Source organism: Streptomyces synnematoformans (assembly GCF_039531005.1).
Classification (GTDB): domain Bacteria; phylum Actinomycetota; class Actinomycetes; order Streptomycetales; family Streptomycetaceae; genus Streptomyces; species Streptomyces synnematoformans.
The window spans coordinates 1-43,556 of the sequence record NZ_BAAAPF010000021.1; the positions used below are offsets into that span (position 1 = coordinate 1).

General features: G+C 71.7%; 41 protein-coding genes and 3 pseudogenes. 22 read left to right on the top strand and 22 right to left on the bottom strand.

From position 1 onward, the window contains the following. From ABD317_RS06505 to ABD317_RS06525, 5 genes are all read right to left on the bottom strand, one after another. A partial coding sequence (locus ABD317_RS06505; protein ID WP_344288724.1) for a copper resistance CopC/CopD family protein occupies positions 1 to 1,472 on the bottom strand: 1,472 nt, incomplete at its 3' end. Between the two features lie 10 nt (positions 1,473 to 1,482). Beyond that, positions 1,483 to 2,001: a copper chaperone PCu(A)C gene (locus ABD317_RS06510; RefSeq protein WP_344288726.1), complete on the bottom strand. Its 519-nt coding sequence runs from the start codon at positions 1,999 to 2,001 to the stop codon at positions 1,483 to 1,485. After that, entirely contained in the window at positions 1,998 to 2,663 is a 666-nt protein-coding gene (locus ABD317_RS06515; protein WP_344288728.1) for an SCO family protein, read from the bottom strand. The genes ABD317_RS06510 and ABD317_RS06515 overlap by 4 nt, the downstream gene beginning before the upstream one ends. A gap of 88 nt (positions 2,664 to 2,751) precedes the next feature. Then, positions 2,752 to 3,501 carry a YcnI family copper-binding membrane protein gene (locus ABD317_RS06520; RefSeq protein WP_344288792.1) on the bottom strand — a complete coding sequence of 250 codons (750 nt, stop codon included), beginning with the start codon at positions 3,499 to 3,501 and terminating at the stop codon, positions 2,752 to 2,754. Positions 3,502 to 3,671: 170 nt separating this feature from the next. Next, a complete protein-coding gene (locus ABD317_RS06525; protein ID WP_344288730.1) occupies positions 3,672 to 4,496 on the bottom strand; it encodes a hypothetical protein in 825 nt (274 codons plus the stop codon). Positions 4,497 to 4,700: 204 nt separating this feature from the next. On the opposite strand from ABD317_RS06525, the gene ABD317_RS06530 reads away from it, so the two are divergent. Continuing rightward, a complete protein-coding gene (locus tag ABD317_RS06530) occupies positions 4,701 to 5,171 on the top strand; it encodes an ATP-binding protein (protein ID WP_344288732.1) in 471 nt (156 codons plus the stop codon). Between the two features lie 84 nt (positions 5,172 to 5,255). On the opposite strand, the gene ABD317_RS06535 is transcribed toward ABD317_RS06530, so the two are convergent. Continuing rightward, positions 5,256 to 6,515, bottom strand: a complete 1,260-nt coding sequence (locus ABD317_RS06535; protein ID WP_344288734.1) for a tyrosine-type recombinase/integrase — start codon at positions 6,513 to 6,515, stop codon at positions 5,256 to 5,258. On the opposite strand from ABD317_RS06535, the gene ABD317_RS06540 reads away from it, so the two are divergent. Genes ABD317_RS06540 through fxlM form a run of 3 tightly spaced genes read left to right on the top strand, consistent with a single transcriptional unit; the run spans position 6,489 to position 11,391 of the window. Next, the gene (locus tag ABD317_RS06540; RefSeq protein ID WP_344288736.1) at positions 6,489 to 8,021 is read left to right on the top strand and encodes a lantibiotic dehydratase; all 1,533 of its coding nucleotides are present in this window, start codon (positions 6,489 to 6,491) and stop codon (positions 8,019 to 8,021) included. The two genes, ABD317_RS06535 and ABD317_RS06540, sit on opposite strands and share 27 nt — an antisense overlap. 2 nt (positions 8,022 to 8,023) lie before the next feature. Then, entirely contained in the window at positions 8,024 to 9,295 is a 1,272-nt protein-coding gene (locus ABD317_RS06545; protein WP_344288794.1) for a lanthionine synthetase C family protein, read from the top strand. Positions 9,296 to 9,309: 14 nt separating this feature from the next. After that, the gene (gene fxlM / locus ABD317_RS06550) at positions 9,310 to 11,391 is read left to right on the top strand and encodes a methyltransferase, FxLD system (protein WP_344288738.1); all 2,082 of its coding nucleotides are present in this window, start codon (positions 9,310 to 9,312) and stop codon (positions 11,389 to 11,391) included. Positions 11,392 to 12,146: 755 nt separating this feature from the next. Here the strand turns inward: fxlM and ABD317_RS06555 are convergent. Beyond that, entirely contained in the window at positions 12,147 to 12,545 is a 399-nt protein-coding gene (locus ABD317_RS06555) for a hypothetical protein (RefSeq protein WP_344288740.1), read from the bottom strand. Positions 12,546 to 12,704: 159 nt separating this feature from the next. On the opposite strand from ABD317_RS06555, the gene ABD317_RS06560 reads away from it, so the two are divergent. Continuing rightward, positions 12,705 to 12,905, top strand: coding sequence for a hypothetical protein (locus tag ABD317_RS06560; protein ID WP_344288742.1), 201 nt, complete (start codon positions 12,705 to 12,707; stop codon positions 12,903 to 12,905). A gap of 562 nt (positions 12,906 to 13,467) precedes the next feature. Next, positions 13,468 to 13,695, top strand: a complete 228-nt coding sequence (locus ABD317_RS06565; RefSeq protein ID WP_344288744.1) for a hypothetical protein — start codon at positions 13,468 to 13,470, stop codon at positions 13,693 to 13,695. Positions 13,696 to 14,117: 422 nt separating this feature from the next. Here the strand turns inward: ABD317_RS06565 and ABD317_RS06570 are convergent, their stop codons facing one another. Next, positions 14,118 to 14,441: a hypothetical protein gene (locus tag ABD317_RS06570; protein WP_344288746.1), complete on the bottom strand. Its 324-nt coding sequence runs from the start codon at positions 14,439 to 14,441 to the stop codon at positions 14,118 to 14,120. A gap of 607 nt (positions 14,442 to 15,048) precedes the next feature. Between ABD317_RS06570 and ABD317_RS06575 the strand changes: the two genes are divergently transcribed. After that, positions 15,049 to 15,870 carry a bestrophin-like domain gene (locus ABD317_RS06575; protein ID WP_344288748.1) on the top strand — a complete coding sequence of 274 codons (822 nt, stop codon included), beginning with the start codon at positions 15,049 to 15,051 and terminating at the stop codon, positions 15,868 to 15,870. A gap of 303 nt (positions 15,871 to 16,173) precedes the next feature. After that, positions 16,174 to 16,923 (top strand): hypothetical protein, encoded by a 750-nt coding sequence (locus ABD317_RS06580; RefSeq protein WP_344288750.1) that lies wholly within the window; start codon positions 16,174 to 16,176, stop codon positions 16,921 to 16,923. A 273-nt stretch (positions 16,924 to 17,196) separates the two neighbouring features. Here the strand turns inward: ABD317_RS06580 and ABD317_RS06585 are convergent, their stop codons facing one another. The 3 genes from ABD317_RS06585 to ABD317_RS06595 form a co-directional block, all read right to left on the bottom strand. Then, the gene (locus tag ABD317_RS06585) at positions 17,197 to 18,414 is read right to left on the bottom strand and encodes a damage-control phosphatase ARMT1 family protein (protein WP_425582293.1); all 1,218 of its coding nucleotides are present in this window, start codon (positions 18,412 to 18,414) and stop codon (positions 17,197 to 17,199) included. A 129-nt stretch (positions 18,415 to 18,543) separates the two neighbouring features. Then, positions 18,544 to 20,106, bottom strand: a complete 1,563-nt coding sequence (locus ABD317_RS06590; protein ID WP_344288754.1) for a protein kinase domain-containing protein — start codon at positions 20,104 to 20,106, stop codon at positions 18,544 to 18,546. A 185-nt stretch (positions 20,107 to 20,291) separates the two neighbouring features. Continuing rightward, positions 20,292 to 21,008, bottom strand: a complete 717-nt coding sequence (locus ABD317_RS06595; protein WP_344288756.1) for an SDR family NAD(P)-dependent oxidoreductase — start codon at positions 21,006 to 21,008, stop codon at positions 20,292 to 20,294. A 65-nt stretch (positions 21,009 to 21,073) separates the two neighbouring features. Between ABD317_RS06595 and ABD317_RS06600 the strand changes: the two genes are divergently transcribed. The 3 genes from ABD317_RS06600 (at position 21,074) to gad (ending at position 24,092) form a co-directional block, all read left to right on the top strand. Beyond that, positions 21,074 to 21,619 carry a MarR family winged helix-turn-helix transcriptional regulator gene (locus tag ABD317_RS06600; RefSeq protein WP_344288758.1) on the top strand — a complete coding sequence of 182 codons (546 nt, stop codon included), beginning with the start codon at positions 21,074 to 21,076 and terminating at the stop codon, positions 21,617 to 21,619. 122 nt (positions 21,620 to 21,741) lie between these two features. Then, the gene (locus ABD317_RS06605) at positions 21,742 to 22,482 is read left to right on the top strand and encodes a hypothetical protein (protein ID WP_344288760.1); all 741 of its coding nucleotides are present in this window, start codon (positions 21,742 to 21,744) and stop codon (positions 22,480 to 22,482) included. A 227-nt stretch (positions 22,483 to 22,709) separates the two neighbouring features. Then, positions 22,710 to 24,092 carry a glutamate decarboxylase gene (gene gad, locus ABD317_RS06610; protein ID WP_425582294.1) on the top strand — a complete coding sequence of 461 codons (1,383 nt, stop codon included), beginning with the start codon at positions 22,710 to 22,712 and terminating at the stop codon, positions 24,090 to 24,092. An 89-nt stretch (positions 24,093 to 24,181) separates the two neighbouring features. Here the strand turns inward: gad and ABD317_RS06615 are convergent, their stop codons facing one another. Beyond that, positions 24,182 to 25,771: an amidohydrolase family protein gene (locus tag ABD317_RS06615; RefSeq protein ID WP_344288762.1), complete on the bottom strand. Its 1,590-nt coding sequence runs from the start codon at positions 25,769 to 25,771 to the stop codon at positions 24,182 to 24,184. A gap of 86 nt (positions 25,772 to 25,857) precedes the next feature. Here ABD317_RS06615 and ABD317_RS06620 point away from each other — a divergent pair, with 86 nt between their 5' ends. Then, positions 25,858 to 26,343 carry a MarR family winged helix-turn-helix transcriptional regulator gene (locus tag ABD317_RS06620; protein WP_425582295.1) on the top strand — a complete coding sequence of 162 codons (486 nt, stop codon included), beginning with the start codon at positions 25,858 to 25,860 and terminating at the stop codon, positions 26,341 to 26,343. 22 nt (positions 26,344 to 26,365) lie between these two features. Here ABD317_RS06620 and ABD317_RS06625 read toward each other — a convergent pair whose 3' ends face one another. Both ABD317_RS06625 and ABD317_RS06630 read right to left on the bottom strand, forming a co-directional pair. Beyond that, complete coding sequence (locus ABD317_RS06625; RefSeq protein ID WP_344288764.1) at positions 26,366 to 27,469, bottom strand: calcium:cation antiporter; 1,104 nt, start codon at positions 27,467 to 27,469, stop codon at positions 26,366 to 26,368. 132 nt (positions 27,470 to 27,601) lie between these two features. Next, complete coding sequence (locus ABD317_RS06630) at positions 27,602 to 28,540, bottom strand: AraC family transcriptional regulator (protein ID WP_344288766.1); 939 nt, start codon at positions 28,538 to 28,540, stop codon at positions 27,602 to 27,604. A gap of 81 nt (positions 28,541 to 28,621) precedes the next feature. Between ABD317_RS06630 and ABD317_RS06635 the strand changes: the two genes are divergently transcribed. Next, positions 28,622 to 29,452: an NmrA family NAD(P)-binding protein gene (locus ABD317_RS06635; RefSeq protein ID WP_344288768.1), complete on the top strand. Its 831-nt coding sequence runs from the start codon at positions 28,622 to 28,624 to the stop codon at positions 29,450 to 29,452. After that, positions 29,445 to 29,960: an anthrone oxygenase family protein gene (locus ABD317_RS06640; RefSeq protein WP_344288770.1), complete on the top strand. Its 516-nt coding sequence runs from the start codon at positions 29,445 to 29,447 to the stop codon at positions 29,958 to 29,960. The genes ABD317_RS06635 and ABD317_RS06640 overlap by 8 nt, the downstream gene beginning before the upstream one ends. 68 nt (positions 29,961 to 30,028) lie before the next feature. On the opposite strand, the gene ABD317_RS06645 is transcribed toward ABD317_RS06640, so the two are convergent. Beyond that, positions 30,029 to 30,598: a PepSY domain-containing protein gene (locus ABD317_RS06645; protein WP_344288771.1), complete on the bottom strand. Its 570-nt coding sequence runs from the start codon at positions 30,596 to 30,598 to the stop codon at positions 30,029 to 30,031. 129 nt (positions 30,599 to 30,727) lie between these two features. Between ABD317_RS06645 and ABD317_RS06650 the strand changes: the two genes are divergently transcribed. The 3 genes from ABD317_RS06650 (at position 30,728) to ABD317_RS06660 (ending at position 33,254) form a co-directional block, all read left to right on the top strand. Then, on the top strand, positions 30,728 to 31,426 hold the full coding sequence (locus ABD317_RS06650) for a response regulator (RefSeq protein ID WP_027752827.1): 699 nt from the start codon (positions 30,728 to 30,730) through the stop codon (positions 31,424 to 31,426). After that, entirely contained in the window at positions 31,419 to 32,969 is a 1,551-nt protein-coding gene (locus ABD317_RS06655) for a sensor histidine kinase (RefSeq protein WP_344288772.1), read from the top strand. Before ABD317_RS06650 ends, ABD317_RS06655 begins: the two co-directional genes overlap by 8 nt. Before the next feature lie 159 nt (positions 32,970 to 33,128). Then, positions 33,129 to 33,254 (top strand): hypothetical protein, encoded by a 126-nt coding sequence (locus ABD317_RS06660; RefSeq protein ID WP_344288774.1) that lies wholly within the window; start codon positions 33,129 to 33,131, stop codon positions 33,252 to 33,254. Positions 33,255 to 33,417: 163 nt separating this feature from the next. Here ABD317_RS06660 and ABD317_RS06665 read toward each other — a convergent pair whose 3' ends face one another. The 5 genes and pseudogenes from ABD317_RS06665 to ABD317_RS06685 form a co-directional block, all read right to left on the bottom strand. Further along, the gene (locus tag ABD317_RS06665; RefSeq protein ID WP_344288776.1) at positions 33,418 to 33,873 is read right to left on the bottom strand and encodes a peptidase inhibitor family I36 protein; all 456 of its coding nucleotides are present in this window, start codon (positions 33,871 to 33,873) and stop codon (positions 33,418 to 33,420) included. 415 nt (positions 33,874 to 34,288) lie between these two features. Beyond that, positions 34,289 to 34,744, bottom strand: a complete 456-nt coding sequence (locus ABD317_RS06670) for a hypothetical protein (RefSeq protein ID WP_344288778.1) — start codon at positions 34,742 to 34,744, stop codon at positions 34,289 to 34,291. A gap of 116 nt (positions 34,745 to 34,860) precedes the next feature. After that, the gene (locus ABD317_RS06675; protein WP_344288780.1) at positions 34,861 to 35,778 is read right to left on the bottom strand and encodes a hypothetical protein; all 918 of its coding nucleotides are present in this window, start codon (positions 35,776 to 35,778) and stop codon (positions 34,861 to 34,863) included. 422 nt (positions 35,779 to 36,200) lie between these two features. Then, a pseudogene (locus ABD317_RS06680) lies at positions 36,201 to 36,692 on the bottom strand (RNA-guided endonuclease TnpB family protein); the annotation flags it as partial. A gap of 69 nt (positions 36,693 to 36,761) precedes the next feature. Beyond that, positions 36,762 to 37,448, bottom strand: coding sequence for a hypothetical protein (locus ABD317_RS06685; protein ID WP_344288782.1), 687 nt, complete (start codon positions 37,446 to 37,448; stop codon positions 36,762 to 36,764). Positions 37,449 to 37,504: 56 nt separating this feature from the next. Here ABD317_RS06685 and ABD317_RS06690 point away from each other — a divergent pair. From ABD317_RS06690 to ABD317_RS06705, 5 genes and pseudogenes are all read left to right on the top strand, one after another. Then, positions 37,505 to 38,595: pseudogene (locus tag ABD317_RS06690) on the top strand (IS630 family transposase). Positions 38,596 to 38,681: 86 nt separating this feature from the next. Beyond that, positions 38,682 to 39,058: pseudogene (locus ABD317_RS37755) on the top strand (transposase); the annotation flags it as partial. A 25-nt stretch (positions 39,059 to 39,083) separates the two neighbouring features. Next, complete coding sequence (locus tag ABD317_RS06695) at positions 39,084 to 39,515, top strand: hypothetical protein (protein ID WP_344288784.1); 432 nt, start codon at positions 39,084 to 39,086, stop codon at positions 39,513 to 39,515. Next, complete coding sequence (locus ABD317_RS06700; protein WP_344288786.1) at positions 39,512 to 39,946, top strand: hypothetical protein; 435 nt, start codon at positions 39,512 to 39,514, stop codon at positions 39,944 to 39,946. Before ABD317_RS06695 ends, ABD317_RS06700 begins: the two co-directional genes overlap by 4 nt. A gap of 126 nt (positions 39,947 to 40,072) precedes the next feature. Then, the gene (locus ABD317_RS06705; protein WP_344288788.1) at positions 40,073 to 40,729 is read left to right on the top strand and encodes a lytic polysaccharide monooxygenase auxiliary activity family 9 protein; all 657 of its coding nucleotides are present in this window, start codon (positions 40,073 to 40,075) and stop codon (positions 40,727 to 40,729) included. A 391-nt stretch (positions 40,730 to 41,120) separates the two neighbouring features. Here the strand turns inward: ABD317_RS06705 and ABD317_RS06710 are convergent, their stop codons facing one another. Together ABD317_RS06710 and ABD317_RS06715 are read right to left on the bottom strand one after the other, a co-directional pair. Next, complete coding sequence (locus ABD317_RS06710) at positions 41,121 to 42,665, bottom strand: aminopeptidase P family protein (RefSeq protein ID WP_425582296.1); 1,545 nt, start codon at positions 42,663 to 42,665, stop codon at positions 41,121 to 41,123. Positions 42,666 to 42,787: 122 nt separating this feature from the next. Then, on the bottom strand, positions 42,788 to 43,556 hold a 769-nt coding region (locus tag ABD317_RS06715; RefSeq protein ID WP_344288790.1), incomplete at its 5' end, for a PP2C family protein-serine/threonine phosphatase.

Here is a 43,556-nt window from a genome sequence, read left to right on the forward strand (position 1 = left end):
TCCGCCGTGGCCGCGGCGGGCACGAGCCCCGCCTCCGCCGGCCCCGCCACCGGCACCTCGCGCACCGCGAGGCCGGCACCGGGGAGCTGCTGCGTCCAGCGGCGCGACGTCCACCCCGCGGTGATCAGCACCGCGACCAGCCCCAGCTTCACCAGCAGCAGCTGCCCGTACGTCGTGTCCGTCAGCGCACCCCAGCTGCCGAGCCCGCGCCACGACTGGTAGAGGCCCGTCCCGGCGAGCACGGTCACCGACGTCAGCGCCAGCCGCGAGAAGCGGCGTATGACGTACGACGGGACCCGCGGGCCCATGCGCAGGCTCAGCGTCAGCGAGGTGAGCCCGCCGAGCCAGACGGCGACGGCCAGCAGGTGCGTCATCGTCATCGGCACGGCCAGCCACGGCTGGATGCCGGTGGAGGCGTGTTCCGCCATGCCCCACGTCGCGGCGAGGCCGACGGCGACCACGCCGCCGCCGAGCCCCAGGCCGATCGCCAGGTCGTTGTCGCGGGCGGTGTCGTCCGTACGGTCCGGTGCGGGCTCGTCGCCCGTACCGGAGCCCTCATCCGGGCCCCTGCCCTCGTCCGGACCGCTGCCGTCGTCCGGCCGCCCCCCGGCCGGACCCGTACCGACCGCCGCCCGCTCCCGCTCGTACATCCCGAACAACACCGCCAGCACCACCGCCGCCGCGCCCAGCAGCAGCAGCCGCGACAGCAGCGCCGTGCCCGGGCGGGTCTCCAGCACGTCGCGCACCGAGTCGAGCCCGAAGTCCGCGCCCGTGTACGGGCCGCGCAGCAGCAGCAGCGCCACGGTGGCGGCGAACAGCAGCGCCCACCCCCCGCTCGCCACCCGCCGCACGACCGGGTTGCGCCCGCCGCACACGCCCGCGAACACCGCGCCGCCGACGAGCAGCACGAACCCCGCGTACGCCACGTAGCGTCCGGTGTCGTAGAGCGTCTTGGCGCTGCCGCCGTCCTCGCCCGCCTCGGACACCGCCACCGACGTCTCCGACGGCTTGCCGACGGAGAACGTGAACGCGCCGGAGATGGGGTGGCTGTCGGCGGAGACCGCCTTCCACACCACGGTGAACGTGCCGTCCGGCAGCCCGGCGCGCAGCGCGGTCGTCGCCGTCCTGGCGTCCCCGTCGCGGTGGCCGGAGGCGCCCTCGGTGACGTCGTCGCCGTCCGGGTCGAGGACGCGGATCGCGTCGTCGGCCAGCTGCACGGACTCGGAGAAGTCGAGCGAGACGGCCTGCGGCGCCTCCTGCACGACCGCGCCGTCCGCGGGGTCGGTGCCCGTCAGCGCGGCGTGCGCCGCGGCGGGGGCCGCGCCGGGGACGAGGACGCACAGCACGGCGGCGACGACAGCGCACAGCGCCCCGACCGCGCCCCTGCGGCGCACCGCGCGCCGGCTTGGCCGTACACGGCGGGTCGGTGTACGGCGGGTCGGTGCGGGGCGGTTCTGTGCGCAGGGGGTCATGACACGCCTCTCACTCCGCGGGGCGGTACGTCGTCGGCCGCACCGGCACCTCGACCTCGATCGGCTCCGACTTGGCGAAGTGCAGCACGAAGGACACCTTCTCGCCAACCTCCGGTCGGCGATCCAGTTTCTCCAGCATCATGTGCGCGCCCCCGCGGGCCAGGGCCAGCTCGCCGCCCGCGGGCACGTCGAGGCCGTCGACGGCGCGCATCCGCTCGTCTTCTGTGGTGTGCAGGGTGACGTCGTCGGCGAGGTCGGTGCTGACGCCGGTGAGCCGGTCGTCCGCCGGGCCGTCGTTGCGTACGGTCAGATAGCCGGCGGCGAGGTCCTTCAGCACCGGCCGCGGTACGAAGCCGCCCTCGGCGTGCAGCCGCGGGCCGCCGCCGGAGCCGGAACGGGAGCCGTCGCCGGAGTCAGCCTTCGCCGCCGTACCGGAGCCGTCACCGGCACACGCGGTCAGGACGCCGAGTCCGAGGGCGAACGACAGGGCCGCCGCCCCGGCCGCCGCGCCCCGGCGCGTACGGCTCACGGCTTCTGCCCCTTGATCAGCTTCGGCATGTCCTTGGCGTACTGCTCGGCCGTCACCCCGGCGAGGTACACGACGTGCGCCTTGTCGTCCTTCGGCGAGTACGCCAGCACCGACGAGCCGTGGCTGACGGTGATGCTGCCGTCCTTCTCCTTGACGGGCTTGTCCACGTGCACGCCGACGCTCTTCGCGGCCTTCTCGATCGCGGTGAAGTCGCCGGTGAGGCCGATGAAGTCCTTGTCCATGGCGTCGAGCCACGTGCGCATCCGCCGCGGGGTGTCACGCTCGGGGTCGGTGCTGACCATGACGACCTGCAGCTTCTTCTGCTCGGCGGGCGCCAGCTTCTGCTTGGCGAGGGCGAGGTCGCTCATCGTCGTGGGGCAGACGTCGGGGCAGTTGGTGTAGCCGAAGAAGAGCAGGGTGGGCTTGCCCGCGGTCTCGGCGGCGAGGTCGAACTTCTCGCCCGCGGTGTCGGTGAGGACGAGATCCGGCTTCTCCTTAGGAGTGTCGAGAACGACGCCGGGCTTGGTGTTGCCGCCGGAGACGTCGGCGACGGGCTTGGCGGAGCCGGCGTCGTCGCCGGAGCCGCAGGCGGTGAGGGTGAGGACCGCGGCGGCGGTGACGGCCGCGGCGGCGTAGCGGGTGGCGGTACGGGTTGTGCGCATGCTGTGTCCCTTGAGGGTGGGTGGCCCGCCCGGCGCCGCCGGCCGGGCCACCGCTTGCGTATGACGTTCCAGATGCCGTTGCGGGCGCCTACTGCGCCGCGGACGAGCCGCCCGAGCCGCGGCGCCGCGACATGGCGCCGAACGCGACGCCGCCGGCGCCGAGCACGATGCCGACGATGCCCAGCGTGCGGGCGGTGGTGTCGGAGGACCCGCCGTCGTCGGCGGCCGTGTCGCCGGAGGCGTCGTCGCCGCCCTCGGCGGCGGCGGGCTCGGTGTCGTCGCCGTTCCCGGCGTCGTCACCGCCGTGGCCGCCGTCCTCGGCGGGCTCCAGGGCCAGCACCGGCGCCGGCAGCTCCGGCTCCTCCGCGCCCTCCTCGGGGACCTCGATCCAGCGGACGACCTCGTCGCTGTCGTACGTCTGGATGGCCTTGAACACCATCTGGTCGGCGTCCTCGGGCAGGGCGCCCATGGAGACGGGGAACTGCTGGAACGTCCCCGGCTCGATCTTCCCGCCGGACCAGGTGACCTTGCTGGCCGCCTCGGTGATCTTCTCGCCGTGCGAGTCGATCGGGGTGTCCAGCTCGGCCGTCTCCACCTTCACGTCCCAGCCGGGCACGGGCTGGGGCATGACGGACGTCAGCGGGTGCTCGGCCGGCAGGGTGACCTCCAGCTTGACGGTCGCGGCGTCGTCGCGCTCGTTGGGCACCTTGAAGTTGACGGTGGCGTACCCGCCCTGCTCGGCCTCTCCGGGATCGACGGTGACGTGCGCGGCGGCCGGCCCGGCGACTACCAGGACGGCGCCGGCGGCGACGGCGGTGGCGACGGACAGCCGCCGCATACGGGATGACTTCATGACTGACACACTCCGGTGAAGTGGGATGGATGGGGGTCGGCGCACGTGCGGCGGCGGCGCGACCACCCGCTCACCCGGGCCCGCCGCCCGCGCCCGCCCGCGTCGTACGGGGGGCGTGCGGTGCGTGGGCCGTAGTCCGGAGAGGTGCCGTCGCGTCAGGCCGCGAGGGCGAGGGCCGGCGGCCCGCGGCGTACGACGGCGTGCTGCAGCTCGCGTACGGTACGGGCGCTCTGCTCGTCGTACGCCGTGGCCGCCCCGGGACGCACGGCCGGCCGGCCGGAGTCGTCGAGCCCGGTGTCGAGGACCCGCATGTAGCGCACGGCGGCGCGCAGCGGTCCGAGGTCGGCGCCGGTGGCGACGGTGAGGTGCAGCAGGGTCGTGACGGCGGCGTCGCCGCGGCGCAGCAGCCAGCCGGCGACGAGGGCGGCGAGGACGTGGCCGAGGACCATCGGCAGGGAGTACGCGGCGAGGTTGAACGCGGCGCCGAGGCCGTCGCCGAGCCCGACGCCGTGCCCGGCGTGCGCGCCGGCCGTGCCGCCGTGCCCGGCGTCCGGGTCGAGCCCGGCGTCCGCGACGATCTCGCGGGCGCGGCCCTCGGTGAGATTGACGGCGTGGTCGTTGCAGAGCAGCCGCCGGGCGAGCGCCAGCGCACCGTCGCCGCCCCCGCCGCCCCCAGCGCCGGCACCGCCCGCGTCTGCGCCGCCGACGGCGCAGTGCTGCCCGAGCCCGAAGACCCCGTGCAGCCCGATCTGCCCGACCGCCAGCAGCGCCGCGATCCCGGGCAGCGACCGCTCCCGCCCGGCCAGCGGCACGGCCACCGCGAACACCAGCACCGCGGCGACGCCGAGCGTCCACAGCGGCACCGTCTCGTTCGACGCCAGGACGTGCCCCCCGGCGGACAACACGACGCAGACCGCGGTGAACACCGCGGCCCGCAGGAGACGCAGCTCCGTACCGTCGGAGGCGTGAGGGGCAGCCATGGCGGGCGCCATCATCTCACCGCGCGGCGGGGCCGGCCCGCCCGGGGCGCCGATCGGCCGGAACCGACCTTGTCATGTCCCACCCCGAAAGGCGGAAGAAACCCCTCCGCCGAATGAGGGTTCTCACGCAACCCGCGTGCTTACGGTGCCGACACAAGGGTTATACGTACCGTATGTCGGGGTGGCGGCCAGGAGGCTGAACGCATGAGCATGTGGTGGTCCCTGCGACTGCGCCGGGAGGCGGCCAGCGTCCCGCTCGCCCGCCGCCTGCTGGTCGGCGCGATGGAGACGGCCGGGGTGGACCCGGACGTCGCCTTCGACCTCTCCCTCGCCCTCACCGAGGCCTGCGCCAACGCCGTCGAGCACGGCGGCGCCGCGGCCGGCGAGGACTACTGCGTCACCGCCTACTTCGACGGCGACCGCTGCCACATCGAGGTCATCGACTCCGGCCCCGGCTTCGCCACCCCCACCCCACCCCCCGAAACCCCCGCCACCCACCCCCCAGCACCGACACCACCCCCCGTCGACACGGGCGCCGAGGGTGGCCGTGGCCTGTTCCTGATCGCGGAGCTGAGCGACCACGTCGACATCCGCGACCGCCCGGGCCGCGGCGCGGTGGTCAGCTTCGACAAGATCCTCAAATGGCGCGAGGACGCCCCGCTCCAGGCGGCGTGATCAAGATGCTAGCCATCTGACCTGCAAACTTACCGCGAGTCGATCATTGATTCGCGCGGCAAAGGCGATCGAACTGCGGCCCTATCAGGCCGCAAGTGCACATTCAGTGCACACGCACGAGCGTCCGTCCTTTGCCGAACAGGTTGTGCGCGGCCGGGTGAAGGCGCCGTTGATCGCCTGGCGCGTGCGGGTCTCGCTCTGCGGCATGAGGTGGGTGTACGTCCGGAGTGTGAAGCCGGGATCGGAGTGCCCGAGGTACTCGGACAGGGCCTTGATGCTCTCCCCGGCGTCGAGGAGCACAGAGGCGTAGGCGTGTCGGAGGGCGTGCATGCCGTCGTCCGGCGCCGCGGCGTAGCGCGGTGAGCCCTTCTCCCGCGGCGGTATGACACCGGCCCCGGCGAGGGCAGCCTTCCACTCGTACTGGTTGAAGACGCTGCGGTGATACCCCTTGCCCTCGTCCGTGGTGAAGAGCAGCCGGTACGTGCGCTTCTCGCCGTCGGGCGTCCGCCACGGCAGGGCGAGCTGCTTCGGCGGGAACCCCTTGATGTGCTGCTTCAGCACCTCGGCCACCTCTTCCGGCAGTGGGATCTCCCGCACCCGGTCGCCCTTGGGCAGAGCGAAGACCATCGTCGACCGGACGAGCTTGATCTGCCGGTTCACCCGGACGAGCTGCTTGCGGAAGTCGATGTCATCGATGCCTATGCCAAAGACTTCACCCTGTCGCAGACCGCAGCCGAAGGTGAGCTTCCCACCCGCCTGGAAGCGCTTGGGCAGATGGTCGATGACGGCGTGGACACGCTCGACGCTCCACGGAACGATCTTCTTCTTCGGCTTCCTCGGCAGCTTGACCGAGTTCGCTTTGCACGGGTTCTTGACGATCAGCCCGTCATCAACCGCAGCGTCGAGGATCGCCGTGAGAATCGAGGCGGCCCAGGCGATCGTGGACGCCTCCAGCCCGGCCTCTTGCAGCTTCTTCACCCATCCCTGGATGAGCGACGGCTGCGGGAGCGAGCGCAGTTCGTAACGTCCGAGGTGGGGTTCTATGTGGTTGCGGATCACTCCCTCGTAGGCGTCCACGGTCCCCATCCCGGCGGTCGCGGCTGCGAGCCACTGCTGGGCGTACCGCTGCAGGGTGATCTTCCCGGCACCCGGGTCGATGTAGGTGCCCTGCCGCAGATCATTGCCGATGGAGTCCGCCGCCGCCTCCGCGTCGACCTTCCGGTCGAAGTTCACGGCCCGCTGCTCACCGCTGGAGTCGCGGTACCGGACCTGCCAGCGCTTGCCCTTGCCGTGTGCGCTGGTCGGGACCTTGCCCTTGTGCTCAGGGCATACCCGCCGCGGCACGTGGGCAGCGAGAACGTCCTGCGCGTGATGCCCGTACTGGACCACGTCATCTCGCTGGCCGAGCACCGCCACGGCGACCGCCACATCCCGGTGACGGACCTGGCCGTCGCCGCGGACTCCACGCGCCTGTACGTCCTCTCCCGCTCCCGGCGGCGGGTGATCGAGCCGATGCTGCCGCACGCCGGAGCCCGGCACACCATGCCTCAGCTGGCGAGACTGCTACTGGAGATCCCGCGCTCCACCCACCCGGCGGTCACCGCGTTCGACTGGGGCACCGCCGCCTGCCTGCCCCACCTGCCGCGCGTGCGCTACGGACGCAGCATCCTCGCCCCCGCCCAGTGGCGGATCGACCCGGCCGACCTCCCCGGACAGAACGCCCGGGCTCACCGGTGGGCGGCGGCCTGGCAGACGCTCCGCGACGTCAGGCACCTGCCCGCCAGCATCGCGGTGGGGGACGGCGACCGCCGTCTACGGCTGAACCTGGACCAGGCCATGGACCGGGCGGTGTTGCGCTCCCACCTGCACGCCGCCGACAGACCGGTCACCGTGACCGAGGCGCCCGACGACACGGAACACAGCTGGTGCGGCGGCCGTGCCCACGAGATCGTCTTCCCGCTGACCCCGACGGCGCCGCCTGCGGCGGCCCCCTCCTTCTTCGCCGTCCCGCCGCCGGAATCCGTCGGCCGGGCCGGGGAAGGAGTGGTGTTCGCGAAGCTGTACGGCCCGAGCGAGACGATGGGCGACATTCTCATCCGGCACCTTCCCACGCTCTGGGCTCGCTGGGAGAAGCCGCCACGATGGTGGTTCGTCCGCTACCGCCGCCCCAGGCCGCACTTGCGCCTGCGGGTACGCGACGTCGACACCGAACAGGCCGCCGGGCACCTCGTGGCCTGGGCGGCACGCCTGCGGCAGGCGGGCCTGGCCGGGGAGATCGCCTTCGACACCTACCGGCCCGAAACCGGCCGCTACGGCACGGGGGCGGACATGGACGCCGCCGAGGATCTGTTCGCCGCCGACTCCGCGGCCGTCCTCGCCCAGCTCGCCTTCCTGGCCGCCCACCTGGAGATCCCGCCACAGGCTCTGACCGCCGCGAGCATCGCCGACCTCGCCGCAGCCGTCATGGGCGGCCGGCAAGCGGGGCTCGGCTGGCTGCTCGAACACCCCCAGTACGCCGACGGAGCCGGTGCCCAGGACCGCCAGATGCGCCGCCACACACTGCACCTTGCCCGCGACGGGGCACTTCAGGACCTGCCGGACGGCAGCAGCCTCGCTGCCGCCTGGGCTGCCCGCACCCAGGCGGCAGCCGACTACACCGCCCGCCTGACCGTCTCCGGCAAGCCCCCGGCTCCGGCGACGGTGCTCGGCTCGCTGCTGCACCTGCATCACGTCCGAGCCCACGCATTCGAGGAAGCGCGGGAGGCGACGACCTACAAGCTGGCCCGGGCTGTCGCCCTGGCCAGCGCCGCACGCCACACCGATCGACAACACCAGGGAGGTGACCGGTGACCATGCTGAAGACCACGACCACGGCAGCCCTGCGCGACCACGCCGCAGCCGTCGCCACCGAACTCGCCGACGCCTTGGCCATGCCGCCGGACGCAGACTACGGCGACGATGTCCGGCCCGACAGCCCACGCTGGCGCGACCAGTCGCTCTCCAAGGGCGCCGCCGGCGTCGCCGTCCTGCACGGCCTGCGCGCCCAGCACGGCGTCGGCAGCATCCAGCCGGTGCACGCGTGGCTGACCCAAGCGACCCGCGACGACCTGACCGCCGGGGCCGGGGCCGGATTGTGGTTCGGCGCCCCCGCCATCGGCTTCACCCTCCACCTCGCCGCCCCCGGCCGCTACCTGGGCGCCCTGGCCCACCTGGACGCCGCTGTCGCCCAGCTCGTCCACACCCGCCTGACGGCCGCCGCCGCACGGATGGACGCCGCCCGCCGGCCCTCGCAGTACGAATTCGACCTCACCCGCGGGCTCACCGGGCTCGGCGCCTACCTGCTCAGGCGCGACCCAGGAGGCCAACTGATCCGCCGCGTCCTCGCCTACCTGGTCCGCCTCACCCGGCCCATCCCGGCCGACGACCCGGCCGGAATCCGGGCACCAGGCTGGTGGACCACCGATCTTCCCGCCAGGACACACGACTCCTCCGCCTTCGCCCACGGGCACGCCAACCTCGGCATGGCCCACGGCATAACCGCAGGCGTGGCCTTGCTCGCCCTCGCGATGCGCGAGGCCGTCACCGTCGACGGGCACGCCGAGGCCATCGAGACCATCTGCCGCCACCTGGACGCCTGGAGGCAGTCGTCGGCCGCCGGACCCTGGTGGCCCGAGCGGATCACCCTCGGCGAACTGGAGGACGGCCGCCCCCACCGGGACGGACCCGCCCGTCCCTCCTGGTGTTACGGCACTCCCGGCATTGCCCGCGCCCAGCAACTCGCCGCCCTCGCCCTCGGTGACACCGCCCGCCAGCACGCGGCCGAGGACGCCCTCGCCCGCTGCCTGTCTGACCCCGTCCAACTCGCCCGCATCACCGACCCCGCCCTGTGCCACGGCTGGGCCGGAATCGTCGCAACGGCCTGGCACGCCGCAGCCGACGCCACCAACCCCCGCATCGCACACCGCCTCGATCGCCTGCTGGCCCGCCTCCTCGACCACGCCCGCGACACCGCTCCCGAGCAGGCGCCCGGACTCATCGAGGGCAGCGCAGGCATCGCCCTGACCCTGCACAGCATCGCCACCGGCACCACCAGCGGCTGGCCCACCTGCCTGTTGATCGACTAACCCGAGGACGAACCGTGACAAGCGACCAACACAGCCCCGCCTGGCAGCAGATCAACCTGTCCAGCGACACCTGGCAGGCCGCCGAACACCTGGCCACCCACCACCTCCTGCCGCTGCTGGCCCAGGCCGAGGACGACCAAGCAATCACCGCGTGGTGGTACATCCGCAAGCGCGAAACCTGGCGCCTACGCCTTCAGCCCGCCCCCAGCCGTGACGAGGACACCGCCGCCCTTATCACCCAGCTGACCGCGGCCCCGGAACTGCACGCACATGCCGACGGCACGGTGTACGAACCGGAGACCTACCGCTTCGGCGGCGAGAGGGCTATGGAGATCGCCCACCGCCTCTTCCACGCCGACAGCCGCCACATCCTCACCCACCTCGCCCGCACCCGTGGCGGGCCCGACCAGCGTCGCGAAATCGGCCTGCGGCTGGCCACCCGCATGATCCAGGCGGCCGGCCAGGACTTCTACGAACAGGGCGACATCTGGGCCACTGTCGCCGAACACCGCGCCGCCACCGGTACACCGGAACCGTCCGTACGGACCGTGGCAGCGGTCCAGACGCTCCTCGCCGCCGCCGACGACAGCCCCGGCAGCCCTCTCACCCAGACCCCGGCCTGGCCCTCGGCGTACGAAGACGCCGGAGGCGCACTCGCCGATCTCGGCCGCCACGGAGGGCTGACACGCGGCATCCGCGCGATCCTCACCGACCACGTGCTCTTCGCCTTCAACCGCCTCGGTATCTCCGCCGAGCAACAGGCTGCGCTCGCCACCGCCGCGAGCCGCGTCGTCTTCCATCATCAGACGGAGCCCCTCCAGGCCCTGCGAGGTGCCGGCACCGCCCCTGCTCAGCCCACTACAGTCAGGCCAGTGACCATGGACACCACCCCCGCGCCGACTGCAGACCCGCATTCCCTCCGCGATGCCCTCGTCGCCAAGATTGACAGCCTGGGCACCTTCCGCACCGAGGCAGTCAAGGACGCCTTCCGTACCGTGCCCCGGCACATGTTCCTGCCCGAGGTGGACCTCGCCACGGCGTACGCGCCCAAGCAGGTGGTCACCAAGCGCGCCGCCGACGGCACCGCGCTCTCGTCCGCCTCCAGCCCCAACATCGTCGCCACGATGCTCGAACAGCTCGAAGTTACCGCCGGCCAGCGCGTGCTGGAGATCGGCGCCGCCACCGGCATCAACGCCGCCCTGCTCGCCGAACTCGTCGGCGAGCGCGGCAAGGTGATCACCATCGAACTCGACGACGACCTTGCCGAAGGCGCCCGCACCCACCTGGCCGAGGCCCGATACGAGCAGGTCACCGTCGTATGCCGCGACGGCGCCCTCGGCGACGCCGACCACGCGCCGTTCGACCGGATCATCGTTACGGCCGGGGCCTGGGACATCCCGGCCGCCTGGTGGACCCAACTCGCCCCCGGCGGACGGCTCGTCGTGCCCATGCGACTGCACGGCAGCGGCCTGACCCGCTCCCTCGCCTTCACCCGCACCGAAGAAGACCGCATGGTCAGCACCAACGCGGCCGTCTGCGGGTTCGTCCCCCTGCGCGGCGCCGCCGAGATGGGCGAGATCCACGTCCGCCTCGCCGACGACGTCATCCTCAAGATCGACGCCGAGGACCACCCCGACCAGACCGCCCTGGCCCAGGCCCTCACCCACACCGCCCACCAGCAGTGGACCGGCATCCACGTCCGCCACGACGAGATGGCCGCCCACCTCGACCTGTGGCTGGCCACCATCGACACCGGCCTCAGTTTCGGCAAACTGTCCACCGGTCCGGCCGCCCGCGACCTCGGCCTGGCCAATCCCGCCGTCCGCTGGTCCGGCGCCGCCCTGTACGACGGCGGCACCCTCGCCTACCTGACCGCCCGCCCGGTCAGCGACGACGCCGACGAACTGGGCCTTGCAGCCCACGGCCCGGACGCCGACAAGCTCACCGCCCAGGTGATCGACCTCCTGCACCGCTGGGATGCACAGCGGCCCCCTCACCCCGTCATCACCGCCTACCCGGCCACCACCGCAGACGACTCACTCACGGCCGGCGCCCGGGTCGCTCGCCCGAACACCTTGCTGACCATCGGCTGGTGAACGAGCTTCACCTCGTACGACCCCGAGAGCCCTGGAGACCGACCTCATCGCCCCGTCCCCAGGGCTCTGCCATGCCTGCCCAGGCCCTCCAAACTCCGGAGAGCTTTCCGTGCTGGTGAGTGAACAATTCCATCCATCCCGGAATGCCCTTTTTCGCCGCTTCTCACTCGCTCTTTTGGGCCGCTCGGTCGGTGGCCTGCGGGCGGGCTGTGGGTCCGGGTGGTCGTCGCTGGTTTTCGGTGGCGCTTCGGGTGGTCGGAACAGGACGTTCTCGAAGAGATCCATTCCCAGCATCAGCAGCATCATCAGCCCGGGGAGGAGCACGGCTATGACGACCATGGTGTCCTCACTCAAAGAGGTGGGGAGTGCCCTTGCTCTGCTTTGAGTGTGCACCCGAACGGGGGAAGCCGCTCGTTGACCGGTGCTGAAGGCAGTGCACTCGCCAGGTGAGCGTCCTCAGCAAGCCTGCTCGCCCGGCAGCCTGCGCTGACTGTCACCTGGCGAGTGATTGGTCTGGCTGCGGTCACCGGCGGATGCGGTACGGCACACGTGGACAGTGGCGGTTGCCTCCTCCCGGGGCGTGTTCGCCGTGGATGAAGGCTCCAGAGAATGGTGGCGGGGGCGAAGCTGGGGTTCGTGGTGAATCTTGTTGCTGAGATCGGCGAGGTGGTCGCAGGGGCGGCCGGGGGCCGGTCCCACGATGGCGGCGCCCTCGCCCCGGAGGCCCGGGGCGAGGGCGCTGCTGGGGGCGCGGGTTAGGGAATGACCACGTAGAACGGTTGGTCCTTCGCTGCGCCGTTGGTGCCGGTGGTGACGCGGATCGCGTTGTCCGCGCAGGAGCTGTGCTGGTGCTGGACGTAGATCTCGCTGCGCCAGTCGGCACCATTGTGCAGGGTGGCGACCGGAACGGACCGGGCGGCTTCGACGCCTGGTGCCAGCGTGATGCAGTACCGGCCGGTGGCGGTCTTCGTGACCGCGTCGATGGTGTCGGTCTGCCGGCTGATCGTGCCGTCGGTGTTGACCGCGACAGCGGCTTGGGCGTAGGGGGCTTTGACGTTGTCGGTGGGGTCGGCCGCGACGGCGACCCCGGCGACGGTGGCGCCGGCGGAGGCGATGCCGCCCGCGGCCAGGAGCAGCTTGGTGCGTGTGCGCAAGGTTCTTGCCCTTTCTCGGCAACCGAGACCCGGCGAGGGTGTGGATGGCCGGGCCGGTGCCTATTCAGCCCGGACGCCGTCTTCGCGTGCCACCTTCCTTCACCCGAGGGTGTGGCAGGCTGCTTTCAAACCACCAGGTCAAGGGATGATCCAGGGGGCGTGTTGACGGACGCCTACGACGTCGAGCCTGCCGGTCGTCAGAAACCCATCGCCTTTGCTGGACGCGTGCGCAACCAGTTTGACCGTCCTGGATTCGACTTGGTTACAGCCTACGAGGGAGAGATTCTGATTGGTTTCGCGTTGGGCTATACCCTCAGGGCCGGGGACACGCACTGGTGGGGTGGCGTTCAGACCGGTTGACGCTGGCCACAATTCCCAGGCTGAGAAGTTCTTGATGGTCTTGGGCTCGTCAGGCCACCGGGAATTCCAGTCATCAGCGGCCTCGCGCTGACTCCAGCAATGCGCAAGACGGAAAGCCACGCGGGCGTAGACACGGTAGCGTCGGATGAACTCCTCTGCCACTGTCGCCCAGGTCTGTCCTTGGGTGCGTAACTCCCGGGCGAGTTGTGCCTACTCCTGCTTCTGACTACGCGGCTTCGCGGCCATCGGGCCCCTCCTCAGGATGATGTTCGAGGACTCTACGCAGCACAGTAATCGCCTGACACGCTTGCGCCGCACGTGCATTTCGTTCCGGTTGAACCGGCAGGTTCTGTACGGAATTTGCCGGTGGGACGGGATGGTCACGAGCGGGGTCTGGGGAGGACAGTGAAGCCCGAAGTCGCTGTAGGTGCCCGGTTCCTGATGGACGCTCTTCCCGAACTCATCTATGAGGCGATGCACGATGTCTGACTCCATTCCCCACCAGCCGAATCCCCCCGCTGGGTCGGTGATGAGGTGGCAATGGCGGCGGCATCCGCGGTGTGTGGCGCTGGCGCGGTCGCAGATGCGTAAGGCGCTGGCCCGGTGGGATCTGGCCGGGATCGAGGAGCGGACGGTCCTGGTGGCCTCGGAACTGGTCACCAATGCGGTGGTGCACGCCCGTGTGCGGGGGCGGGAGGTCGCGACGCGGTACCTGCGGCTGGACGGCGGGGTGCGTATCAAGGTGCACGACGCCTCCGACGAGCGGCCCGGAGCCGCGCACGCCGGATGACGGGGGCGGGGTCGGGCTGCACATGGTCGAGCTGTTCGCGGACGAGGGGGGGTGGCCGATCGCGTGATCGGCATGCCCGTGTGGGCGGTCGTGCTCGACCGGGCGAGTGCGCGGGGTGATCCTGTTGAGGATGGGGTGCACGCGGGGCGCGGAGGTGTAGTGCAGGACGCCGGTCAGGAACCGTGCGCGGGTGTGGGTGGCCTGGCCGGGAAGGCACCACCCCCGACTGGCTGTGGAAGCCGGCCGCGGCTGACGACTGACTGCATTGCTTTCCCCATAGGCACCCGGACCGGCATCTGCCGCATCAGCGTGTCCTCGACCTGCGGCTTTTGGTGGCCGGCAGAGCGGTAGCCCGGTCCCTGAGCGGGGCCGGGCTACGTGAGGGCTTGGCGCAGCCGAGCTGTAGGACGCCGTTGGACTGTCTACGGCTCGTCGATGCCGCTCCAGGCGACGTGGAAGCCGAACTCTCGGCAGGTGTCAGGGGTGAGTTGCTTGCCGCCGCGCTTGGCGTCGTCGACCCAGCGCAGGTAGAGGCGGAAGCCGGTTGCGGTCACGTTGTAGATGCCGTGGGCGCCATGGGTCCAGAGTTGGTTGCCGCCGGTGGAGTAGATCGAGGCGTGGTAGACGGGGTTGCCGGAGAAATTGGCGGCCGAGGTGTCCACGTCGATGTACACGCCCTCCTGGCCGTAGAGTTGCCAGCTTTCGCCGGGAGCAGTCTTTCCTGATCCGACACGCAGAGTGGCCACTTTCTCCCCTTTTTTGGGTGGTAGTGATGGTCACTCCATCGTAGAAATTAACTCACTTAGAGTACAAGATCCCTCACTCTAAGTGGTGAGTGATAGGAAATTTGTGCGCCGCGCCTGCGCCCGTCTGCCCACTGCGCGATCCGGCTGAACCGCGCCCTCCCGGTGGGCACCGCCCTGGTCGGCGAAGTCGCAGACGGGATCTGACACCAGGCAGCCATCTACTGAGTCGCCCCGGCCGTACCCCGGCCAAGGCGGCGCTCCCCGTTTGTCGAGCCTCCGAGGGATCACGTCTGTCCATGTCCCGCACACCCGGGTACGTCCGACGGGTGGCGTCGACCCGGCCCCGGACGTGGCGGTGGTGACGCCGCTGGCGCCGGTGGCGGCGGTCTCGTCGGCGACCGCGGGCACCTGGCGAGCGGAGACGGCCGGTGAAGACCGGGCCACTGCCCCCGTGTGGCGGCGGCTGCCGCCTTATCGGGTGATTGTTCGCGACGCGGTGGCTTGGTCCCGGGGGCCCGGCGGGCGAGCACGTGATGATCTTGGTGGAGCGGCGCGCTTCGCGGCGCCCGTGTGCCGGCCGTACCGCTGCCCAGGGAGGGCCCGCCGGATGCTGATCGCCACGATCGTCGTCGCCGTCTGTGCCCTCGTCGTGGGCATCGGGCTCAACCAGTTCCTGCGTGGCCGTCTCACCAGTGAAGACGAGGCGACGGTCAGCGTGAAGGACCTCGTCAGCCCGCTGCAGACGCTGACGGTGCTCGTGCTCGCGTTCTCCCTCGTCACCGCCGCGAACTCGCAGAACAAGGCCGACGAGGCGGCCCGCTCCGAAGCAGACGCCATCGACCATCTGTTCGAGGCGGCGGACTACACGTCCAAGGAGCACCGGCAGCACCTCCAGGGCGCCGCCGTGTGCTACGCCCGTGCCGTACGCCACCAGGACTGGCCGGCGATGGCCCGCCAGGAGGTGTCGGACGCCCCCGCGGTGTGGTCGACGTCGTTCCGCGAGGAACTGCGCGAGATCGGCCCCGGCGACGCGCTCTTCGCCACGCTGCTGTCGGCGGACGACGACCGGTCGAAGGCGCGGGAGCGGCGGCTGGCGGAGGCGGAGCAGGCCATCCCGAGCCCGGTGTACTGGTTCGTGCTCGTCCTGCTCGCGCTGATGGTGATCGCCGTCGCGTTCACCCTGCCGCGCCGCAAGAACGGCGCGGAGATCACCACGTTCGTCGTGATCACCGTGCTGATGGCCAGCACGCTGATCCTCATCCGCGATCTGGAGCACCCCTTCGACGGCATGGTCAAGATCGGGCCTACCGCCATGGCCGAGGTCGAGAAGCAGATGACGCACGAGTACGAGGAGGACTTCGGCTCGGCGGACGAACTGCCCTGCGACACGCACGGCGACCGTGTCCGGCGGCACGACGAGGAGCACTGACCTGCCCAGCAGGCGCGGCACCACCGCCACCCACGCCCCGAACGAGCGGGCCCGTTTTCTGACCGCCACGGCAGCCAAACCCGATCAAGGAGTGGACTCGTGGTGCACCGGGGCACACTGGTGCGTGCGTGATCCGGGGGCGCTGCGGGTGCACGCCGGGCGGTAGCCGGCGCGGGTGCGCTTCACCGGGAGAGGTTCACTCTCCGCGCCCTTGGCAACGCTGTCCGTGACAGACAGTGGCGGCATCGCTCCCGGGGCCCGTCCGGGCAGGGACCGCCGCACCGAGGCAAGGAGCCAGCCGTCATGGCGGACATCACCAAGATCGTCGCGAGGATCCTCACCGCGGACATCGCCGAGGCCAAGACCGACAGCGGAACGCTCTACCTGGGCATCGCCGGCCGCGAGTTCGTCCTGGAGACCCCGGCCAACGACCTCGAACAGGGCGCAACCGACGAGTTCGTCCTCGGCGACGGCGCCAACGTCGACCAAGCCGTGTACAACGACCCCCGCAAGCCGCAGCTGACCACCGAGGACCTGGACCGCTACCCCGCCTACCTCCGCTACCTCGGGACCGACGGCTGGTGCCTGGAGCGCGCCACCGTCACCGTCAACCCCGGAGACGACAGCCACGTCTTCGACAACCTCGACCTCCAAGGGCTGGGCGAGGAGCGCCGCATCTGGCTGCGCAACGACTACGGACAGCAGGTCGGCCTCAGGCGCACCGCCGGCCGTTCCTCCGCCGGCTCCGGCCAGGGCGGCGGCACCACGGTCGGCCGGCGGCTGGTGTTCGGCAACGTCGACGCCGAAGGGAACGCCGTCAGCGGCAGCGGCGACTTCTGGGTGACCCGGGAGAGCACGGGCCGCTACGCCATCGTCTTCCAGAACGCCTTCACGACCCTGCCCAGCGTCACCTCCAACATCTGGGGAGACGGCTGGTACACCCTGGACAACACCCAGGCCGCCGTCATCGAAACCGGACGGATCGTCATCGTCACCGGCAACAGCAACGGCCAGTACAGCAACCGCGGCTTCAGCTTCCAGGTCGTCGGATAACCGCACCGGCCGGCGGCAGCTCGGCGCACTGTCGGCCGGGCTGCCTCTGGGCCATGTGCGTCGCCGAAGCTCGGAGACGGTGCACAACGAGTGCACGCGGGGGTCGAAAACGCTGCTGACCAGTAGAGAACGTCGAAGGCGACTCTTCCTGGTCAGCAGCGTGATCGTGACAAACGAGCAGGTCAGGGTTGTGGAGTCCGCACTTGATCCTCAAATGGCGCGAGGACGCCCCGCTCCAGGCGGCGTGACCGACCTGTGAACTCTGGCCGGGTTCTACTCTCGAACCTGGATCAGAGCGTGGGTACCGCTGGTCCGCCAGGCCGCGCCTGATCGTTCGAGGGATTCCGGAGTTCCCCGGGCCAGGCCCACGACGACGTCGGACTTCAGGGTGCGGAGCGCCGTGACCGCGCCCGGGAAGTAGGCGGTGCGGTCCGCGAACGGTGTCGTGGCGTCCCACTTCCGGTCGTCGACGAGGCGGCGGTAGTTGAGGTCTCCCTTGAAGATCGTGAGTGAGACGGCCTCGAACTCCCCGCGAAGGTCCCCGGGCATCTCTTCGTACGGCAGCGGAGCGCAGAAGAAGGAGTGGGCACGTACCTCCAGGCGCCCGGTCGCGGTGGCCGCCCACAGGCGCGCGCCGATCCTGCCGGCTTCACCGGGCGCCTGGGTGAGGCGGCGGAGGCAGGCGACGAAGTCCGATGTCGTCGCGTCGGAGACGTAGTACGGGGTCGGCTTGACGTGGAGTACGACCTGCTCGGCGTGCCGTTGTTCGAGGAGGTGGTCGATGAGGACCAGGTCCGGGATCAGTTCTCGCCCCGCGTTGTCCGCCACCACGGCGATGGCGGCCAGGGCTCCGGCGGGCAGCAGTCGCCAGAGCAGGGCGCTGTCGTCGGCGACCAGGCCATCGGCAGAATCGTCGGCGGTCGGCTCCGCCGCGGTCACGCGGAAGCCCAGGTCGGCGCGGTTACCCCAGAGCGCGGCGTGGAGCAGTGTGGCGGCCCGCTGGTCGGCCGGTGTGTCGGCGAGTGCGTCGAGGGCCCGTAGTTCCTCGTCCACCGCCGTACCGCTCAGTTCGGCCTGTTTGAAGGGGGCGAAGGGGTCGATGCCCTGCCACGGACCGGAGCCGAAGTATTCGACGGCGCCGAGGAGCCTGCGGTAGAAGTAGCTCTCGGCCCACAGGAACGGGACGTCGAACCACGACTGCCCAAAACGACCGCGCCCCCGGTCGGACCAGGTCCCGTGATCGTGCTCCGCGCGGGGGAGCGGTTCGACGACACCGTTGGTGATCTCGTCCAACAGGGCGTCGAGCGCGTCGTGCTGTCGGCGGCCGTAGGGGAAGGCGTCTCGTACCTGCTGGATCAGGGCCGGGTGGCGCTCGGCCAGGACACCCCAGGCGAACGAACCGGGCTCGTTGCTCAGGATGACCGGCGCACCGCTTCCGGCAACCGGGCCGGTGTCGCGGTCGGCCTCATCGGCCGCGGCATCGGAAGGCATCTCCCTCATGGTGGCCCAAACCTCCGTTCCAGTAATCTGCCGGTTCGCCCGGATGAGCAACCGCCGCAGGTCAGGGGCGGAAGATCTGCCGACGACGGCGTCCATTCAGTCGTTGGCACCGAGCGCCGCCTACTGAGCGCCGAGATCGGCGGCCAGGTCCTTCGCCTCGTTCTCGGTGAAGTCGCCGGTGATGTTCACCCTGCCTTCGGTGATGACCTCGGCGACGGCGGAGGCGCTGAGGAGCCGGTCGCCCAGGACGACCAGGATCTGGTTCTGCGGAGGCGTGCGGTTCACCGCACGCTGGGAAAGCGCCGCGAACCGCTCGGCGTCGGCGTCCCGGAACGTCATACGGATCACCCAGCCGCCCCCGACGTTCTCGTCCGGTGCGGCGCTGACATCCCGAAGCCGTACGACACTCATCCGGTCCCCGGTCCGGGTCGAGATCTGGTAGCAGGTACGGAGCTGAGCCGAGTAGAACGTGGGCGGAGGCAGCGCGTCGGTGCACTCGCCTTGCTCGCTCTGCTCCACCAGGGCCAGCCGCAGGTCCTGCCGCACCGGATCCGGCGTGGCGCCCCCGTCGTCCTGGAAGACGTACATGCCACCGCCGGCGGCAAGGGACCCCGCCACGGCCAGCGACACCCCGAGCCCGACGTGGCGGCCCCGCCGGGCCGGCGCGGACCCCGGTGCACCCGCGGGCGTCCGGCGCGTACGGGGCGCAGCGCGCGGGGTGCGCTCGGTGGCCGCGCCGGGGTCGATGCGCCGCTCGGCTGCGTGCGCCTCCTCGGTACTGCGGCGCCGGTGTTGCGCGATCGCGTCGGACCAGGGCCACGGGAGCCAGTCGGTGGCGCCGCGGGCCTGCGGGCGGGCGGCGATGACGTCGCCGACCCGGGTCAGAAGCTCGTGGGGTGCGGGGCGGTCCGCGGGGTCCAGAGCCAGGCAGGGCCCGATCAGGGCCCCGGGTCCGCCGGACAGGCCGGCCAGATCCAGGTCGCCTTCCGCAGCCCGGACCAGTTGCTCCATCGCGGTGCTCTGCCCCATGTTCCGGTACGGACTGCGTCCCGTAGCCAGATGAAACAGCGTGGCGCCCAGGGAGAACACGTCGGACGCGGTCGTGGTCGCCTCACCTCGGGCCTGCTCCGGCGCGGCGAACGCGATGGTCCCCAGGGCCGACGTGCTACGGGTGATGTCGGCAGCCTGCGAGATCCCGAAGTCGATCACCCGGGGGCCGTCCTCGGGCAGCAGCACGTTGGACGGCTTGACGTCGCGATGCACCAGGCCGGCGGCATGGATGCTCACCAGCGCCTCGATCATCCCGGCCGCCACCCAGTGCAGCCCGTCCGCGGGTAACGGACCGTGCGACGCCACCAGATACCCGAGCGACGGCGCCGGAACGTACTCCGTCGCCATCCAGGGAACAGGCGCCTCAGCATCGGCATCGACGACACTGGCCGTGAACACCCCCTGCACCCGCCGCGCCAGCGCCACCTCACGGGCGAAACGCCGCCGGTCCGCGTCGTCGGGCGCGGTACCCCCGCCGGCCGCGGGCAGCAGGGTTTTCACCGCCACCGTGCGACCGCCCGGAGAACGGGCCAGATACACCCGGCCCATCCCCCCACTGGCCAACTCCGCGAGTACGGTGAACGGCCCGATCCGCTCCCCCGGACGCACCGTCGCCGCCCATTCCCCACCCACCGGAACCTCCCCCGCCCCCCTTGGGCCACCGCCGGCCTCAGCCTATGCCGTGATCCACCGTCAGGTCCGTCTGCGCGGAAAGGGATACGGTTCCGACCGGAACCCGGACACCGGCGGCGCCCGGGGCGAAAGCGCCGCTGACCAGGTGGCCGAGGACGCCCCGCGCCGGGCGGCGTGACCCGGTGTCAGCGTGTGGTGAAGGCGCCTCCGTTGACGTGGATGGTCTGGCCGGTGAGGTGGCGGGCTCCCGGTGAGGCGAGGAAGTGGGCCGTCTGGGCGATGTCGTCGACCGTGCCCGCGCGCTTGTTGTGGGTCTCCTCCACGAGCGTGCGGCGGCGTTCGTCGCTCAGCCCGCCGTGGAAGAAGTTGGTGCCGGAGATGTAGCCCGCGGAGATGACGTTGCAGGTGACGCCCTGGGGCGCCAGCTCGGCGGACAGCGAGGCGTTCCACGCGGCCAGCGCGGCCTTTGCCGCTCCGTACGATCCGCCACGGCGCTCGGCGCCGATCGAGCCGATGCTGATGACGGAGCTGCCGCCGGTGAGCTTGTCCTGCACCGAGGCCGTGGTGAGCACCGCGGTGAGCAGGTTCTGACTCAGGTTGGCGTGCCACTGGGCGAGCAGCGCGTCCAGGGGTGGTTCGTCGTCGCCGGTGGGCTGGGGCAGCCCGCCGGCGGCGTTGACCAGGACGTCCAGCGTGCCGAGGCGGGCGGCGCACGCCTCGGCCCGGCCGGGGTCGGCGGCGTCGCAGACGACGCCGTGCACCCCCAGCTCCTTGGCGGTCTGTTCGACGGTGCCGGGGGTGCGGCCGGTGATGAAGACCTCGGCCTGGTCGGCCGCGAACCTCTCGGCGACGGCACGGCCGATTCCGCTGGTGCCTCCGGTGACGAGCACGGTGCGGGTCATGGCGTCCTCCTGGTCACTGGTACGTTTAGGTCTAAACATAACTGACGAGGAGAGGGGATCGCACCGTGGCCGACGCCGCCGGCGCACCGGGGGACCCCGAGCCCGCCCACTCCGCCGCCGGGATCGCCGCCGCCTGGCAGCGGGAACGGCCGGGCACCCCGACGGAGTCGATCGAGATCGTCACCCCCCTGTGGCGGGTGGCCAAGCTCTTCGCCGACGACCGCAACCGGGTGCTGCGCGAGGCGGGGATCGACGCGGCCACCCTCGACCTGCTGTCCGTCATCCGCCGCTCCGGACCGCCCTACACCCTCAGCACCCGGGAGATCGCGCGGCGGACCCTGGTCACCGCGGGGGCGATCTCCCAGCGCGTCGCCCGGGCCGAGCGCGACGGCCTCGTCCGGCGGACGCCGGGCACCACCGGCCGCCGTACCGTCCTGGTCGGCCTGACGGCCGAAGGTCACGCGCTCATCGAACGGTCCGTCGACGCCGTGCTCGGCCGGGAGGCCGCGCTCGTCGCCTGCCTGTCGGCGCACGAGCGCAGCACGCTCACCGGACTGCTGGACAAGCTGATGGCCGACGTCCGCCGGCGCACCGCCCGGGACGAGCGCTGAAGGCCGACGCCGCCGGGCGTGGCCCGGCCGGACGCGTACGCCCGGTGCTGCTCCGGTCGTGCGACCGCTTTGCCCTGAATGTACGATTTTGGCGTTGCTGTTTCCTCCCGGAAGGAAGTCCGATGCCCCGTACGAGGAAAGCGATCCTCGGCGCCCTGGGCGCCACGTTCTGCGCGACCGCCCTGGTCGGCACCGCGGTCGCCGCCCCGGCACAGGACGACAACGGCGTCGCGGACATGAGCGCCGCGGACATAGCCTCCGAGGCCCGGGACGCCTTCAACGGCGCCCGGTCCCTGCACGTCACCATGGAGATGCAGGGCTCGGGCCTCGACCGCGACGACCCGGCCAGCCTCGACATCTCCGCCGACCGCTCCGCCAACTGCGTCGGCACCATCGACTTCGCCGCCGGCGGCGGCAGCCTGGAGATCATCCGGCACGGCGACGACGTGTGGGTGAAGCCCGACGAGGTCTGGCTGCGGGACAACCTCCCGTCCGGCCAGTCGGACGACGCGCAGGAACTGGCGGGCACGTACCTCCGGGGCACGGCCCAGGACGACGGTCTCGACGACCTCGCGAAGGTGTGCAGCCTCGACGAACTCAGCGGCTCCATCGAGGACTCCACGACCGCGGACAACCTGCAGAAGGGCTCCGAGACGACCGTCAACGGCACCCCCGTCGTCCAGGTCACCGGGCAGCACGACGGGCAGGACGTCACCGTCTCCGTCGCCACCCGGGGCACCCCGTACCCGGTGCAGGCCACGGCGAGCGGCGAGGGTGAGGAGACGACGGCGAACTTCGCCTTCGACGAGCCCGTCCCGGACCGGACCCCGGCGCCCGGCGAAACGGTCCCCTGGGGCGGCTGACACCCCGCTGACCTCCCGCTGACCTCCCGCTGACCCCCCGTCGGCCGGCCCCGCCGCCCCCCGGCTGCCCGCCCGCGCTCGCCCTGCCGCTCCGTCAGCGAGCGAGGAGCGCGGGCGGGCACTCGACGCCGGCAGCCCGCCGCCCGGCGCCCCGGCGGCGTGTCGGTCCGCGCCCCGCCGCCGCCGGCACCCAACGATGGGTGCGCCGAGGCGAGAGGAGCCGCACCGTGGCCCTGCACCAGACCGACCGCGGCGTCGCCGCACCGTACGACGACGTCTACGCGATGCCCGTCAGCGAGCACACGCTGCCCAAGTACCGGATGCCCGAGGCGGTCTCCGACCCGCGCGCGGTCTACGCCCTCATCCACGACGAGCTGGCCCTCGACGGCAACGCCGCGCAGAACCTGGCGACGTTCTGCACCACCTGGGCCGAGGCCGAGGTGCACCAGCTCATGGACGAGTGCCTCGACAAGAACATGGTCGACAAGGACGAGTACCCGCAGACGGCCGACATCGAGAGCCGCTGCGTGCACATCCTCGCCGACCTGTGGCACTCCCCGCAGGGCGCGAGCACCATGGGCTGCTCCACCACCGGCTCCAGCGAGGCCGCGATGCTCGGCGGCCTCGCGCTCAAGTGGCGCTGGCGCAAGCGCCGCGAGGCCGAGGGCAGGCCCGCCGGCCGGCCGAACCTCGTCTGCGGGCCGGTGCAGGTGTGCTGGGAGAAGTTCGCCCGCTACTTCGACGTCGAGCTGCGCCAGGTGCCGCTGGAGCCGGACGCCACCGGGCTGCGCCCGCACCAGCTGCGCGATCACGTCGACGAGAACACCATCGGCGTCGTCGCCATCCTCGGCGTCACGTACACCTGCGACTACGAGCCGGTGCAGGAGATCGCCGCCGAACTCGACGCGATCCAGGCCGACACCGGTCTTGACGTGCCCGTGCACGTGGACGCCGCCAGCGGCGGCTTCGTCGCCCCGTTCCTCCACCCCGGTCTTGAGTGGGACTTCCGCGTGCCGCGGGTGGCGTCCATCAACTCCTCGGGTCACAAGTACGGCATGGCGCCCCTCGGCGTCGGCTGGGCGGTCTGGCGCTCCGCCGACCTGCTGCCCGGGGACCTGGTGTTCCGCGTCAGCTACCTGGGCGGCGACATGCCCACGTTCGCGCTCAACTTCTCCCGGCCGGGCGGCGAGGTCGTCGCGCAGTACTACAACCTGCTGCGGCTCGGCCGCGAGGGCTACCGCCGCATCTACCGGGCCGCGTCCGACAGCGCCCGGTGGCTGGGCGGGGAGATCGCCGGCATGGGGCCGTTCACGCTGCTGTACGACGGGCGCGGCGCCCTGCCGGCCGTGTCGTGGACGCTGACGGACCCGGCCGGCACGGGCTTCACGCTGTACGACCTGACGGAGCAGCTGCGGCTGCGCGGCTGGCAGGTGCCGGCGTACCCGCTGCCGCCGCGGCGGCAGGAGACCGTCGTCCAGCGGGTGCTGATCAGGCACGGGATCAGCCACGACAAGGTCGAGCTGCTGGCGGCGGACGTCCGGGCGGCGCTGGCGCGGCTGCGGGACGGCGCGGGGAAGCCGGCGCCGCACCAGCCGGGGTTTCACCACTGAGAGCACGCCGGGCCCCGCCGCGGCCCCGGGTTCCGCCACGGCCCGGGTCACCGCCCCCCGAGGAGCACGCGGGGCGGTGACCCCGCCTCTCAGGCGAAGAGGTCCCGGCGTATGCCCACCGTGCGGAAGAGGTGGTCGCGGGACTCTTCGAGTTCGCGCCGCAGGTGCCCGGTGTGCGCGTCGAGCAGCCGCCCCCGCCACTTGCGGACCCTGCCGGCGACGATCACGGTGTCGACGTTGGTGCGGTCCATCAGCGACACCACCGCCCCCGGCACGTTGTTGAGCGGCGCGACGTTGAGGGCGGAGGCGTCCAGCAGGACGATGTCGGCCTCCTTGCCGGGGGTGAGGGAGCCGGTCCTGCCGTCGAGCCCCAGGTGCCGGGCGCCGTTGACGGTCGCGAACCGCAGGACGTCGCGGACGGTGAGCAGCGGCGGGGTGCCCGGGGCGGGGACGGGGTAGGCGTCGGGGGGCGTGAAGTCGCCCTGTTCGAGGACCATCTGGTTGACGAGCATCCGCTGCATGGTCATCGCGGAGCGCATCTGCGTGAAGGGGTCGGCGGCCATGGTGGTCTCGACGTCGGAGCTGAGCGAGGGCTCCATGCCGAATTCCTGCATCGTGAGGATGGGCGGCATGCCGTGCCGCATGGTCATCTCGATCGGGAAGGCGACCGAGACGCTCACGCCGGCGTCGCGGGCTCTCCGCCAGGCGAGGTCCGACATCCCGGTCATGTGGATGAACATGACGTCGGGGCCGAAGCCGAGGTCGCCCGTGGCCCCGCCGGTGCCGCGGGCCAGGTCGTCGATGATCGGCCGGTACCCCGCGCTGGAGACGGCGTGCGCGGCGATCCGCAGCCCCAGCTCGCGGGCGATGCCCCAGGAGCGGGTGTAGACCTCCTCGGGCAGGTGGATCTCGCCACCCATGACCATGGTCAGCAGCTGGTCGTCGGAGGAGAACCACCGGTCCCTGAGGCGGTACGCGTCCTCGGGGTAGCGGGCGCCGGCGCGCCCGTCGCCCTCGAAGAAGCCGAACGCGGCGCGGCGCCCGGTGTCGGCGAGCGCCTGGACCGCGGCGTCGCTGTGCTCGGGGGAGTGGTGGATCTGGGAGACGTCGAGCACGGTGGTGACGCCGGCGTCCAGCTGGGACAGACCGGCGGCGAGCGAGTTGAGGTAGACGTCCTGCGGCCGGTACGCGGGCGCGAAGCGCTCCAGGACGTACTCGACGTACGAGGGGTCGGCGCTCGGCGAGCCCGATCCGTCGTCGAGCAGCAGCCCGTTCGGGAGGAACGCGCGCAGCGCGGTCTCGAACTGGTGGTGGTGGGTGTCGACGAAGCCCGGCATGACGATGCGCCCGCGCGCGTCGATCACCTCCGCGCCGCGGGCGTCGATGCGGGGCCGGACCGCGACGATCTTCTTGCCCTCCACCAGGACGTCGGCGGCCTCGAAGTCGCCGACGCGGGGGTCCATCGACATCACCGCGCCGCCCCGGACGACGTACCGGCGCCCCCGCGGCGGCGCCTCCGCCCGCTCGGCCCGGTCTGCCCGGTCGGCGTCGTCGGCCTGGTCCGCCCGGTCACGGCCGCGGGCCGTCGCGGCCGGGCCGGCCGCGAACAGTCCGGCGCCCGCCGTTGCGGCGGCCGTCGAGGCCCTCAGGAAATTGCGACGCCCGTGGTAGCTGGTCACCTGGGTCTCCCGGAACTTGTGAGTTGATGTGTCATCTCAAGCGTAGCCCGACGAGTTGATTCGTCAACTCGCCGTAGGATGGCCCCATGGCACCGCAGGTACTGACCGAACGCGAACTCCGCGCATGGCGGACGTCCTTCCGGATGCTGGAACTGCTGCGGACCCGGCTCGAACAGCAGCTCCAGGCCAGCAGCGGGCTGTCCAACGCGGACTACACGGTGCTCGCGCTGCTCTCCGAGGCGCCGGACCGGCGGCTGCGCGTCTTCGAACTCGGCCGGGCGGCCGGCTGGGAGAAGAGCCGCCTGCACCACCAGCTCACCCGGATGGGGACGCGCGGCCTCGTCGTCCGGGAGCGGTGCGGCTCCCGCGGCATGTACGCGGTGATCACCGAGAAGGGCCGCGCCGCGCTGCGGGAGGCCGCGCCCGGCCACGCCCGGGAGGTCCGGCGGCTGTTCGTCGACCGGCTCACCCCCGAGGAACTCGACCGCTTCGCCGGCCTCGCCGGCACGATCCTCGACGGCCTCCTCCAGGCCGACGAGCCGGCCGCGCCGGGCCGGCTCCCCGAGCCGTAGCCGCGGACCCCTGCGCGGCCGCCTACGGCATCACCGCAAGCACGAGGTACGCGCAGAACAGCGCCAGATGCACCCCGCCCTGCTGCAGGGTCGCCCGCCCGTGCGTCACCGTCAGCGTCCCCACCACCACCGTCATCGTCAGCAGCACCAGCTGGTTGTCGCCCAGCCCCAGCTTCAGCGGCCCCGCCAGCCAGATCGACGCGACCGCGACCGCCGGGATCGTCAGCCCGATGCTCGCGATCGCCGAGCCGTACGCCAGGTTCAGGCTCGTCTGCACCCGGTCCCGGCCCGCCGCCCGCACCGCCGCGATCGACTCCGGCAGCAGCACCAGCAGCGCGATCGCCGCGCCCACCGCCGACCGCGGCAGGTCCGCCGCGTCGAGCCCGTCCTCGATCGCCGGCTGCACGCCCTTCGCCAGGCCCACGACGCAGACCAGCGCCAGCAGCAGCAGCCCGAGGCTCAGCCGGGCGGCGCGCGGGGACGGCCGGTGCGCCGGGTCGTCCAGGTCGTCGATGACGTCGCCGGCGGGCGTCACGGGCAGGAACTTCTCCCGGTGCCGCACCGTCTGGGTGGCGACGAAGAGCCCGTACAGCGCGATCGACGCGAGCGCCGCGAAGGCCAGCTGCGGCGCCGAGAAGACCGGGCCCGGCTCGCTCGACGTGAACGTCGGCAGGACGAGGCTGAGGCCGGCCAGCGTCGTCACCGTCGCCAGCTGCGTGCCCGTGCCCTCGGCGCTGAAGAACGCCTCGCCGTGGCGCAGCGCGACCAGCAGCAGGCTGAGGCCGACGATCCCGTTGCAGGTGATCATCACGGCGGCGAAGACGGTGTCGCGGGCGAGCGCGCTCGACTTCCCGCCGCCGTCGGCCATGATCGTGACGATCAGCGCCACCTCGATGACCGTCACCGCCACCGCCAGCACCAGCGCCCCGTACGGCTGGCCGATCCGCTCGGCGACCACCTCCGCGTGGTGCACGGCGGCCAGCACGGCGGAGACGAGGAAGAAGGCGACGGCGGCGGTGACGGCGCCGGAGAGCGAACGCTGCCAGGTGAGGGCGAGCACCACGGCCGCGACCGGCGGCCCGACCGCCGGCCAGGAGAGACGTCGGGCAGCCGTGCGGACGGTCATGCTCCGACACTGGCAGAGGGCGGGTGCACCCGCTCCCCGTGCGCGCCCGGACGGCGGTCCCGTACGCCCCGCGCGCCGCCGGCTCCGTACGCCCGCACGCCGCCCGCCGCCGTACGCCGCCGCCCGCCCGGGTCAGCCCGCCGCGGCCAGGCGGTGCTCCTGCGGGCTCACCCCGTGCACCCGCTTGAACGCCGCGCTCAGCGCGAACGGGCTCCCGTACCCCACCCGCCGCGCCACCGCGCCCACCGTCGCGTCCGGCTCCCGCAGCAGATCCGCCGCCAACGCCAGCCGCCACCCCGTCAGATACGTCATCGGCGGCTCCCCGACCAACTCCGCGAACCGCCGCGCCAGCGCCGCCCGCGACACCCCCGCCCGCACCGCCAGCTCCGCCACCGTCCACGGGTGCGCCGGGTTGTTGTGCAGCAGCTTCAGCGCCCGGCCGACCACCGGATCGCCCTGGGCCCGGTACCACCCCGGCGCCTGCGCCTCCGGCCGGGCGAACCACGCCCGCAGCGCCGCCACCGTCAGCAGGTCCAGCAGCCGGTCCAGCACCACCTCCTGCGCCGGGTCGTCCCGCACGATCTCCTCCTCCAGCAGCGGCAGCAGCGGGCAGTCCCAGGTGTCCCGGCGCAGCACCACCAGCCGCGGCAGCGCGTCCAGCAGCCGCGCGCCGATCTCGCCGGTGTGCTCGTACGAGCCGATGAGCATCTTCGCCGCGCCGTCGCCGCTGCGCCCCCAGGTCCGTACGCCCAGGTCCATGTCCTCGGCGAGGCTGCGGCCGTCCGGCGTCTCGCAGCGCCCGCCCGGGTGGATCAGCGCCTGCGGCTCGGTGGCCGGGTCGTCGGAGAAGACGTACGGGTCGGGGCCGCGCATGATCGCGATCTCGCCCTCGTCCATCCGCACCGGCTCCGCGTCCTCGTACGTCACCCACGCCGTGCCGCTCGCCAGCGCCACGACGCACAGCGGCGCCCGGTCCACGATCCGCACCGACCACGGCGGGTCGAGGATCGCGCGCATCATGAACGCGCCGCGTGCGCGAGGGCTGTCGAGGAGTCCGCCGAGCGAGTCCATACGGGCCAGGGTAGACGCTCGCGTATGCGGGCGAGCCGCTGAACCATGGAGCGTCCAGCCCGGCGCGGCTTGACTGGGGATATGACGAACACCGAGCAGCACACCAACCTGGTCATCGGCGGCACCGGCAAGACCGGCCGCCGCGTCGCGCAGCAGCTGGCCGCCCGCGGCCACGCCGTCCGCGCCGTCTCCCGCCGCAGCGAGGTCCCCTTCGACTGGCACGACCCCGCCACCTGGGAGCCCGCACTCCGCGGCGTCCGCGCCGCCTACCTCACCTACGCCCCCGACCTGGCCGACCCCGCCGCCGTCCCCGCCGTGCGCGCGTTCACCGAGACGGCGGTACGCGCCGGGGTGCGGCGGTTCGTGCTGCTCTCCGGGCGCGGCGAACCCGAATGCCACCCCGCCGAGGACGTCGTCAAGGACTCCGGCGCGGAGTGGACCGTCGTCCGCTGCGCCTGGTTCATGCAGAACTTCGACGAGGACTTCCTCCTCGACCCGGTGCTCGGCGGCGAACTCGTCCTGCCCGCCGCCGACGTGCCCGAGCCGTTCGTCGACACCCGCGACATCGCCGACGTCGTGGTCGCGGCCCTCACCGAGGACGGGCACAGTGGGACCACGTACGAGCTGACCGGCCCCCGGCTGCTCACGTTCGGCGAGGCCGCGGCCGAGATCAGCAAGGCCACCGGCCGCGAGGTGCGGTACGTGCCGGTCACCCACGAGCAGTTCCGCGAGGTGGTCGCCGGGCAGCTGCCGGAGGAGTTCGTCGAGATCTTCGCCGAGCTGTTCACGCGCATCCTCGACGGCCGCAACGCACACCTGTCCGACGGCGTACGGCAGGCCCTGGGGCGCGCGCCCCGCGACTTCACCGACTTCGTGCGCGAGGCGGCCGAGAGAGGAGCCTGGAATGTCTGACCTCCGCACGGCGGTGCTGTTCGCGGCCGTCCTCACCACGGGGCTGAGCGCCGGGCTGTTCTACGTCTGGTCGTACTCGGTGATGCCGGGCCTCGCCCGCGCAAGCGACCGCAGCTTCGTCGAGACCTTCCAGCACATGAACAGGGCGATGATGAACGGCTGGTTCGCCCTCAGCTTCGGCGGCGCCATCGTCCTCCTGCTGCTGGCCGGCGGGCTGCTGCTCGGCGCGGACGGCGACCAGCGGTCGAAGGCGCTGCCGTGGGTGATCGCGGCGTTGGCGCTGTACGCGGCCATGCTCGTCATCACCTTCGCCGTCAACGTGCCGCTGAACGACGAGTTGGACGCGGCCGGCGCCGTCGACCAGATCAAGGACCTGGCGGCCGTGCGGGAGCGGATGGAAGACAGGTGGGTGCGGTGGAACAACGTCCGCTCCGTCGTCTCCGTGCTCTCCTTCGGCTGCGTGACGTGGGCGCTGCTGCAGTACGGACGCGCCACCGGCAAGGGGTAGCGCCGGTGACGGCACGGGGCCGGCGCCGGGAACCACGGGGTCCCGGCGCCGGCCTCCGTCCGCGGCGATCAGTCGTCGCCGCGGTCGTCGGCGTCGTCGCGGCGGTCGTCGCGGTCGTCGTCCTTGCCGTCGTCGTCCCTGCGGTCGTCGCGGTCGTCGCGGTCGTTACGGTCGTCGGCGTCCTCGTCGCGCCCGTCGTCACCGCGGTCGGCGACGACCTCGCCGCTGCCGGCGTCGACGGCGACCTCGTACCACGTGCCGTCGTCGCCGAGGATGTCGATCTCCCACCGGTGGGCGCCGCGGTCGTCGCCGTCGAACTCGGCCGACTCCACCGTGCCGGCCCGCTCCTGCAGCGCCGCCGCGACGGCGTCGTCGACGGTCACCTTCGCCGCCGCGAGCGCCTCGGCCTCGGCGCGGCCGTCGCCGTCGTCGTCCCTGCCGTCGTCGTCCCGGTCGTCACCGTCACCGTCGTCGTCGCGGTCGTCCCGGTCGTCGGCGCCGTCGTCGCCCACCCGCACGTCCGCCGGCATCGAGGCCGCCTCCGCCCCGTCGTCGTCCGCGACCGCGACCGCGGTCACCGTGCCGCCCGTGACCAGCGCGGCGGTGGCGACGGCGGCGATGACGATGTTGCGCTTCATGAGGGTTCCTCCCGCTTTCGGCGGCTTCTGCCGCTGTGTGCTGACGGAGACCAAGCTGCCTGAACGATCCTGAAGGCACCCTGAAGCCACCTGAAGGGTTCTTCAGCTTCGGTTTGCCACCCTGGGGGCATGCGACTGCTGATCGTCGAGGACGAACGACGCCTCGCCACCTCCCTCGCCCGCGGGCTCGCCGCCGAGGGCTTCGCCGTGGACGTCGTGCACGACGGCGTCGAGGGCCTGCACCGGGCCACCGAGACCGACTACGACCTCGTCGTCCTCGACATCATGCTTCCCGGCATGAACGGCTACCGCGTCTGCGCCGCCCTGCGCGCCGCCGGCGACGAGACCCCGATCCTCATGCTGACCGCCAAGGACGGCGAGTACGACGAGGCCGAGGGCCTCGACACCGGCGCCGACGACTACCTCACCAAGCCCTTCAGCTACGTCGTCCTCCTCGCCCGGGTACGCGCCCTGCTGCGCCGCCGCGGCCGCACCGCCGCGCCCGTGCTGCGCGTCGGCGCCCTCGCCGTCGACCCGGCCGCCCGCCGGGTGCACGTCGGCGGGACGGAGGTGACGCTGACGGCCAAGGAGTTCGCCGTCCTGGAGGTGCTGGCGCAGCGCGCCGGCGAGGTCGTGGCCAAGTCCGAGATCCTCGACCACGCCTGGGACTTCGCCTACGACGGCGACCCCAACATCGTCGAGGTCTACGTCAGCACGCTGCGCCGCAAGCTCGGCACCCGCACCATCCAGACCGTGCGCGGCGCCGGCTACCGGCTCGCCGACCCGGACCCCCGTCCCGACCCGGCCGGCGGCGGGGCCCGTGCGTAACCCGTTCTCCTCGGTACGCGCCAAGGCCGCGGTCGGCGCGACGGCCGTCGTCGCCCTGGCGCTGGTCGCCGCGGGCGTCGCCGTGCTGCTCGTACTCCGCTCCAACCTGCACGACCAGGCCGCCCTGCAGGCCGAGGTGAACGCCCGCCGGATCGCCACCGAGCTGAGCAACGGCGTCCCGCTCGCCGACATCGACCTCCCCGACGACAGCCCCATGGTCGTACGCGCGGACGACGACGCGATCCTGCTGGTCAGCGACGGTCTCACGCACCTCGACGGCGCCGGCGGGGCCGCCACCGACCCCCCGCCCGAGACCCGCACCCGGCCCTCCGCGACCCCGACCCCGACCCCCACCCCGTCGCCCACAGGGGACGACGACGCGGACGACGACTCCGACGACGACGCGGACGGCGCAGACGACTCCGACGACGACGCGGACGACGACACCGGCACGGACTCCGACGCCGCCGACCCGCGCCGCGGCGAGGTCGCGGACCAGGCGGAGTACGACGACGGCCGGGCCGTACTCGACGGCAGGCTCGGCGACTACCGCTTCGCCGGCCTCAAGACCACGTCCCCGCGGGACCGGACCTACACCGTCTGGGCCGGCGTCCCCCTGGACACCGAGCAGAACGCCGTCGACACCGTCGGCCGCGCCATGCTCGCCGGCCTGGTGCCGCTGCTCGCCGTCGTGGCCGGGGTGACCTGGCTGGTCACGCGGCGCGCGCTGCGCCCCGTCGAGGGCATCCGCGGTGAGATGGCCGCCATCACGGCCTCCACCGACCTCTCCCGCCGCGTCCCCGAGCCCGCCACCCGCGACGAGGTCGCCCGGCTGGCCCGTACGACCAACGAGACCCTGACCGCGCTGGAGGAGTCCGTCGAGCGCCAGCGCCGCTTCGTCGCCGACGCCTCGCACGAGCTGCGCAGCCCCATCGCCTCGCTGCGCACCCAGCTGGAGGTCGCCGCCGCCCACCCCGAACTCCTCGACCTCGACGGCGCCGTGGCGGACACCGTGCGGCTGCAGGGCCTCGCCGCCGACCTGCTGCTGCTGGCCCGGCTGGACGCCGGCGAGGAGCCGGTGGGCAAGCCGGTCGCGCTGGGCGCGCTGGTGCGCGAGGACGTGGCGCGGCGGGAGGGCGCGGAGGGCCGGGTGGCGGTCGTGGCCGGAGAAGTGGCGGACGCGACGGTGGCCGGCTCGCGGAGCCAACTGGAGCGCGTCCTCGGCAACCTGCTGGACAACGCCGTACGGCACGCCGCCGGCCGCGTCGACGTCGGGGTGCGCCGCGAGGGTCCGTGGGCGGTGCTGGAGGTCGCGGACGACGGCGCGGGGGTGCCGGCGGCCGACCGGGAGCGGATCTTCGAGCGGTTCGTCCGCCTCGACGACGCGCGCAGCCGCGACGACGGCGGCGCGGGCCTGGGGCTGGCGATCGTCCGGAACGTGGTCGTACGCCACGGGGGCACGATCGGCGTCGCCGAAGCCCCGGGCGGCGGCGCCCTGTTCACCGTCCGGCTGCCGCTCGACCGCACCGAGCACGGCAGCTGACCGCCCGCGCGTGGAAATTCGTGCAAACCTTCCGCGTCCGTCCTGCGTCTTCCCCAGTGCACCGGCCGGTGTCCGCCCGTACGCACCGGCCGGTGCTCCGTGCCGCGCGCAGCACCCCGCACGCGGTTCACCCACGGCGGCGGAACCAACGCTGCTTGCGTGATTGCGTGTATCGCCGCGGCGATCGACCGGATGATCGCGGAAGGCTCCTGGGCGAAGGCCGCCGCGGCCAACCTCGTCGGCGTGGCCGGCTACGACCCCCGCCCGCCCGAGACGACCGGTTGACCAAGCGGAGCGACGCCGCACAACCCCACCCCCGCCGGGGCATCCCTGCTGTGCGTATCCCGCTCCGCTGGCGAGCGCCGCGAGGGCGGGGTGAGCGGTCACGCGTCGCCTGCGCCGGGCGGACGGGCCTTCGCCCTCCGCCCGGCGCCGCGACGGCTCAGGCTTAGGAGTCCAGGAACTTGTCGCAGTTGCCGTGCCAGACCCACTCGTGGGAGCTGATGCTGTTGTTCACCGAGACGCCGTTGGTGTAGTAATGGCCGCTGAGCGTTTCCGAGTAGGACCCGGACTTCGCGAGGCAGGTGTGCCCACCGCTGTAGTGAGGGTGCTGGTAGACCTTGACGGCTATGCCGGACGTCCCCTTGTGCACGACGGACGTCGCCTTGTCGTTGGCGGTGCCCTGGAAGCGGCCCGTGCTGTCGGCCCAGTTGCTGTCGTTGCCGGCGTCGCTGCCGAGCAAGCCCGTGCAGTCGCTGTTGTCATAGGCGCGGAAGTGGCCCGCGGGGGTGCTCTTCCACGCCGATTCGCAGTTTGCGGAGGCGGCCTGCGCCCCGGAGGCGGGGACGAGCGCGGCGAGGCTGGCGAGGCCGAGCGTGGCGGCTGCGGCCAGGATTCTGCGCATGATGCATCTCCTTGGACAGGTGGTGTCGTACGGTGCGGGTTCTTCCCACGGCGGTCGTGCCGCGGAAGTCTGGATGCCGGAGAGAGCCGGAACGGTTCTGGGGGCGCAGACCGGTGGCGGGCTCAGGCAGTGGCGCCGGTGATCTCCTCGGCCCGAGCCAGCATCGCGGAAGGCTCCTGGGCGAAGGCCGCCGCGGCCAACCTCGTCGGCGTGGCCGGCTACGACCCCCGCCCGCCCGAGACGACCGGTTGACCAAGCGGAGCGACGCCGCACAACCCCACCCCCGCCGGGGCATCCCTGCTGTGCGTATCCCGCTCCGCTGGCGAGCGCCGCGAGGGCGGGGTGAGCGGTCGCGCGTCGCCTGCGCCGGGCGGACGGGCCTTCGCCCTCCGCCCGGCGCCGCGACGGCTCAGGCTCAGGAGTCCAAGAACTTGGCGCAGTTGCTGTGCCAGGCCCACTCGTGGGAGCTGATGCTGTTGTTCACCGAGACGCCGTTGGTGTAGTAATGGCCGCTGAGCGTGTCCATGTAGTACTCGGCCTTCGCGAGGCAGGTGTGCCCACCGCTGTAGTGAGAGTGCTGGTAGACCTTGACGGCCATGCCGGATGTCCCCTTGTGCACGAGGGACGTCGCCTTGTCGTTGTCGGTGCCCTGGAAGCGGCCCTCACTGTTACTCCAGTTGCCGTCGTAGCCGGGGTCGGAGCCGAGGAGTCCACTGCAGTTGCTGCTGTTGTAGGCGCGGAAGTGGCCCGAAGGGGCGTTGTGCCATGCGTTGTCGCAGGCCTCGGAGGCGGCCTGCGACCCCGAGGCGGGGACCAGCGCGCCGAGGCCGGCGAGGCCGAGGGTGGCGGCTGCGGCCAGGATTCTGCGCATGATGCATCTCCTTGGATTGGTCGTGCCGTACAGTTCCGCCGCGACGGTCATGCCGCGGACGTGTGTGGGTGCCGGAGAATCCGGACGGTCCGCGGGGCGCGGGCCGGTGGCGGGCCTCAGGCCGTGGTGCCGGTGATGTCCTCGGCCCGGGCCAGCGCGGCCAGGCTCATCTGCCGGTACGTGGCGATCTCGTCGCGGTACGCGCCGAGCCGCTTGCCCCGGTACTCCTTCTCCAACGCGCGTGCGGTCGCGGCGAGCGGGGTCCCGGTGGCGCATCTGGCCTCGGCGACCGCCAGCCGCACCTCCACGGCGTGGGCCTTGTCCGAGCTCAGCCCTTTGGTGAGCGCGGGAAGTTTCGCCCGGATCGCGGGCGGGTCGGCGTAGGTGTGCCCCGCCTCGCGCATGCAGGTGGACCACTCGCCGACCGCGTCGGCGAAGCGCCGGTCTCGAACGAGGTCGGGAACGAAGAGCTCGGTCACGTTCGTGGCGACCTTCTCCGCCGTGAACCAGGTCGCGAAGTCGCCGTAGAGCCGCTCCTTGGCCTCCGTCAGGCAACTGTGCCGCGGGGTCCGGACGGTGCCGCCCGTGGGCAGCTCGACGCTCAGCATTCCGGCGGACAGGGCACCGTTGAGCGTTTCGTCATAGCGCAGTCGCTCCTTGCGCGGGAGGCCGTTGGCGTACGCGTGGTTCGGGTCCTCGCGCTGGAGCCGGGGCAGCCGCTCGCTCAGCCGGCCGCCGTAGCCGTGCCGGCTCGCCCAGTCGACGTCGGTCACCAGGTAACCGCCGGCCTTGAGGTCATCGACGGTCGGCAGCGGGCCCACCCAGTACGAGAACCCTTCCCCCGCCATGCACTCCTTGACCAGCAGCGCTTCGGCGCGCTGGAGTTGGATCTGCTCGCGGTGGGTCAACTCCCGTGCCATCGGCCCGGAGCGGCCGGGATCCGGCCGGTCGGCGGATGTGGCTGCGGTGCAGCCGCCCGCGGCACCCACGGTGATCGCCGCGGCCAGACAGACGTACGCCGGTGACCGTTTCATGATGCGCTACCCCCTGTTGCCACCCACTCCTGCCCGCGGTGGCCTGTTCAGCGGCTCCTACGGTCACCCGGCGGCCCGTACCGGGGCAACACCGTTGCAACTGGGCGAAAAAGCCGACGTCAACGGCGGGAACGGCGTGCTCCGGCAGATTGCGGGTGCCTGGGCGCAATGATCGCGGACAAGGGGGTCCGGCTCACTGTCCGGGCGGCGGTGACAGGTTGTTGTACGAAACCGGCCAGGGTGGCGTGTGAGCGTCAGGAATTCATGGCGACCCGGTCGGACTCGCTGCGCGGCACGCAGAACTGCCCTGGGATCGCAGGAGGTTAAGGACCACATCGAGCGCCGACTCGTACCGGCGCTCGTCCCGAAACCGCTGGACCTCGTCAGTCACCTCGGGCACGGGATCATTGTACTCAGGGAAGTCAACTACCTCGGGCTGAAGTGTCCGAGGTTTGCAGGCAGAGTGGGACGGAAGCTTGATGGCCCACCGTGGAATCCTGCGTCTGGAACGCCTGGGGCGTTCTGGGGCGGTTGACTGCGCCCCGCTGCCACGCGGCATCGGCCCGGTGGGCGATGTTGCGGGAGCCGTTGTGGTCCGCGTGCAAGGCTGTCCCGCAGGATCGGCATGCGAACCGAGCTTGTTCCACCCTGTTCGAGCGGTGGGTGTGCCAGCACTCGGAGCACTGGCGGGAGGTGTGGCGCGGGTCCACATAGACCACGGGCACACCGGCCCGCCGGGCTTTGTACTCGACAAAGGCGCCGAGCTGGGCGAAGGCCCAGGAGTGCAGTCGTGCCCGCTGGTCTTTCCTGGCCGTGACCCTCTGCCGGATACCGGTCAGGTCTTCCAGACCGATACCACGGGAGGTGCGTTCAGCGGTGGCGACGAGCTTCTTGGCGATGATGTGGTTGCGCTGGGTGGCGTAGTGGGCCTCCTTACGCCGCTGACGCTTGAGGACGCGGGCCGCGGACTTGGTGCGCTTCTTCTACAACTTGGTACGCAGATCACGCTTGCGCTGCCGGTACCGGTTCACCTGACGGCTGGACATGATCTTGCCGTCCGAGGTGGTGGCGATGTTGACGATGCCGAGGTCCACGCCGAGGAACCCGTCCGGCTGCAGGAGTTCCGGTTCGGGGATGTCGATGGTGGCGATCAGGAAGACCATGCCGTCCCGCATCACCAGGTCGGATTCGCCCTTGCGCGAGGCGAGCAGGGACATGGCCTGCTCGGAGCAGACGAACGGGATGCCCTTGAGCCGCCCGGCAACCGTCCAGATGGACACACTCGTGGCGTCGAGATTCCAGGTCAACATCCGGTCGTCGTATGGCTGCGCCGACTCCTCGCGGAAACGGATCGGCCTCGACTCCGCCTTGGCGCGGCGCTTGGAGCCTTCCGGACCGTAGTTCCCGGCCCGCAGGTTCGCCTGGAACGTGGCGTAGGCGTCGCACACCTTCTTGACCGTGCGCACTGCCGCCTGCGCCCCGAGATCAAAGTCAGTCTTGATCCGGTGGTAGACGGCCTCTTGCAGCACGTTCCGGCGCTTGAGGTGCTTGGCGAAGGCCACTTCGGAGGCTGCGTTCGCGGCCCGGTTGCAGGCACGCAGGGTCGCTGCCAGTGCGTTCGCATCGTGTGCGGATGCGGGCAGCAATTTCACCTGCGCGGTTATTTTCACGCAAGTGACACTAGTGTGCTGAGTCGTTTGTTCGCGGGCGGTTGTAGGGTGTGGTGATGCCTGGTCCGAAGCCGTTGCCGGTGGTGCTGTCCGACGAAGAACTCCGTGTATTGCGACGCTGGTTGAGGAAGCAGACGGCTGCTCAGGCTCTGGTGCTTAGGTCTCGGATCGTGCTGGCGTGTGCGGAGGGCTTGTCGAACGCGAGCAGGTCGCGGATGACCTGGGGATTTCGCGGGAGACGGTACGCAAGTGGCGGGCGAGGTTCGTCAAGGACCGGCTGGAGGGCCTGACGGACAGGCCGCGTCCGGGGCCGCCGCGCAGGATCACGGACGAGCAGGTCGAGGCACTGGTGACCAAGACTCTGGACGAGAAGCCTTCGTCGGGGGATTCACACTGGTCGACGCGGTCGATGGCCGAGGCGACCGGTATGTCGCAGTCCGCGGTCTCGCGTATCTGGCGGGCGTTCGGGCTCAAGCCCCACACCGTGGAGACGTGGAAGCTGTCCACGGATCCGCAGTTCGTCACCAAGGTCCGCGACGTTGTCGGGATCTATCTCTCCCCTCCGGAGAACGCCCTGGTCCTGGCGGTGGACGAGAAGTCGCAGATCCAGGCCCTGGACCGCACCCAGCCAGTGCTGCCCATGGCGCCGACGACGCCGGCGAGGATGACGCACGACTACGTGCGCCACGGCACCACCAGTCTGTTCGCCGCCCTGGACATCGCCTCCGGGTCGGTCATAGCCCAGCACCACCGGCGCCACCGCCACACCGAGTTCCTGCGCTTTCTCAAGACCATCGACGCGGCCGTCCCGAAGGATCTGGACCTGCATCTGGTCCTGGACAACTACGCCACCCACAAGACCGAAGCGGTCAAGAAGTGGCTGCTGCGCCACCCACGCTTCCACCTGCACTTCACTCCCACCTCCGCGTCCTGGCTGAACCTCGTCGAGCGCTGGTTCGCCGAGCTGACCCGCCGCAAACTCCGCCGCTCGGCCCACCGCAGCGTCATCGAGCTGGAACGCGACATCCGCGGCTGGATCAACGAGTGGAACAAGAACCCCAAGCCGTTCGTGTGGACCAAGACCGCTGACGAGATTCTCGAAACCCTCGCCGCATACTGCACAACAATTAACGACTCAAGACACTAGCGTGTTGAGTTGTTACTGACTCGGCTGAAGTTCCTGATGCTGCTGGGGCGTTGGCTGGACTCCATGGTGTGCGAGGTACGTGGGGGCGGGCTGACCGCCGCGGGGTGTCAGCGTCGCGAGCACGTGCGCGCGCAGGCGGCCGAGTTGTCGACGACGCTCACCAGTTCCTCAAGGCGCCGGTCGTGCTGGTGTGGGACCGGCTCAACACCCACGTCTCCCGCAGGATGCGCAAGCTGATCGACGATCGGAAGTGGCTGACGGTGTTCCTGCTGCCGCCTACTCACTCGACCCCAACCCCGTCGAGTGAGTGTGGGCACATGTCAAACGCAGCCTGGTCAACCGCGCCGTCGTCGCCCTCGACCGCTTGGAGATGCTCGTCCGCAAACGGCTCCGGCGCCTCCAGTACCGGCCCGGCACCCAAAGTCATAGAGCTGTCCGGACAGCTCGATCGCCGCCGCCCTAGCCGATCTCCTCCAGGGACCCCGCACATGAGCACTGCCACGCCACTGGCGAAGCGGCTACGGCGCCGCATGGCCGACTCCCTCCTCACCGCCGGCGCCCTCACCTCACCAGGCTGGCACCGGGCGTTCGCCACCGTTCCCCGCGAGGCGTTCGTCCCCGAGTTCAGTGTGCGCGCCGCAGACGGAGCAAGCGGTCTACGGCGACGACTCGGTCTGACCCAGCACGACACCGCAACCAACTCATCGACCCGCCCGCACATGATGGCGCTGATGCTCGAAGCACTGCGCCCCCTCGACGGCGCCCGCATCCTCGAAGTGGGCACCGGCACCGGTTACAACGACAAGTCCACCCCGGAGGAACCATCGTCGCCAACATCGGCAACGGCCTCGCCACCCTCCGCGTCAACGAGGACCACGGCGCCTCCGGCAGCTTCCTGCCCACCCTCGCCGCCTTCATGACGGCCCGCCCCACCCCGGACACGACCACCGCCCCCGCACCCAACCACGCAAGGCGCCTGGTCACCGCCGTCGGCGCCGCCCGCGTCATCGATCTGCCGGTCGACCTGACCGCCGACATGCCGCAGTTCCTCGGCTCGCTCGTGCACCCCGAGGTCGTCGAACTCACTCTCACCGACGCCGAGGGCCGGCAGCTGCACGGCCTCGTACACCAGAAGTCCGGATCGTGGGCCCGCTTCACCCTCGGCGCCGACAGCACCGCCCGCCTGGAAACCGGCGGCCCTCGCGATCTGTGGAGCGAACGCGCCCCGCTGCTCACCCACTGGACCAGAGCGGGCAGGCCGCCGGCCGACGCGTACAGCCTGACCGTCCACACCGGCGGGGAGCACGAACTCAGCTATCAGGGATACCCCCGCTTCACGCTCCCCGCCTGAGAGGCTGCCAGAGGGGCGGTTCGGGTGTACCCACCGGGGTTGACATGCAAGCAACAAGGATCATACTCACACGTAAGGTATGGGAGCGCTCCCAACTGCCCCTCTCAGTCCAGGAGGAACGCACACATGCCCCTTCAACATCTGCTCCCCCGAGCAGTCACCACCTCCGCAGTCGCCGGCCTGTTGCTCGCCAGCACCCTGGCCGGTGACGCGAACGCCCACGGCTCGACCACCGATCCACCCTCGCGGGTCTACGGGTGCTTCGACCGGTGGGGCAGCAACTTCCAGGACCCTGCCATGGAGGAGCAGGACCCGATGTGCTGGCAGGCGTGGCAGGCCGATGACAAGGCCATGTGGAACTGGAACGCCGTGAACCGCGAGGGCGTCGGGGGCGAGTATGAGGCCGTGATCCCGGACGGTCAGCTGTGCAGCGGTGGTCTGACGCACGAAGGCCGGTATGCGATCTTTGACGAACCCGGCCCGTGGCAGGCGGCCACCAAGCCCCGGCAGTTCACGCTGACGGTCACCGACAGAGTGCCGCATGGCGCTGACTACATACGGGTGTACATCACCAAGCAGGGCTACGACCCGATCACGCAGCCGCTGGGCTGGGACGATCTCGAACTCATCACCACCACGGGCTCTTACCCCCCGGGAGACGGCATCTACCAGACCGAGGTGGACGCCGGCGACCGCACGGGACGGCACGTCGTCTTCGCCATCTGGCTGGCCGCCCACAAGGACGAGTCCTACTACATGTGCAGCGACGTGATCTTCGAGTAGCACCCTCGGCACAGCTCCCCTTGACCACGCGGTGGCCACCAGATCGACGGTACGCCGCCCGAGCAGGACTCTTTCATCGATCTCCTGGGGTCCTGGCCGGAGGGGGCCTGTCCAGGGGGTGTGCCAGCCTGTGGCTTCGGACACGGTGCCGCGCGAGGCTACAGTAGCCGGGCCTCTCCACACCTCACTGCGGCTGCCGCCCCACGTGAGGTGGCGCCACCCCCACTGCCCCCAAGACGCGGGGGCGTGGGTGTGGAGCCAGACGAGCTGGGAACGGACGTCGCGCGGAACCGGGGCCCTCTTTGAGCTGAGCCACTTCTGGCACCGCGGCCCTGGCGACTCCCGGCGGTGACCGACTCCCGGCATCGACGACGCGGCAACCGCGCGGTCGTCAGGGGCGCAGCCGCGCCATCCACGCCTCCACCTCGTCGGCCTGCCGCGGCAGGCCGTCCGACAGGTTCCGGCAGCCGTCCTCCGTCACGAGGATGTCGTCCTCGATCCGCACGCCGATGCCCCGGTACTCCTCGGGCACCGTGAGGTCGTCGGGCTGGAAGTACAGCCCCGGCTCCACCGTCAGGCACATCCCGGCCCGCAGCGTCCCGCCCACGTACTCCTCCGTGCGGGCCGCGGCGCAGTCGTGGACGTCGATGCCGAGCATGTGCCCGGTGCCGTGCAGCGTCCAGCGCCGCTGCAGCCCCAGCTCCAGCACCTTGTCCACGTCCTCGACCTGCAGCAGCCCCCACTCGATGAGCTTTGCGGCCAGCACCCGCTGCGCGGCGTCGTGGAAGTCGCGGTACGCCGCGCCCGGCCGCACGGCGGCGATGCCCGCCTCCTGCGCCTCGTACACGGCGTCGTAGATCCGCCGCTGCAGCGGGGTGAACGTGCCGTCGATGGGGAGGGTGCGGGTGACGTCGGCGGTGTAGAGGTTGCGGGTCTCGACGCCGGCGTCGAGCAGGAGCAGCTCGCCGGCGCGGACCGCGCCGTCGTTGCGCACCCAGTGGAGCGTGGTGGCGTGCGGGCCGGCGGCGCAGATGGAGCTGTAGCCGACGTCGTTGCCCTCGACGCGGGCGCGGAGGAAGAACGTGCCCTCGATGTAGCGTTCGCCGGTGGCCTCGGCCCGGTCGAGGACCTTCACGACGTCCTCGAAGCCGCGCGCGGTGGACTCGCAGGCGTACTCCAGCTCCGCGATCTCGAACTCGTCCTTGACGAGCCGCATCTCGGAGAGGAAGACGCGGAACTCCTCGTCCCGCTCCTTGGTGACCTTGTCGGTCAGCGCCTTCTCGACGGCGGCGTCGTAGCCGCGCAGCAGCCGTACGGGGCCGGTGGCCTCCGCGAGGTGCTCGGCCAGCTTGCGGACGTCCTTGACGGGCAGGCCGAGCAGTTTCTCGTTCTCGGTGAGGCTGTTGCGCCGGCCGACCCACAGCTCGCCCTGGCCGGAGAGCCAGAACTCGCCGTTGTCGCGGTCGGAGCGCGGCAGCAGGTACGCGGTGGCCTCGTGGCCCGGCGTGCCGTCGCCGGCGGTCACCGGCTCCAGGACGAGGACGCCGTCCTCGGTCTGGTCGCCGGTGAGGTAGGCGTAGTCGGAGGAGGGGCGGAAGGGGTAGTCGGTGTCGTTGGCCCGCGTCTTGAGGTTGCCGGCGGGCACGACGAGGCGTTCGCCGGGGAAGCGGGCGGAGAGCGCGGCGCGGCGGCGGGCGGCGTACGGGGCCTGCGGGACGGGTTCGAGGTCGTGCCGTTCGGTGTCGGCCCAGCCGGACTTCATGTTCTCGGCGAGTTCGTCCGAGAGGCCGCCGTACAGGCCGTTCTTGCGCGGCTTGACGGCCGGCTCCCGCGCGCCGTCCGCCCCGTCCGCGCCGTCGGCGCCCTCCGCGGTCGCCGTCGGCTCCACGGTCTCCGCGGTCTCGGGCGTCCGGGTCTGCGGCTGCTCCTCGGTCACGGCTTCCTCCTCTGCGATGCGTCGGCCGCCTCCCAGCGTACGGCCGGGGGCGGGGCTCGTGGCCCCCGCGAGCAGTGACGTTTCGTACGGCGCCGACGGCTCCTACGGCCCGTACGGCGGCGTCAGCCGGTGAGCTGGACGGCGAGCAGGACGACGTCCTCCGGGTGGTCGGCGCCGTCGCCGTCGCCGGGCCCGTCGCCGGGGCCGGCGGGCAGGAGGCGGGCGAGGACGTGGTCGGTGAGCGCCTCGGGGTCGTCGCGTACGGGCGCGGGGGCGGTGGCGGCGGCGTGGTGGAGGCGGGTCATGGCCTGCTCGGCGGGGCGGCCGGTGCGGTGGAGGAGGCCGTCCGTGTAGAGCAGGACGGTTTCTCCGGGGGCGGGGTCGATCGTGACGCTGGGGGCCTCCCAGCAGGTCAGCATGTTCAGCGGGGCGGACAGCGAGGTCTCGGCGTACTCGGTGCGCCACGGGCCGGTGACCAGCGGCGGGCAGTGGCCGGCGCCGGCCACGACGATGCTGCGGCGGCCGGGAGGCGCGTACGCGAAGAGGGCGGTGGCGCGGCGCCCGGGTTCGGTGAGCCGCATCAGGAGTTCCAGGTCGGACAGGACGGCGACGGGGTCCTCGCCCTCCATCACCGCGTACGCCCGCAGCCCCGTGCGCAACTGCCCCATCGCGGCGACCGCGGCGGGCCCGCCGCCGCCGGCCGAGCCGACGGCGAGGCCGAGGGCGCCGTCGGGGAGGGGGAGGACGTCGTAGAAGTCGCCGCCGCCGAGGGGCCCGCTGCGGTGCCGGACGGCGACGCGGGCGCCGGGGACGCGCGGGAGGCGGGCGGGGAGCAGGGCGGCGCGGACGCCGTCGCCGGGGGTGCGCGCGCGGGCCAGGTCGGGGAGGGGG

Excerpts from the sequence above, each read along its gene's own strand:
- ABD317_RS06700 (WP_344288786.1), top strand. The coding sequence starts at position 39,512 with ATGACGGCCCGCCCCACCCCGGACACGACCACCGCCCCCGCACCCAAC.
- ABD317_RS06645 (WP_344288771.1), bottom strand. The coding sequence starts at position 30,598 with ATGAAGCGCAACATCGTCATCGCCGCCGTCGCCACCGCCGCGCTGGTC.
- ABD317_RS06530 (WP_344288732.1), top strand. The coding sequence starts at position 4,701 with ATGAGCATGTGGTGGTCCCTGCGACTGCGCCGGGAGGCGGCCAGCGTC.
- ABD317_RS06640 (WP_344288770.1), top strand. The coding sequence starts at position 29,445 with ATGTCTGACCTCCGCACGGCGGTGCTGTTCGCGGCCGTCCTCACCACG.
- ABD317_RS06675 (WP_344288780.1), bottom strand. The coding sequence starts at position 35,778 with ATGAAACGGTCACCGGCGTACGTCTGTCTGGCCGCGGCGATCACCGTG.
- ABD317_RS06605 (WP_344288760.1), top strand. The coding sequence starts at position 21,742 with ATGCCCCGTACGAGGAAAGCGATCCTCGGCGCCCTGGGCGCCACGTTC.
- ABD317_RS06575 (WP_344288748.1), top strand. The coding sequence starts at position 15,049 with ATGCTGATCGCCACGATCGTCGTCGCCGTCTGTGCCCTCGTCGTGGGC.
- ABD317_RS06580 (WP_344288750.1), top strand. The coding sequence starts at position 16,174 with ATGGCGGACATCACCAAGATCGTCGCGAGGATCCTCACCGCGGACATC.
- ABD317_RS06520 (WP_344288792.1), bottom strand. The coding sequence starts at position 3,501 with ATGCGGCGGCTGTCCGTCGCCACCGCCGTCGCCGCCGGCGCCGTCCTG.
- ABD317_RS06625 (WP_344288764.1), bottom strand. The coding sequence starts at position 27,469 with ATGACCGTCCGCACGGCTGCCCGACGTCTCTCCTGGCCGGCGGTCGGG.
- ABD317_RS06650 (WP_027752827.1), top strand. The coding sequence starts at position 30,728 with ATGCGACTGCTGATCGTCGAGGACGAACGACGCCTCGCCACCTCCCTC.
- ABD317_RS06670 (WP_344288778.1), bottom strand. The coding sequence starts at position 34,744 with ATGCGCAGAATCCTGGCCGCAGCCGCCACCCTCGGCCTCGCCGGCCTC.
- ABD317_RS06695 (WP_344288784.1), top strand. The coding sequence starts at position 39,084 with ATGAGCACTGCCACGCCACTGGCGAAGCGGCTACGGCGCCGCATGGCC.
- ABD317_RS06545 (WP_344288794.1), top strand. The coding sequence starts at position 8,024 with ATGCTGAAGACCACGACCACGGCAGCCCTGCGCGACCACGCCGCAGCC.
- ABD317_RS06635 (WP_344288768.1), top strand. The coding sequence starts at position 28,622 with ATGACGAACACCGAGCAGCACACCAACCTGGTCATCGGCGGCACCGGC.
- ABD317_RS06620 (WP_425582295.1), top strand. The coding sequence starts at position 25,858 with ATGGCACCGCAGGTACTGACCGAACGCGAACTCCGCGCATGGCGGACG.
- ABD317_RS06585 (WP_425582293.1), bottom strand. The coding sequence starts at position 18,414 with ATGCCTTCCGATGCCGCGGCCGATGAGGCCGACCGCGACACCGGCCCG.
- ABD317_RS06665 (WP_344288776.1), bottom strand. The coding sequence starts at position 33,873 with ATGCGCAGAATCCTGGCCGCAGCCGCCACGCTCGGCCTCGCCAGCCTC.
- ABD317_RS06595 (WP_344288756.1), bottom strand. The coding sequence starts at position 21,008 with ATGACCCGCACCGTGCTCGTCACCGGAGGCACCAGCGGAATCGGCCGT.
- ABD317_RS06630 (WP_344288766.1), bottom strand. The coding sequence starts at position 28,540 with ATGGACTCGCTCGGCGGACTCCTCGACAGCCCTCGCGCACGCGGCGCG.
- ABD317_RS06705 (WP_344288788.1), top strand. The coding sequence starts at position 40,073 with ATGCCCCTTCAACATCTGCTCCCCCGAGCAGTCACCACCTCCGCAGTC.
- ABD317_RS06525 (WP_344288730.1), bottom strand. The coding sequence starts at position 4,496 with ATGGCTGCCCCTCACGCCTCCGACGGTACGGAGCTGCGTCTCCTGCGG.
- ABD317_RS06515 (WP_344288728.1), bottom strand. The coding sequence starts at position 2,663 with ATGCGCACAACCCGTACCGCCACCCGCTACGCCGCCGCGGCCGTCACC.